Source organism: Hymenobacter qilianensis, from assembly GCF_014489555.1.
GTDB classification, from domain to species: domain Bacteria; phylum Bacteroidota; class Bacteroidia; order Cytophagales; family Hymenobacteraceae; genus Hymenobacter; species Hymenobacter qilianensis.
Window position 1 is genome coordinate 920611 of record NZ_CP060784.1, and the last position, 57524, is coordinate 978134.

Consider the following 57524-nt stretch of genomic DNA (forward strand, 5'->3'; position numbering starts at 1 on the left):
GAGGTAGCGGATAGAGTAGTAAACCGACGTGGTCAGAATAATGGTCATGCCGAACCACATCGGCACGTGGAAATAGAGGTTGCGAATGCTTTCGTTCACGATATCCAGCCGCGGCACTGGCACCAACAACCCCGCTACTACCGTGTACAATACCAACACGATAGCAAGCACTTTCCACCAGTTTCTTTTTAGAGACATGAGAAGCAAAACGGTGAATGGAAAAACAAGCCCGAAGACTTGCCAACTAATCCTGCTGCAAAACAACAAGCTGACACGGTAATTTGTGACGACTTGCGGGGGGCTTTTTCTTGATTATTATCACTCATTATCAGAGCCTTTACAACTAGCCGCGCCACAAAAAAGGAAACAGCAGGTACGACACGGCCGTCACGATCAGGTTCAGGGCCAATAGCGTAAGCAGGGAGCCGCTGCTGGCCTCAAACTCCAGCCCATCGAGGGCGTTTTTAGATACTTTGATGAGCAGCAGCAGCATCGGAATCATGATGGGGAAGCCAAGCACCGCCATGAGCGTACTGCTGTTGGTGGCCTTGGAGGCAATGCCCGACACCAGCGTGAGCGTGGTAGCAAAGCCTACGGCGCCCAGCCCCACGTTGCCAACAAAAAGCGGTACATCCTGCACCGGATTGCCCAGCACCACAGCATACAGCGCAAACCCAACCAGCGCCAAGCCCAGCAGCAGCACGGCGTTGTAGGCGATTTTGGCCAGAATTACGGCCTGCGGCCGCACCAGCGTATAGTAGTAAAGCAGGCGGCCCCGACTTTCCTGCAAAAAGCCTTTCGCGGCGGCATTTACGGCGGTAAAAAGCAGGATGATCCAAAACAGCGCGTTCCAGGCCGGAGCCGGTAATTGCCCCCCACGCAGCGCAAAGCTGAGATAACACACAAATACGGTGCTGCCTACGTACAGCAGCATCCCATTCAGCGCCGCCCGTTGCCGCCATTCCAGACGAAAATCCTTCTGCATTAAATACCAAATCTCACGAAGGAGCAACACGGCCACGGGACTAGTGAATGGGACCACAAAGATAGTCGCTGGCGGCTGGTTTTTACTGCTTCGGGCCTGATGTTTAAGGTCTAGGCTTTGAGGGCAGCTGAACTATACCAGCCATAAAAAAGCCCCCGGGTTATTTCCGGGGGCTTTTTACAATAGATTTCGGACCCAAAAAGTGGTTTCGGAGCTAAACTTTAGAAGTCGTAGCCGAGCGTAAAGTATAGCTTGGGGCTCAACTGTTCAAAGTCTTCCTGCCCCCAAGCAATATCTCCTTTTCCGTAGAAGCCCAGCAGAGTTGTCCGGATCCCGAAGCCGTAGCCCACGAGCAAAGGGTTGCGGAAGTTGACGACAGTAGCCGAGAAGGAGTTGCCATTCCCACCTATTATGTTGGTATTAAAGGAGTTGTTTTCATTGAACGGATTCGGGCCGGAGTAAGCCGAGCCGGCATCAGCAAAAGCGGTTAGCTGTAGGTTGCGGAAAAAGCCTGACTCTACTGGCTTACGCGTGAGGTACTGAATGATAGGCACCCGCAGCTCGGAGTTGAACAACACATACTTTGGGCCTATGCGCTTGCTATAGTCAAACCCGCGCAGATTGGTCACAAACTCCTGGTAGAACATCTGCGTGGGGTCGTAGGTAGAGGGCAGAATGCGCTGGTCGTTCTGGTAGTCGTTGTTTAGCCAGTTGTCCATGCCGCCGAGACGGAACTGCTGCCGTGTATCGCCGAAGAACTGCCCATAGCTGGCGCGGTTGGCCCAGATGATCTGCCGGTGAATCTTCTGGTAATGACGCAGATCCACGTAGATCTTGCCGAAGTTCTGCGACTTGTCATTCAGGCTGTTCAGCTTCATTACACCCACTTTCATGCGCGTGCCCTGCAGCATATTAACGCCGGTAGCAATGGAGTTATCATACACCAGCTCGCCGGTCAGGCCCAGATAGTTGCGGCTTATGTCCAGCGAGTCGTCGAATACGTTGATCAGCGTTCGGTTCACATTCACAAAGCGTGGCCCGCCGCGTAAGCTCAGGTTGTGCGTAAGCGGATAGGCAATGGTAGGAGCCACCTCATGACGGCCATAGCGGGTACGGCCCAGGCCGGTCAGGTCGAAGAAATAAGCCTGTTTCTGGTAGCGTATGCTCCAGTCGTAGCGGCGGCGCAGGTCCGTGTACTCGGCATATATGCTGCTGGTCTTTAAATCGGTGAGACCAAAAATGCCCGCCTGAATGCGTTGGTTTTCAAACAGGTCCGTCATGTTGGCCTGCCCGATCAAGCCAAAGCCCAGCAACGGATCTACGTACAGCGACGACACGACATTATCGATGCTGAACTGCGGGCTGTACCGATACGGACCCGTCAGAGCGAAGGCATCGGCCGGTGGAGCGGTAGGCAGATTAGCGGCCGTAGCCGAGCGCCGCCGCGCATTGGTTCGCGTGGGCGCATCCTCATCAAACTCATAGTTGCTGGTGTTGATGGGCTCCTCTGTCTGCTTTTGAGTTACTTGCGGCTGCGGCGTCGCCGTCGAATCAGTCGCAATTTGCCCCCCAGGCTGCCCTGCCAGTGTGGAAGTAGAATCAGCTACCGGCGCAGGCGCGGGCTCTTGAACCGGAGCTGGCGCGGGTGCTGGCGGCGGTGGCGCCGACCGCTCTTCCAGTATTTCCTGACGCGCAGTTTTGGCCAACGTCATATTCTCCGGCAAGGCATAGGTGGGATACACATACACCATGTCGCGGGCACGGTCGGCGGCTATAAATCCCAGCGCGCCAGTACCGGCATGAAAGTCGAAGTCCTTGAGGTTGGTGGAAAAGTTACTGGCCGCCGTCCGCTGACGCGTGGTGAGTGAGTAGCGGTACAAGCTGCGGATGCCACTTTCTTCGCCCAGGTACAAAATCTCGGTGTCGGACAGGGCGCGGGGCCGGCCTTCGTTGGAAATAGTGCTCACCAGCGACTCCACCGGCTGCTCGCGCCCATCAAGATGATACAGAAACAAATCGTAGTTATTCACGACGCTGGCAAAGTTGCCCTCTGCCGTGCCGTCCGACCACCGGTTGGAGCTGAACACGATACCGGCGCCGTTGGGCAAGAAAGTAGGCTGCACATCGTCGAACAGATCATTGGTGATGCGCTCGGGAGTGCGGCTGCCGGCCCGCAGCAGATACAGGTCATTTTGCCCCCCACGCGTACCGCTGAACACCAACGACTTGCCATCGGGCGAGTATGCCAGATCGAGCACCTGGGAGAAGGGCTGGAAAATAGACGACCCACCTTTGCTGAAGGGCAGAGCTTCGCGTAAGTTGGTTATCACCCCATTCAATACGCCGGCATCGGCAGGACGTAGCCGTAGCGTCATGTAGCCTTTATCCATCTCCGCTACCGCTACCTGACCGTTTCCGCGCCAAGCCAGCACTGGCAGCCGGTTTTCTACCTGCTGGTCAGGTGTTTTGTAGCCACCACGGTGAATGGTGTTTCGGCCAGAGCCATTACGGTTGACGGTCATCACGCGGTAGCGGCCACGATCAAGGGCCACGTATGCCAGACGCTGCCCATTGGGGCTCAGTACCGGCTGCGAATACTGCACCGCTTTGCGGTTGTTGCTTACAATCTGGTTTTTCTCATCGGGCTGCACCAGCGGCACCACTGGCTGGGCATTCAACTGGCGGTAGTAAGCCAGCCAATCGCGCAGGAATACTTTATAAGGCACATTCAGCGAGCTGCTGATGCCTACTTCCACGTCGCGGGTAATGCGCGTGAGGTTCAGAATATTCTGGATAGTGGTATAGCCGTAGCGCTCCGCAATGTAATTCCAGACGCTCTGGCCCGCCAGCTGGGGATTGCGCAGGAAGAACGGGGCTGTTTTGGTGCCCTCGTACTGCTGCGTCATGTCGCGCATGTAGTCATCCATCTCCACGCTCCAGCCCTCGGCGGCATATGATGATGCGCCGGCAATAAACCACTCGGGCAGCTGCAATAAGTAGGTGCTCTGAATAACTTCCTTCAGCGAGCCGCCATACATCATGTCGTTGAGCAGCACGCGGGTAATCTGGGAGCTTACATCGCGCTTAAACAGTGTTTGCTGACCCTGAAACGCAATTTGCACCTTATTCATGCGCAGCAGCGAGGTTTCGCCACCGGTTTGATACTTGTCGCTATCCAGGCCGATATTGCTCTGCCGCAGGTCGCCCACGGAGTTATAGAGCATGAGCGTAGTCTTGGAATAGGGGTAGTAGCCGATGAGGGAAGAGACGCGCTGGAGCTCTTTTTCGGCATACTCGGCAGCCCGACGGGCGGTAGTTTCGCCGCCGGCGTAGTAATAGATATTAAAGTTCTGGGTGCTGAACAGCTGCCAGTCGAAGTCCTTGTACTGGATGCGCACGCGCCCGAACTGCTCCTGAGCCGTTTGGGCCTGGGTTTCGCCGGCCGCCAGCAGTACTCCCAGCAGCGCCCCAACCACCCAAAGCCGACGCGTTATAGAAAAGGATAGGTGCTCCATATAGATAGCAAAAGGGCAGAAAATCAGGAAGAAACGCCGACCTCAGTAGGTACGGAAATATACAACGAATGATACCGCGAAATATTGACCTCGGGCCACAGCGCTTCGGTGCCTTCCAGCACGTTGGCGAAGTGGGTGGCCAGCCGCGGCGCCAGCATAACACCCTTGGAGCCGAAGCCATTAAATATACTCAAAACCGACCAAGCTGGATGTGTGCCCAGCACAGGTTTTCGGTCGCGCACGGCGGGCCGAAAACCAGCCCGCTGATCCACTACCGTAAACGGCTGATCGGACATCTCGCTAAAGCGCTGACTTAGCTCCGCAAGCGCCTCTGGTGTAGTGCCAAGGGCAGCGGCGGCCACCGATACGTAGCGCCTACCCGAAACTGCCCGTCGCCGAGCGGTACCACATAGCCGCCTTTGTTCAGCACCTGAGCCGTTGATAAGCCCTCGCACTGCACATCCAGCACTTCGCCCTGATTGGCCGTAACCGGGAGCCAGCTGAAGTACGGATTCCGCATGACGGCGGTGCCCTCGCAACACACCAGCTGACGCGCTTGGACTGCGCCCTTATACGTCACGCCGGCCGGGCTGATAACAAGGTCATTCCAAGCAAAAGTTTCGTGCCGAAGCCAGCCTTTTTGCAGTCCATCAGAGGCCAGCGCCGCCAGCATTTCGCGCACCGCCACGTAGCCGCAACGACGAATAAAAATGCCCCCAGACTGGTTTTTACGCCACGTATCGAAGGCAAATCGGTGCTTATTTCCTCCACAAAAGCCCCCAGGGCTGATCTGCGCTGCGGGCCAGAATGTAGTTCTGCTCTTTTACCGAGGAGAACAGCTTGAGAATAGGCGTTTCGAAGAAAAACTGCTGCCCGAAATCAGCTTCGATCTTGCGGTAAAACGCGGCTGCGGCCGTCAGCAGCTCGTCGGCGAGCCAAGTCAGAACAAAGCGCTGCCCGGTCACGGGATTCATCAGGCCGGCGGCCACGTTCGAGGCCGAGTCGGCGCGGGGCTCGTCGAGCACTAATACCGAATGGCCACGCTGCCGCAGCTCGTAGGCCAAGGTAGCGCCGGCCAGGCCGTGCCCGAGAATAAGGTAGTCGTAAGAGGTCATCGGGGGCAAGGTAAGGCGAAAATGGCAGCGGGATAAGGCGGGTGTGCGTTGCCGGGCTCGCGCAACTTCAAGCTAGTCATCGTAACTTACCCTCCCAATTACATTCGGCCCGTGCCGGTTCCCATTTAGCCCCTCTATGACCGTATCTGGTTTTACTTTCAACGCTTTCTCCGAGAATACCTACCTATTGCATGACGCCACCAAGCAATGCGTAGTCATTGACCCCGGCTGCTACGAAAAGGCCGAGCAACAAGCCCTGAAAGCTTTTATTGAAGCCGAGGGCCTGCGGGTTGTACTGCTGCTGAACACCCACTGCCATATCGATCATGTACTTGGCAATCAATTTATTATCGACACCTATAAGGTGCCTTTCCTGATTCACGAAGCCGATTTGAGCGTGCTGCGCGCCGTACCAACCTACGCGCCCAGCTATGGCTTTCCGCAGTATAACCCGGCCGAGCCTACCGGGTTTTTGATGCCTGGCGAGCCTCTCACTTTCGGCGAAACCAGCTTGGGAGTACGCTTTGCCCCGGGTCACGCACCGGGCCACGTGGTGTTTTATCACGAGCCCACCGAAACCGTTATTGGCGGCGACGTACTATTTCAGGGCAGCATCGGCCGCACCGATCTGCCGGGGGGCAATTATGAGATGCTTATCGAAAGCATTCGCACTCAACTGCTTACTCTTCCCGATTCGGTAACCGTGTATCCTGGCCATGGTCCGGCTACTACTATTGGGGCCGAACGGCGTTCCAATCCGTTTTTGCGCTAACGTCGTTTTTTAGTTTTCATGAAGAATCATTTACCCAACGCGATTACCTGCCTCAATTTATTTGCGGGCTGCCTGGCGCTTTGCAATGTATTTGCCGGTCGTCTGGAGTTGGCTGCTTACTTGGTGGGCTTGGCCGCGCTTTTTGACTTCGCCGATGGCTTGGTAGCTCGCGCATTGCACGCCAGCTCGCCCATTGGCAAAGACCTTGATTCACTAGCCGATATGGTTTCCTTTGGTGTGGTGCCGGGCGCTATGCTGTATCATTTGCTGGGCCAGGGGGCAAGTTCCCTCCCCGACTGGCTGCCGTACGCTGGCTTCATTCTGACCGTATTTTCGGCCTTGCGCTTGGCTAAGTTCAACAACGATACTCGCCAGACTACTTCTTTTATCGGTTTGCCCACGCCGGCCTGCACACTGGTTGTGGCTTCCCTGCCCCTGATTCTGACCTACGACACTTACCATCTCTCGTCGATTATCCTGAACCCGTGGGTGCTGCTTGGCCTGACTTTACTACTGTCGGGCCTGTTGGTAGCGGAGCTGCCGTTGTTTGCTTTGAAGTTTAAAAACCTGCGATGGCAGGACAATTCGGTGCGTTTCCTGTTTCTGATTGTATCGCTGATTCTGCTTTTGGTGTTGCAGGCCGCCGCCATCCCGCTTATCATTTTGCTGTACGTGCTGCTTTCCTTATTCCGCCCGTCTTTTGGGTGATTTTTGGGCGAATAACTACTCGCTACAATATTTATAACAGCTGGTAGTTATGTAATTGGCCGTCCCGCCTGCAAGTTTTTTTTCCGCTTATCCGCTTTCTATCGCCCTACTCGTTTATGCGATTTTTTCGGCTTCTGCTGCTCATTTGGGGGTTGGCGGGCTTTGCGAATACTGCGCAGGTCCAGGCCGCCGAGCAAACAGTGCAGGCCGCCGTGGAGTGGCAGGGCCACGAAACCGTGTACACGCGCACTGGGCAAGCCAGCCGCACTCCCTCATTTCGGGGCGCTACGTATGCTCCCACCGACCGCGTTGGCACCTACACGCTGCGCCTTAATGGTCGGGTTGTTAGTGGCCAGCTTCGCAATGCGGTGTATGAGCCCTTTCCTGCCGCTGATGCTGCTTTGCTTGCGGCGGCAAATTTGCCCCCCGAGCCCGCGCTAAGCCTGCGCACCACTACCGAGCTACGTGCCCCCGTCAGTTTTCTCACGCTCCTGCCCGTACGCCGCAATCCGCAGAGTGGGCAGGCAGAGCGGTTGGTTTCGTTTGAGTACACGTATGTAGTGGCCCCCGCGACGGCCGCCCGGGGCGGACGGCCTCATCCGAGCGCCTCGGTGCTTCAGCAAGGCGACTGGTTTAAGATTGGAGTGCCCGCCAGCGGTATATACAAGCTGGATAAAGCTGCCTTGACGGCTTTGGGCCTGAATCCGCAGACGCTTGATCCACGCCGTCTCCAACTCTACGGCAATGCCACGGGTATGCTGCCGCAGCCCAACAGCACTTACCGCCCCGATGACCTGATTGAAAACGCCGTTTTTGTGGCCAACGATAACAACGATGCCATCTTCAACGACAACGAATATGTACTCTTTTACGCCCGTGGCCCGCATACCTGGGAGCGGGAAGCGCCAACCGTTAACCGTTTTCGCCATTCCTACCATCTGTACACTGATACGGCGTACTACTTTTTAACGGTTGGCGCGGCGGCGGGCAAGCGGGTGGCTACGGCTCCGGCCATAACAGCTGCTCCCACAGCCACCATCACCACCTTTGCCGAGCGGAAATTTTATGAGATTGATCTGATCAATCTACTTAAATCGGGGAGGCAATGGCTGGGCGAAAAGTTTGAGTCAGGCACTCGTCTGGAAATTCCGTTTACCATCCCCGACCTCGTTCCGGGCTCTGCGGTGCAGCTTACTTCTTCCGTGGCGGCGGCCTCAAACAGTGCTTCCAGCTTCCAAATCAGTGTTGGGGGCAAAATGTGGCCTCTCAATCGGTGGCCGGCTACAGCTCAAACTTTTTCTCCGAGATAGCCAATACCAGCGTACTCACGGCCTCGGTGCCAGCGCCGGGCACGGCTGATTTGCGTGTCTCGATGACTTACAATGCCAGCAACCCTTCCGCTGCCGGCTACCTCGATTATCTGGAGTTGAATGCTCAGCGTCAGTTGCGCTTTGTAGCTCCGCAGCTTGAATTTCGCTCATTCGAGAATATTGCTCGGGGTGCCGTTAGCCGATTTACCATAGCGAATGCAACGGGCGTTACGGTGTGGGATGTCACCAATCCACGCCGGCCGGTAGCTCGTCCGCTGGATGGCATTGGCACTTTTGTGGCGCCCACCGATTCTCTGCGCGAGTTCATTGCCTTTGCGGGCTCCAGCTTTGAGGCTCCGCGCAGCTTTGGAAGGGTAGCGCCCCAAAACCTGCATGCCTTAAACCTCGACGGACGCCTAGACTTTGTCATCGTTACGCACCCGCTGTTTCGGGCGGAAGCCGAGCGACTGGCCGAGTATCGCCGTAACCCCGCCCGCGCCGCCGACAAGCTGAATGTAGCCGTGGTAACTACTGAGCAGATCTATAATGAGTTCAGCTCCGGCGGGCAGGATGTAACGGCCATCCGCGACTTCATGAAAATGATTTATGACCGCACCCCGGCCGGAAAGCGCACCATGCTCTTGCTCTTCGGCGATGCTTCCTACGATTATAAATCAGATCCCACAAATGATCTGACCAAAGTTCCGGCTTGGTGGAAACAGCGGCGCCTGTCTGAAAGTGGCTCGCCTGACATCGACAGAATCAATCAGAACTTCGTGCCGGTGTATGAGTCGCGCGAGTCGTTCAACCGCGTATTTCCTCGTCCCGGCGCTCCTGCCCTCTCCTACTCCTCCGACGACTATTTCGGCCTCCTAGACGACGACGAAGGCCGCTGGGATGAAGGCGGCCGCCCCACCAGCGAAGGTCTCGATATTGGTATTGGTCGTTTGCCCGTGCGCACGCCCACCGACCAGCCCGCTCTACTGCTCAGGCCAAGCTGGTGGTGGATAAGCTCATCACTTATGACTCACCAGCCGCGTACGGCAAATGGCGCAACCGCGTCACGTTCGTGGCCGACGATGGCGACGCCAATGAGCACGTGCTGTCATCTACGGAACCGCTGGCGAATGACCTGATCACGCGCCGCCCTGCCTACAACGTGCACAAAGTTTATCTCGATATGTATCCGCAGGTAGCCGGCGCTGGGGGGCAAAATTCGCCTGCTGCTACCCGCGCCATCGATGAGGCCATTGAACAAGGGTCGCTTATCGTTAATTATGCGGGTCATGGCGGGGTGCGGGGCTGGACCGATGAACAGATCTTCACAAAATCCGACGTTCTGAACCTGGAAAACGTAACGCGGCCAACCTTCATGCTCACGGCCACCTGCGACTTCAGCACCTACGACGACCCCGAATTTGATTCGGCTGGAGAAGTTGCGCTTACCAATGTAACGGGTGGCGCCATCGGCTTACTGACGACTACCCGCGTCGTGATCTCCACCTTCAACCGCTTTTTGAATGAACGCTTTTTTGCCGTCGTGTTTGCGCCTGTGAATGGTCGTATGCCTCGCTTGGGCGATGTGATGGCGCTCACCAAAAACGGTAGTCAGGCCGGCGATAACAATCGAAACTTCTCCCTGCTTGGTGATCCTTCCGCGCGCCTGGCCTACCCCGAGCAGTCAGCGGCTATTCGCCAGCTGAATGGGAAAGCTATTGCTACCGCTACTGATACGCTCCGGGCCCTCTCCCGCGTGGACCTAGCCGGCGACATTACGACAGCTGCCGGCGCCATCGACGCTGGTTTTAATGGTAAAGTGCAGGTTACTGTATTCGAAAAGCCTTCTACTGTAACGCTTCTTGGCAATGAACTAAACGATGGCCGGCCCACGATAGCCGTGCAGCGTGACATCATTTATGATGGCCAGGCCAGCGTGCGCAATGGCGAATTCAAGCTCACTTTTGTCGTACCCAAGGATATCAATTACAGCTTCGGCCAAGGTAAAATAAGCCTTTATGCCGCCGACACTATTCGGCGTGCCGATGCCAGCGGCGCCACGTACGCAGCCGTGGGGGCGTTTTGGATAACGCGGCCGCCGACACGATACCACCCGACATCCGCCTGTTTATGGATACAGAGTCGTTTGTATTTGGGGGACTTACGGGCACATCAACTACGCTTATCAGCCGTTTGCGCGATGATAACGGCATTAATACCGCGAGCTCCGGCATCGGCCACGAAATAACAGCCACGCTGGATAACGATGTAAGCCAACTCGTCGTTCTAAACGATTACTACACAGCCGAGGTTGACAGCTTTCAGGTCGGGCGAGTTCGTTATCTATTTAAAGACCTCGCTCCCGGCCCTCATCTGCTGCGCGTAAAAGCTTGGGATACATTTAATAATTCCGCCGAAAAAGAAATTGAATTTATAGCTGCTCGTACCGAGAAGTTGGCGCTCGATCATGTATTGAACTATCCCAATCCATTTTCGCGCACTACCACATTTCATTTTGACCATAACCGCACCGGCGACGATCTGGACATTCAGGTGCAGATCTTTACCGTATCAGGCAAATTGGTTCGCACTTTGCGCACCACAGCTATTAGTAGTAGCTCGCACCTTAGCGATGTTACCTGGGATGGTCGGGACGAATTTAATGATCAATTAGCCCGTGGTGTGTACGTCTACAGGGTCAGTGTACGTTCTCCGCGCGACGGCTCTACTGCTTCCAAATACGAAAAACTAGTTCTTCTGAATTAACTTACTGGTCTCACGTTTATCTTTCAGCCCATCTTTTCCCGATTGTATGCTCTTGTCGAAGCTGCCACTGCGCTATGCGCTTCTCCCCGGTTTGCTGGGTTTGTCAATTGCGGCTACGGCCCAAATCACCAACTCGAAAGTCATTACCACCGCAGTTCCAGTTCTCACCCTCAGCCCTGATTCTCGGGGTGCTGCTCTTGGCGATGCTGGCGTAGCAACTTCACCTGATGCCAACTCAGCTTACTACAATGCAGGCAAGTTGGGCTTTGTACCTAACCAATACAGCGTGTCGCCATCTTACTCGCCGTGGCTGCGCGCCATTGCTGACGACATGGGAATAGCCTATTTATCGGGCTACGCTAAGCTAAACCAAAGGGCAGCTATTTCCGCTTCACTTTCATATTTTGATTTAGGTGAAATTGAATTGCGGTCTGCATTTAATCAATCCGAAGGCCGGTTTAACCCGAAGGAGTACGCTTTTGCTTTATCCTACGGGCAGAAGCTCAGTGAGTATCTGGGAGTAGGCGTTACGGCCCGTTACATTCGCTCCAACCTTGTCGGCCCTACCAGTGGTGGTGACTCTAAGCCGGGCAATGCTCTCGCTGTTGACTTAGGCACTTACTATACCCGCGACCTGAGCATCGGTGGTGGCGCCTATAACTTGGCGCTGGGAGCTTCTATTGCCAATATTGGCAACAAAATGACCTACACCGATGCCAATCAGGCCGATTTTCTGCCTATGAGTATCAAGTTAGGCACTGCCTTCACCCGCGAGCTTGATCCTTATAATAAGCTTACGCTGACCCTCGATGGCACTAAACTGCTGGTACCTAGCCCTTATTATGAGGATAATGTAGCTACCGACAATGCCAGCCAGCAAGCATACTTCCTGCGTCGTGATGCTGAAAATGAAAAGAGAAGACAACAAGGTGTAGTTAGCGCTATCACTAACTCCTTTAGCGACGCGCCGGGGGGCTTTTCTGAAGAGCTACAAGAAATTAACCTTTCCGCTGGTCTGGAGTACACGTACAAGGATTTGCTGATGGCTCGTGTGGGGTACTTCTACGAGAACCCTGATAAAGGCGACCGTCAATACCTCAGCTTAGGTTTAGGAGGCCGCTTCCAAGTATTCGGAATTGATGGTGCCTATCTAGTGCCCAACTCCCGTGCGAATCCTTTAGCACAAACTATTCGAGTGTCGTTACACTTTAATTTCAATAAGCTCGAAGAAGCTTTTGGTAACGACGCTTCCTCTGTCAACTAACTAGCTTTTATGCTCGACCGTCAAGTCGCTCCCCCGTTCAGCCGCTGGCCAGTGTCACACTGCCCGCGGCTGACGTGTTTTCACTCCCTAATGGAGCTCGTCTGCACGTACTACGCAACGATGCCCAACCCGTCATTCGGCTGCAATTAGTATTTCCGGCCGGGAAATGGTATGAACCATTACCTGGCGTATCACTTCTTGCTGCCCGTATGCTCCTGGAAGGTACCAGAAGCCGCACAGCTCGTCAAATTGCCGACACCATTGCTTTCTATGGTGCTTCGCTTGAGTGTGAGCAGGGCTTTGATCGGGCTACTCTTACTCTTTATTGCCTCACTCGCCATCTCGAAGCGCTCTTACCACTCGTACTGGATGTAGCCACAGAAGCTACCTTTCCAACTACAGAGTTTGAGCTACTCAAGTCACGTACTATTCAAAACGTACGAATCGAGCGGCAGAAAACTGGTTATTTAGCTGCAGAGCGTTTCTCTCACAATCTATTTGGCAACAACTATCCTTATGGGGTAACGTTCGATGAAACTTCATTTGAGAAGCTTACTACCGAGATAGTCAAAGCGTTTTATCATAAAGCTTATCGGGTTTGCTCCGCAGAAATATTCCTATGCGGCGACATTTCCGATCAAGATGAACGACTCGTTGCCCAAACCCTCGGCCAAGGTTCCACTAATCATCAGGAATCAACAGATCAAGCTGAGCACAATCTTATAGCGGTTGCTCAACACGACTATGTTACTGTATCACAAAGCTTACAGGCATCTCTACGAATCGGGCGACTCTGGCCAAGCCCTACCCACCCTGACGCGCATTATTTACAAGTGTTAGTTAAAGTGCTGGGGGGCTATTTCGGGTCTCGTTTAATGAAAAATATCAGAGAGGATAAAGGATTTACTTATGGCATCTATTCCAGTGTAGCTCCACGTGAGCATGCAAGTATGTTTGTTATCGGTGCTGATGTGAATGCGGCAAGTGCCGAAGCAGCAATTGAAGAGGTTCATAATGAATTACGTCGCTTAAAGCAGGAGCCAATCCCTATTGATGAATTACAAACTGTAAAAACATATATGGCTGGAAAGTTTGCTAACGAGCTCAGCACGGTTTTCGAACAATGTGATAAGTATAAAACAGTTGTATTACTTGGCTTGCCAAGCACTCACTATTCCGACTTTCTAACACACATTAATTTGGTGAGTCCAGATGAACTACAGCAGTTAGCTCATACCTATTTATCACCGGAACAGATGATACAAGTAGTTGCAGGCCCAGCTAAGTAAAATCTAGCTGTACAATGGATTATGTAAAACATCATATTATCAAGCCTCTAGAAACAGAAGCCCCAACAGAATGACTGTTGGGGCTTCTGTTTCTAGAAGGGTCCAGCAAGAAATTAACTAAGTCCACTCAAACTTTATACAGCACCATCGTAAGCCCCTTTGCTAAAACAAGGGCGTACTAGCATCTCGAGGTGTGGGGGGCTATAAACGAGGGCAGCCCCCGCATCCGGTATGGGGACGCTGGGGGGCTGCGGCAAAGTAAGGTTGGCGGCGACCGACTCTCCCACCGGTGAAGGTAGTACCATAGGCGCTCCGGGGCTTAACTGCTCTGTTCGGAATGGGAAGAGGTGAACACCCGGGCTAAAGCCACCATTACTGGCGGTCGTGTCCTGTTCGCGGACACAACAAATAACGTTGACGCAGGTAACGGGTAAGAAGAAAGGAGAAAAAGAGCTGTATTGGGTAAGTGTTCGAGTCATTAGTACTACTCGGCTCGGCCATTTCGGACCTTCCACCTATAGCCTATCCACGTGGTCGTCTCCCACGACTCTTCCTATATAAGAGATCTCATCTTGAGGTGAGTTTCGCACTTAGATGCTTTCAGCGCTTATCTCATCCCAGCGTAGCTACCCGGCGCTGCAGCTGGCGCCACAACCGGTGCACTAGCGGCTGGTCCATCCCGGTCCTCTCGTACTAAGGACAGGTCCTCGCAAATCTCTAACGCCCACCACAGATAGGGACCGAACTGTCTCACGACGTTCTGAACCCAGCTCGCGTGCCACTTTAATCGGCGAACAGCCGAACCCTTGGGACCTTCTCCAGCCCCAGGACGTGACGAGCCGACATCGAGGTGCCAAACCTCCCCGTCGATATGAGCTCTTGGGGGAGATCAGCCTGTTATCCCCGGCGTACCTTTTATCCTTTGAGCGATGGCCCTTCCATGCGGAACCACCGGATCACTATATCCGTCTTTCGACCCTGCTCGGCTTGTAGGCCTCACAGTCAAGCCCGCTTCTGCTATTGCGCTCTGCGTACGGTTACCAAGCGTACTGAGCGGACCTTTGAAAGCCTCCGATACTCTTTTGGAGGCGACCACCCCAGTCAAACTACCCACCAGACACTGTTTCCCCGTCTCGGAGATTAGGCACCGAGTAACACAAGGGTGGTATTTCAACGTTGGCTCCCCGAGAGCTGGCGCCCCCGGCTCATAGCCTCCCACCTATCCTACACATGTGTTACCCAGCGTCAATGTCAAGCTATAGTAAAGGTGCACGGGGTCTTTCCGTCCCGTGGCGGGTACTCGGCATCTTCACCGAGACTACAATTTCACCGAGCTCACGGCTGAGACAGCGCCCAGATCGTTACACCATTCGTGCAGGTCGGAACTTACCCGACAAGGAATTTCGCTACCTTAGGACCGTTATAGTTACGGCCGCCGTTTACCGGGGCTTCGATTCAAACCTTCGCCTTGCGACTAAGTTCCCCTCTTAACCTTCCGGCACCGGGCAGGTGTCAGACCTTATACTTCCGCTTACGCGTTCGCAAAGTCATGTGTTTTTGTTAAACAGTCGCCTGGGCCTTTTCACTGCGGCTTCTCTGCTTGCGCAGAGGAAGCGACCCTTCTCCCGAAGTTACAGGTCCATTTTGCCGAGTTCCTTGGCCGTGATTCACTCGAGCCCCTCAGGATACTCTCCTTGACTACCTGTGTCGGTTTGCGGTACGGGTTACAACAAGATTAAAACGCTTAGCAGGTTTTCTTGGCAGTCTGATTAGGCAAACTATCCCCGTGGCCGAGGCCGTAGGGTACTATCACGTTTCAGCAAAGTCAGCGGATTTACCTACTGTCTCTATACCTACGCGCTTCAACGGGCACTTCCGTCCGCCCGCGTTGCTTTCACTTCTGCGTCACTGCATCACTTCTCATTGTAAGTGCTGGAATATCAACCAGCTGTCCATCGACGTAGCCTCTCGGCGTAGCCTTAGGTCCCGACTAACCCTGCTCCGATTAGCGTTGAGCAGGAAACCTTAGTCTATCGGGGGCGGGTTTCTCACCCGCCTTATCGTTACTCATGCCTACATTTGCTTTTCTAGCCGCTCCAGCACCCCTGACAGGATACCTTCACCGCTGCTAGAATGCTCCCCTACCACTTGCATATAATGCAAATCCATCGCTTCGGTACCGGACTTGATGCCCGCGTATTATCGATGCCCTCTCGCTCGACCAGTGAGCTGTTACGCACTCTTTAAATGAATGGCTGCTTCCAAGCCAACATCCTGGCTGTCAAGGCAAGTGGACCTCCTTTGTTCAACTTAGTCCGAATTTAGGGACCTTAGCGGATGGTCTGGGTTCTTTCCCTCTCGGCATGGGACCTTAGCACCCCACGCCTCACTGCCGGCTATATTACGTGGCATTCGGAGTTCGTCTGGATTCGGTAGGCTTTGACACCCCCTAGTCCAATCGGTAGCTCTACCTCCACGTAACTCAACGCCGACGCTGTACCTAAATACATTTCGGGGAGTACGAGCTATTTCTCAGTTTGATTGGCCTTTCACCCCTACCCACAACTCATCCAAATCCTTTTCAACGGAAACTGGTTCGGGCCTCCAGTTGGTTTTACCCAACCTTCACCCTGGTCATGGGTAGATCACAAAGTTTCGCGTCTACCCCCCTGACTCTGCGCCCTATTCAGACTCGCTTTCGCTGCGGCTCCATGACTTGAGTCATTTAACCTTGCCAGGGAGGAGTAACTCGTAGGCTCATTATGCAAAAGGCACGCCGTCACCCCACTAGAAGGCTCCGACCGCTTGTAAGCACACGGTTTCAGGTTCTTTTCACTCCTCTATTCGAGGTTCTTTTCACCTTTCCCTCACGGTACTGGTTCACTATCGGTCTCTCAGGAGTATGTAGCCTTAGCGGATGGTGCCGCTGGATTCAGAGGGGATTTCTCCGGTCCCCCCTACTCAGGAATCCTCTACCGTGCTTGACTTGCTCGCTTACCGGACTCTCACCGTCTCTGGTCGACTTTCCCACGTCGTTCAGCTAAAATCAAACAATCAGATGTTGAGGTCCTACAACCCCGTGCTGGCCGTAACCAGCGCGGTTTGGGCTCGTCCCCGTTCGCTCGCCACTACTTAGGGAATCATTGTTATTTTCTGTTCCTCCGGGTACTTAGATGTTTCAGTTCCCCGGGTTTGCCCCACTACTACTAAAAGTAGTGGCCCCTGTGCTTCACACAGGTGGGTTGCCCCATTCGGATACCCGCGGATCACCTCGTATGTGCCAATCCCCGCGGCTTTTCGCAGCTTATCACGTCCTTCCTCGCCTCTGAGAGCCTAGGCATCCCCGTGTGCCCTTGCTTACTTACCTGTCCCCGCCCGAAGGCAGGGGGCTCGTAACAAGAAACTACATTGAAGTAATCCTCGCTTCTTTCTTTTTCTTCTTACTCGTTATCCTACGTCAAAGAACGTGTGTCTTCCTGTTGAAGACAGTGGACTAATAAGGAGTTGCCTCGCTTATTAGTATATACTCTGTACTCTCCGAGTTCACTCACCATTTGTGAGTAATTCTGCGTGGAGAATAACGGATTCGAACCGTTGACCCCCTGCGTGCAAGGCAGGTGCTCTAGCCAGCTGAGCTAATCCCCCGTGTGTTCTGCCTTCTCCGCCTTCCCCTGTGGGCCAGCGTGGACTCGAACCACGGACCTCGACATTATCAGTGTCGCGCTCTAACCACCTGAGCTACTAGCCCGAGTCAACTTTATACCTATACAAGAGAGGCATAAGGTGAATCCTAAAAAACGTTGAATGAAAGGAGTAACGAATAATATGTAAGACAATTGACACGAGTAATTACGTCGTGAGCAAGGTCGCTCCAGAAAGGAGGTGATCCAGCCGCACCTTCCGGTACGGCTACCTTGTTACGACTTAGCCCCAGTTACCTGTTCTACCCTAACTGGCTTCTGTGACGAGCACCAGCTTCAGGTCTACCAGACTTCCATGGCTTGACGGGCGGTGTGTACAAGGCCCGGGAACGTATTCACCGCGTCATTGCTGATACGCGATTACTAGTGATTCCAGCTTCACGGAGTCGAGTTGCAGACTCCGATCCGAACTGAGACCGGTTTTGTGAGATTGGCGTCTGCTCGCGCAGTAGCGACCCTCTGTACCGGCCATTGTAGCACGTGTGTAGCCCTAGGCGTAAGGGCCATGATGACCTGACGTCGTCCCCGCCTTCCTCACTGCTTGCGCAGGCAGTCCTTCTAGAGTCCCCATCATTACATGCTGGCAACTAAAAGTAGGGGTTGCGCTCGTTGCGGGACTTAACCCAACACCTCACGGCACGAGCTGACGACGGCCATGCAGCACCTTGCTTTGTGTCCCGAAGGAAAGCTTGATCTCTCAAGCGGTCACGCGCATTCTAGCCTAGGTAAGGTTCCTCGCGTATCATCGAATTAAACCACATGCTCCACCACTTGTGCGGGCCCCCGTCAATTCCTTTGAGTTTCACTCTTGCGAGCGTACTCCCCAGGTGGGATACTTAACGCTTTCGCTAAGTCACCAACAGTCTATCGCTGGCAACGAGTATCCATCGTTTACGGCGTGGACTACCAGGGTATCTAATCCTGTTCGCTCCCCACGCTTTCGTGCCTCAGTGTCAGATGTCGCCTAGGCAGCTGCCTACGCAATTGGGGTTCTGGACGGTATCTATGCATTTCACCGCTACACCGTCCATTCCGCCACCCTCGACGACTCTCAAGCCCGCCAGTATCCAGGGCAGTTCCACAGTTGAGCTGTGGGCTTTCACCCCGGACTTAACGGGCCACCTACGCACCCTTTAAACCCAATAAATCCGGACAACGCTTGCACCCTCCGTATTACCGCGGCTGCTGGCACGGAGTTAGCCGGTGCTTATTCCTCAGGTACCGTCAGTTTAGGACGCATCCTCTTTTTCTTCCCTGAGAAAAGCCGTTTACAACCCAGAAGGCCTTCATCCGGCACGCGGCATGGCTGGGTCAGGCTCTCGCCCATTGCCCAATATTCCCTACTGCTGCCTCCCGTAGGAGTCTGGCCCGTATCTCAGTGCCAGTGTGGGGGATCACCCTCTCAGGTCCCCTAAGCATCGTCGCCATGGTGGGCCGTTACCCCGCCATCTAGCTAATGCTACGCAACCCCATCTGAATCCAATAAATCTTTAACTACTCTGTGATGCCACACTGTAGTCTTATGCGGTATTAATCCGCCTTTCGGCGGGCTATCCCCAGATCCAGGTAGGTTGGTTACGCGTTACGCACCCGTGCGCCACTATGGTATTGCTACCACCGTTCGACTTGCATGTATTAGGCCTGCCGCTAGCGTTCATCCTGAGCCAGGATCAAACTCTCCATTGTATAAATTCTCTTCACTTAGGCGAACCTAAGCTGCTGTCGAGTGCTGACTCCTGCTCACGTATTGACGTAATCATTTAATTCGTGTCGCTTGGTCTTACTTGTTTCAAATTAGTTTTTGTTACCAAAAGCTAACCGAAACGTTTACCATTCGTTACTTTCCAATCATTCAAAGAACGTATGCGCCCTTCCTTTTGAAGGAGCCTTGCGAGTCGAGCGACTCTTTTTTTACTTAATGTTCAACCCTCTTTCGGATTGGGAGTGCAAAGGTAGCTTTTGATTTTGAATTGTCAAGAAAAATCTGCAAATTTTTTATTTAAATTTTTAGACTCTACTCTTAAAGCTTCTTCGCCTACCAACTCCTTTCGATTTGGGAGTGCAAAGATAAGAACTTCTTAACTGAAAAAGCAAATGATTTTTTTTACTAAAAATATCTGCTTGATGAATCAGCTATTATCAGCTCTGACAGTGCAAAGAGCACTTGTCAATGAAGAGACTTTAGCTTGTTGACCCCACCGCGTTTCGGATTGGGAGTGCAAAAGTGCAGGATAGAATCATTGTTTGCAAGCAGTGAACGGTATTTTTTACCGTTAATCTACTACTTGATTGCCCTGACGGATGTGAGCATATTGAAATACAGCGTGTTAGGAGCACCAACTATTTCAAATCATTGTAAGAAACTACCACGGGAAAAATGCTAGCGGCTTAACTAAGCCAGAAGCAGTGCTTGCAGGCATCTACTATACACATCAGTTGATGAGACTCTTGAACGAGGAACGAGGATGACTACGTCTTATAGCTTCTCGCCACATTTGCGACAAAAAGCAGCATCTTCTTCATGCTCGGTAGCTTGACAAACGTGGCAAATGACGTGCTTATAGCTCTTCTGATAAGGACGTGATAGCTCGGCGGTGACAATTCCGGTGGGAACGGCAATGATGGCATATCCCATAATCATGATGACCGACGCTAATGCTTTTCCTAAGGTAGTTGTCGGAGAAATATCACCGTATCCAACGGTGGTGAGCGTCACGATAGCCCAATAGATACTTTGAGGAATACTGCTGAAGCCATTCTGCCCACCTTCAATTACATACATTAATGTGCCTGTTATTACAACCATTGCCACTACAGAGGTTAAGAACACCAATATTTTGTGACGGCTAGCTTTTAAAGCACCTGTTATAACTGCGGCTTCCCCTACGAACCGACTGAGTTTAAGAATACGAAAGACCCGCAATAGTCGGATTGTGCGAATAATCAGTAAATACTGGCTGCCTACTATAAGAAGGCTTAAGAAGGTGGGAACGATGGCAAGGAAGTCGATTATGCCTAAAAAGCTGAAGGCGTACTTTAGTGGCCGACGTACCACAACAAGTCGGGTGATATACTCTATAGTAAACAGGATGGTGAAAAACCACTCCAGGGCGCGCAGATAAGGACCGTACTGCTGGTTTACACTCTGCACACTTTCCAGCATCACTACCAGAACACTGAGCAAAATGGCCCATAATAGAGTGATGTCGAACGCTTGCCCGGCGTGCGTGTCTGCCTCAAATATTACTTGATATACAGCTTGCTTCCAGCGTGATTGCTGGGCAGAGGGATTATCTGGCACGAAGTGACTTTTTATAAGAGTAGGACAGTATACGATTTGAGAAGGCCACGGTCATACTGACTTTGCTCTTATTCGGCGTCCTCCATAATAAACAAATAAGCCCCCAGAAGCGTGGCTAGTCCATAAAACGACTCCGTAGGATTGGCACGGAGGATGAAGAGCAGCGTCCAGCCGCTGAGCGTCAGGAATACAAGTGGCGTCAATGGATATCCCCACGCGCGATAAGGGCGGGGTAAGTTGGGCTGACGCCACCGTAGCACAAACAGGCCCATGACCGTCAGAAAAGTGAACAAACTAAGGACAAAGCCTGCATAAAGCAGTACTGCTTTGAAGGTGGAAGTAAAAATGAACAGAAGAGTGAGGGCCGTTTGAAACAGCATGGCCCGAACTGGGATTCCTACTTTACTTACCACTGCCATTTCGCGCAAGGCTGGCATATCTTCGCCCATTATCTGCATAATCCGTGGGCCGGCAAAAATCATGGAGCTAACCGTAGACAGCAGCAAGCCAGCAATAACGCTTCCCATAAGGCGTCCTACTGATTCTCCGAAAAGATGATGGGCCGCTACGTATCCTACTTCAACTTCTCCAGCAAGGCTAGCGACAGGTGTGGAGTATAGGAAGATGAAGTTTAGCGCCACATATAAGAAGACTACGATAGAAGTACCTAGCAGCAAAATGCGCGGTAAGTTGCGCTGGGGGGCTTTTACCTCACCGGCTATGTACACAACCGCATTCCAGCCGGAGTAGGCGTACGAAACATAGATCAATGATACGGCGAACTCCGGGCTGAGCAACTGGCCCCAATCGGTGGGCTGGGGGGCAAATTGGATAGCCTGCGGATCAGCCAGCAGCCAGCCAGCTCCGATAAAGGCCACCAACACTATTACTTTGGCCGCAGTAATAACCACCTGCAAGTAGCTTCCAGCCCTGCTGCTGCTGGCATGAATAGCCGTGAGCACCAACACTACCGCTACTGATAGCCACAGCGGATTCAGCGCTGGCCACACACTGGTGGCATAACTGCTCAGAGCCATTGCGCCGAGCGCCGTCGGGGCAGCGAACCCCACCGTAGCAGATACCCAACCCGACAGAAAGCCGACAGCCGGATGATAAATCTGGGATAAGTACTGGTATTCGCCTCCTGAGCGCGGCATGGCAGCAGCCAGTTCTGCGTAGCACCAGGCTCCACACAAGGCAATAAGCCCCCCAACAACCCAAAGCATCAGCACCACGAAGCCACTTTGGATATCCAACAGCTGGAAGCCCAACGTGGTAAAAACACCCGTTCCTACCATATTGGCTACTACCAAGGCCACGCCAGTAGTTAAGCCAATCTGGTAAACGGGTGCCGCGGCTTTAGTCATGCAAGGCGTTTAGGTCTCCTTATTAATAGAGTAAGCTTAGGCCACACTCTACTTGTGAGCACTCTATAGTATATAGAGTGCTCGCATATACTAGTTAGCTGTACCGAAGCAGCGGCTATACTTTGGGGCGCTTATACAAGGGCACGGTGCTGCACGGCTCCCCGTACATCATGCTGGCTGCTACCGGCAGTAGCTTTTGCATAATAGCTACGTAGGCATATGTTGGCACCGGAATGCTGCCGCAGCCTTTCACCACCACTTTTGCGTCGCGGTACTCTTCGGCATCGATGGCGGCAATGGCTTCCTGAAACAACTCCTGCTCCAAGGCTTCCAAGTTGCCAAATACGTACCGATGGGCATGTCCCTGGAGCTTTGTGGCCAACAACATATAAGCCCAGGTAGGCACAATGGCATCGGCTGAGCAGATGATAGCTACGTTTTTACCGTCGTACTGACTCCAGTCATGAGTCTTAACGAATTCGCGAAAGTCCTTCTCGCGCAGAATAAGCCCTTGAAACAGGTTATCTTTAATATCATACACCACGCGCTCTCCTGGATGCAGCAGCAATTCCAGATTGAGCGTGGTAAGGGCGCTTTGCGCTACGCGGTTGATAATTTCTTCCATATCGATAAGACCCAATGGGCTTCAAATTGGTGCAAAGATTTTCTTTCCTTACTCATTAAATGATGACTCAGGAAAGCCATTCCATTGTTTTTACGTCCCTCTACTTCACCTTAGGAGTAGTTGTATAAACTTCCTTTAAATAAAACGGCTCGTAATACGCAACATCCCGAAACTCCTGCCGCTGAAATGCTCCCCACGCCAAAGCGCCCACCGCCACCGCCGACGGCTCGATGCCCGCTAGGAAGCCAGCGTTAGGTTGCTCAGCCAGCAGCGACTGAAATTTAACTGCTCCGTTGCCAAAGAATAACACGCGGTGCCCACCTAATTGTTCGGCCAACGCATCGGGAGTTAACACCAAGGCTGTGGGGGGCAAAATTTCCTGGCTGTCGCAGGTATATAACGCGGTGTAGACTTCCATGCGCCGCGCATCCAGCATGGGGCAATAAAGATAGGTTTCGGGCGATGCGGTGTAGGCAGCTACTTGCCAGGCTAAGGCCTGCAACGTACTAACAGCCAGCAGCGGAATCTCCAAGGCAAAGCACAAACCTTTAGCCGCCGCCCCACCGATCCGCAGACCCGTGTACGAGCCAGGCCCGTCAGATAAAGCCACCGCCGCAACATCCTGAAGCGTATGACCCGTGTTTTCCAGCAGCTGATTTATTAGTATGCTCAGGTGCGACGAGTGTGATTTCTCTAGTCGCAGTTCGGCTTGGCCGACTAGAACACCCGCTTGGTGCACGGCCACAGAGCACACAGGAGAAGAAGTTTCGAGAGAAAGAATAAGCATGAGCCAGGTCTATTTGCGCAAAGGTACAACCGGGAAGAGGCGCATTAATGAGGAGTTGAAATTCCCTTTTGGTTGGCACAAACAAAAAAGCAGGCCCCTATAGGAACCTGCTTTTGGTTATCATAAAATGCTTAAAGGTTACTTCTCCCCTGTTTTCTTGAGTTCGGGACGCGATTTTGCTTCTGGTGTGCCTGGCTTCAACAAAGCTGCATAGCGTGCCTGATCATTCAACACATTCAGGGCCATCAGAATATCCGGATCATCGTCGAAGCTGGCTTCGATTTGACCTTTCTGGAAATAGTAGCGCGATACGATTTCCTGCTCCAGCAACTCCCGAATTTCGGGCTTAAAGCGGGTCAGGTCGTTGCTCTTGTTTGTAGAAACCTTCCGGCGAATGGCCTCGATTTCAGCCTTTACGTCGTCGTAGTGCTTTTCTTCCTTTGCTCTGCTGCTTAACTGAGCGAGACTTTTTTCCATATCCGTGGAATAGCTCAAATCCTTTCCGCCTAAGAACTCGATGAATTTCTGATACTCAGCGTCTGAGAGGTGAAATTCACGGGCGGGGGCAAAGTGGCGTGAGCGGCGCGGTAGCGAGTAGCGTAGTCAAACAGATAGTTTTTCTGCAGCAGCACCCGGGTGATATCCGCGATGGCACGCTCTTTCACTTCCACATCGGGAGCTACGCCGCCCCCATCGTATACTACGCGGCCGCTGGTCGTTTTGAAAGCGGTGCGCAAGGAATCAGGCACTTTCCCTAAGGTGCCATCCTCGGCTCTATGGGCATAGTCTATTTCCTGAATGCAGCGCCCGCTTGGGATATAGTATTTGGCAGTTGTTACCTTCAGCTGAGAATTGTAAGACAAAGGCCGCGTGGCCTGCACTAGTCCTTTGCCGAAGGTTCGCTTACCGACCAACACAGCGCGGTCGTAGTCTTGCAATACGCCCGACACGATTTCGGAGGCGGAAGCGGAACGGTTGCTGGTCAGTACCACTACCGGCATCTGCGTGTCCAGAGGAGCATCGAGGGCTTTATAGGTTTTGTTCCAGTCGGTTACTTTTCCTTTGGTGCTCACTATATCCAAACCCTTATTTACGAAGAGGTTAGATACGTTCACGGCTTCATTGAGCAAGCCACCTGGGTTGTCGCGTATATCGAAAACGATTTTTTTGGCGCCCTGCTCTTTTAGCTTCATTACCGCTAAGCGCGCTTCCTTACCGGCGTCAATAGTAAAGCCGGCTAGTTGGAAGTAGCCGATTTCAGGAGTCAGCATGCCGTAGTACGGCACATTTTCTACCTGAATCTTGTCGCGGGTAATGTTGATCTCCACCGGTACATCCTGCCCGTAGCGCGTCACCGATAGCTTTGCTACGGAGTTGGCCTGCCCTTTCAGCAGCTTGCTGATATCGGAGTTATTCTTGGTCGAAACGTTGACTCCGTTAATAGTCAGAATCTCATCGCCGGGCAGCAAGCCAGCCTTTTGCGCCGGATAGCCTTCGTAAGCAGCCTGCACTACGGTTTTTGCCCCCCGCTTCACTACCACCGCCCCAATGCCGCCGTATTGCCCGGTGGTCATGGTGCGGAAGTCCTCGATATCGTCTTCGGGAATGTAATTCGTGTACGGATCCAGCGACTTAAGCATGGCGTCGATGCCCGTTTTCACCATTTTCGCGGGCGTTATTTCATCCACGTAATAGGTGTTCACTTCCTTAAACAGGGTCGCGAAAATGTCGAGGTTCTTGGCAATCTCGAAGTAGCGCTCATTGTCGGAGGCACTGCGGAAAGAGACGAGCAACGTGGCCCCGCCTAAAACCAGGCCGGCCAGATATTTTTTGCGCATAAAAAGGCTGAAAGCGTGGAAAACAACCTACGATACAGGCACCACCGCAACGGTGGGGGTTGCATCAGTTAGCAAACGCTCCAGCCCTGAAATTAATTTTTTTTCAACCAGCGAGAAAGGCTTTTTTTCCTTACCCGAATAGATAATCCCCAGCAGGGCAACAGAATGCCCCCAGGTGCTTCCAGCAGGCGGTATTTATTCAGCCTGTATGCCTCCCGCATGAGGCGCTTCAGCCGGTTTCGGTCCACAGCCCGCTTGAAGGAACGCTTCGATACGCTCACCAGCACTTGGGGCGGAGCGGTAGTCGGGGCAAGTGCGGGCAGCCACACCAACCGCAAGGGATATAAACCAAAAGAAGAACCCCGGCCGAAAAGCTCGTCAATGAGCTTTTTGCGACACAAGTGTTCTTCTTTCGGAAATGAGTAGGAGCGCGCGCCCGGCGTCATAGATATGGCTGGCTGGGGCGAATCGGCGGGAGCCGTCAGCGGTTTAGCGCTTATGACGACCCTCGTCGGATACCGTCAGGCGCTTGCGGCCTTTGGCGCGGCGGGAGGCCAGCACACGGCGGCCGTTGGCGGTTTCCATGCGTGAGCGGAATCCGTGCTTGTTGCGGCGCTTGCGCTGCGAGGGTTGAAATGTTCTTTTCATCGTCTTGGAATGCTATTCGGGGATGGCCGGCAAAGGTAAGGCCTTCATTTGTAAATGCCAAACAGTATAGAAAAGTAGTAGTGGCTTTGTTGACTTTAAGCCTCATTTAGGGCATTCTGGAAGGCACTTAAGCTTGCGGGGGCACCGGCTTCGTATACATTTGACTTCAGCAACTTCCTTTGTTTTTGGGACACCGACGTACACTCCAGCCGCAAGGCCTACCTTCCCTTTATGATTCACTACCACGTCTCGTTTGAGAATCCACTTACTTTTTATCTGCAAATTCAGCTAACGCTAACGGTGCCGGCCGAAGCTACCGAAGCGCTGGAATTGCAGCTGCCGGCCTGGCGCCCCGGACGCTATGAGCTGCAAAACTTTGCGCAAAAGATTCAGCGGGTGGTGATAGATGATGCTGATTCGGGCGAGGTCCTCTCCTATCGTAAGCTCACAAAAGATCGCTGGCAGGTGGCGGACGCGGCCGGACGGACGGTGCGGGTGCGCTACAACTTCTACGCTCACCAGATGGATGCGGGCGGCTCTTGGCTCGATGAAAGTCAGCTATACATAAATGGGGTGCAATGCTTTATGTACGCCGAAGGCCGGCAACAGGAGCCTTGCGAGTTGACATTAGAACTGCCCGAGAGCTGGCAGATTGCGTGTGGCCTACCCCAAAAAGCCCCCACATGCTTCAGGCCGACAGTTTTGAGCACCTCATCGAATGCCCGCTGATAGCTAGTCCTACGCTCCAACACCACGAATACCAGGCGCAGGGCATCCCATTTCATGTCTGGGTGCAGGGCGAGTGTGACCCCGACTGGCCGCGCTTACTTCAGGATTTTACAGCCTTCTCAGAGGAGCAGTTGAGTTTGTTTGGCGGCTTTCCAGTGGCTGATTACCATTTCATCAACCAGATTCTGCCTTACAGTCATTACCACGGCGTCGAGCACACCAACTCCACGGTTATTACGCTGGGACCCGCGCAGCTGCTCATGACGGAGGTGCTTTATAAAGAGCTGTTGGGCGTAAGCTGCCACGAATTATTCCACACCTGGAACATCAAAAGCATCCGGCCCGCCGAGCTATTGCCCTACGACTATACGCAGGAACAGTATTTCCGCACCTGCTACATCGCCGAAGGCATCACAACTTATTACGGCGAGTATTTATTGGCACGTAGCGGCGTGCGCACGGCGGAGCAATATTTCCAGGAACTGAACACGGTGCTGCGCAAGCACTACGAAGACGACGGCCGCTTCAATCTGTCGCTGGCCGACGCCTCCGTTGACCTTTGGCTGGATGGCTATAAGAATGGCGTGCCCGATCGGAAGGTATCCGTGTATTATAAAGGAGCGCTGGTGGCGCTGCTCCTGGATTTGGCGTTGCGGCAGCTTTCCAAGCATCAGCGCAGCCTCGACAATGTGCTGCGGCGGCTGTGGCTGGAATTTGGAAAGCCGGGCGTGGGCTACACCGAAGATGACTATATCCGCTTGGTGGAAGAAGTAGCCGGCCGGCCCATGCGGCAATATTTCGACAGCTTTATTTACGGCACTGCCTCTTTGGAAGAGCCCCTGACCAAAGCCCTGCACTTTGTGGGCTGCACGCTCCTGCAAGAAGAAAACGTATCGGCTGCGGAAGGCGTATTTGGGTTTAAGACCATTCTCAAAAACGAGCGAACGGAAGTAACGAACATCCTCCCCCATTCGCCCGCTGCCGCCGCTCTTACCGTTGATGACGAAATAATAGCGGTGAATGGGCAACGGGTTCAGATGAATTTGCAGGTGTTGCTTAGCACTGGAGCTCCCAGCTATGAGCTAAGCGTGTTTCGCCAGAGCCGCCTGCTTACCCTAACGCTGGCAGCTGATCCAACCCGGCGTTTTTGGCCAAAGGTTACCATTGCGAAACGCGCTGATGCTACGCCCGAGCAGCAGATTAGCTTCAAACAATGGCTCAAGCAAGATTTTTAATTTTGTGCTTATATGAACTTGTATCCAATTCTTCTTACGCTGGGGGGCATTTCGCTGATCAGCTGCGACAGTAGTCCTCAGGAAATCGCGAAAACCCCGGCAAGATCACCCACGGCGGCTGTGCAGCCGAAAGTTCTACACCCTGCTAGCTCAGCAACGGCGGCTCCAGCGGCTAAGGTTCTGCGCTCGGAAACCGATACCATCCGGCTCCGCAACGGCAGTGTAGCCCGGCTTACCCCCGCTCGCGAAGCTGAGTTTGCCCGCCTCAATGGCATCGACACCGATACCACCGAACAGAAATATATTCAGTTGGCGAAGGGCCGGGCCCAGCGCCGCTCTGATCAACTCCTTCTTACCCTAACGAATGGCCGTACGCTTACGCTAACCAATAATATAACCGATCCGGACGAGGAAAAGCACGTTGTTTACCGCTTCCGGGGCCTTTAGCCAACAGCGACTTTTGGGTGCTGGATGTCACGCGTTGGGAGTCAGGGTTCGTGCTACTGATTAATCAGCATACCGGGCGGCGCACGCGGCTGTGGGGCCGGCCGGTGTTGGCGCCCAACGGTACCCATTTCGTCGCATTCAACTCCGATATGGAAGCCGGCTATTCGCCTAATGGGCTGGAGGTCTGGTCCTTGGAAAGTGGAATCCCGATGTTGCGCTGGAACCGCGTAGTGAATACCTGGGGCCAGAGGAGGTGCGCTGGCTGAACGACAAAACGCTCATTATCCGCCAGTATTATCCCGACAGTACGCCCCAGATCAAGTATGCGCGGCTGCTGCTGCCTCAGTAGCCTACGGCACAAAAAAGCCCCCGGAACTGGTTCCGGGGGCTTTTTTGTGCCGTCTCCAATCCTTATTTTGCTTTTTGCTGCGAAGGATTGGGGTTGCTGCGGGGCTTATTGGTACGAGCCGAAAGTACTTCGTTCACGTTGCCGCCGGGCGTATTGCCGCGTATGTCGTTGCCCGCTTCGGTGAGAATATTCTGGTTGGCGTTCTGCACTTTGGTTCCGCCGCTATTGGAGCCGCCCTTCATATCTGGCGCTACAGAATTCGTTTCATTCTGCGGCGAGTCAGAGGGCACAGATTTCTTCTTCGAGGGCTTCTTATTTTCTGCCATTGTAGTAGAGCTAAGGGTGAGAAGATTACTCCACTCTTTTACCCAGCTTCGCTTTATTTGGTTGCTCAAAGGTGAGAAGCAAGCGCATAAAAAAGCCCCCCAGCCGCGAGTGCTGGGGGCTTTTTTGGTTTAATCAAGCTTAAGCTTCAATGCTAATCGGCTCTACGTTTACCAGTTCAGCGAATTGGCGCTCCCGAGCTTCGATTTCTTCTTTGGTCAAATTAACCAAGCGCTCCGTACCAAACTTCTCAACACAAAACGAAGCCATAGCCGAGCCGTGAATGACCGCACGCTTCATATTGTCGAAGCTGATATCATCGGTGGCGGCGAGGTAGCCGATAAAGCCGCCCGCGAAAGTATCGCCGGCGCCGGTCGGGTCGAATACTTCTTCCAGGGGCAAGGCGGGAGCAAAAAACACTTTGTTCTTGCAGAACAGCAGTGCGCCGTGCTCGCCCTTTTTAATAATCAGATACTTAGGCCCCATAGCCATAATCTTGCGGGCTGCTTTTACCAGCGAGTACTCACCCGAAAGCTGACGAGCTTCTTCGTCATTTATGCTTAGCACATCCACCATCTCAATGGTCGTGATCAGCTCTTCGAGTGCCACATCCATCCAGAAGTTCATGGTGTCCAGCACGATAAGCTTAGGCCGATTGACGAGGCGCTGAATAACCAGGCGCTGCACCTGAGGCGTCAGATTGCCCAGCATCAGGTATTTGCAGTCCTGGTACGAATCCGGAATGATGGGGTCGAAATCGGCCAGCACATTCAACTCCGTCTGTAGGGTTTCGCGCGAGTTCAGGTCCGTCGAATACTTGCCCGACCAGAAAAACGACTTCTCCCCTTCTTTTATCTGCAAGCCTTCTGTGTCAACGCCGTGCTCTTGCAACAAAAGCACATCCGATTGCGGAAAATCGTCGCCTACTACGGCCACCAGCTTCACCGGCTTTACGGAGTAAGAAGCTGACAGCGTGATATAAGTAGCCGCGCCACCGATGATTTTGTCCGTTTTGCCGAAAGGCGTTTCCAGGGCGTCGAACGCCACCGAACCGATAACTACCAGACTCATAAGAAGAGGGAATAAAGGTGATTCAAGCAGATGATTTGAAGTTGACAACGGCACAAACAAAAAAAAAGTCCCCGGAAAAAACTTTCGGGGACCTTTTCAGGGTAAGCAATGGGGCTCGAACCCACGGCCTTCGGAATCACAATCCGATGCTCTAACCAGCTGAGCTATGCCTACCAGATGGGTAATGGAGGGACAAAAGTAGCGGTCTGCCGGGGTTATTCAAAAATTATGAGAGAGTTTTTTTATCGCAACACATAGTTCGTAAAAATGCGCCGCCAGCCGTTTAGCTTCTACATCACTCCGCTGAATTACAAATTTTGCCCCCCACTGTCAGCCCACGACTAGCTGTGCTGTGTCGCGCTCCTACCAGAGTCACGTACCTTTGTCTTTCGCATTAGCTTTTTTCATCATGTCCGACGCCACGCCCCAACCCATTTCCTTCGCCGATTTCAAGCTCAATAAGCAGCTACTTACGGCCGTGGCTGAAGCAGGCTTTACGGAGCCTACGCCGGTTCAGCTGCAAACTATTCCGCTTTTGCTTGCCGGACACGACGTGCTGGGTATCGCGCAGACGGGCACCGGCAAAACCGCCGCTTTTGGTTTGCCTTTGCTGATGAAGGTGAAATACGCGCAGGGTACGCATCCCCGCGCCCTGATTTTGGCCCCCACTCGCGAATTGGCTATTCAGCTCGAAACGCACCTGAAGCGCCTCGCCACCCAAACCGATTTGCGCATTTTCGCTATCTATGGCGGCTTGGGGCCCAAAACACAGATTGAAACTATTGCTCAGGGCGTTGATATTCTGATTGCCACGCCGGGGCGCCTATTGGAATTATATCTGAAGGGCGACTTGGTTTTGAAAGAACTGAAAACCTTGGTGCTCGACGAGGCCGACAAAATGATGGATATGGGCTTTATGCCCCAAATCAGGCGCATTCTGGAAGTTATACCGACCAAGCGGCAGAACGTGCTGTTTTCGGCCACTATGCCGGATAAGGTAGCAACACTGAGCGAGGAGTTTCTGGAGTTCCCGGTGCGGGTGGAAGTGACTCCGGCGGCTACATCTGCCCAAAATGTCAGTCAGGCGCTGTATCAGGTGCCCAACCTGCTCACCAAAATCAACTTGCTGGGCTACCTGGTGCGCGATGAGGAAGTGTTCAACCGCGTTATGATTTTCTGCCGCACCAAAGAGCACGCCGATAACGTGGCGCATTTTCTGGGGCGCAAAAGCACGGGTGAAGTAAGAGCCATTCACGGCAACAAGGGCCAGAACGTACGCATCAACGCGATGGAGGCTTTCCGTGCTGGTGAGCTGCGCTTTTTGGTAGCCACCGATGTAGCGGCTCGCGGCATCGATGTGCCGCAGGTAAGCCACGTCATCAACTTCGACGTGCCGCTGATTTACGACGACTACGTGCATCGCATTGGCCGCACGGGTCGGGCCCAGCACACGGGCGCGGCTATTACGTTTGCCAACGCTGCCGAAATGCACCATATGGGCCGCATTGCGGAGCTGATTAATCAGACGATTCCGGAGTTACCCCTGCCACCCGACGTAGCGGTGGCTCCTACCGCTTTCGATGAGCAGCAAGGTATGGATCGGGAGATTGACGAGCGTCGTCGCCGCCTCGATCCAAACTTCAAGGGCGCATTCCACGAGAAGAAGGTTCCGCTGCAAAAGGACATCGACAAGCGCACTGGTTTGCCTTATGTGGAAGGCCCGAACCGGAGCGTAAAGGGGCGCAAGGCGAATCCGTCGAAGGGGCGGGCGTCGTCGCCGGCGAAAAAAGCAGCAGCCAAAGCCCGCGGTCGCCGCAAATAGAAAGTCAGGCGATACCCGACAACTTACTCACTGCATGCCATCAGGCGGTAGCCCGCCCGCACGGTCTCCTCGCAAAGCGGTAGGTACACTCTGACTCCTAAAGCATTGGTATGCAGAAATACTAATACAGGAGCGGCAGATGACCGTTCGTGTATGGTGGAAGGGCGACCTTGCAAGGTGAAGGATTGAGGTTTCATAGCAGCGTTGATGAGAGGAACGAGAATATAGATAGCGGGTAGAGCTAAAGATAATAAGACACTAGGTAAACTGAACTGTCTTAAGCACAAATATTTATAGCTTACTTCACATCAAAGCAACACCATAATTTTTCATTAGGCAATACCTATTTCCGGGTATTCTGGTCCTAATTTTCATTACGTAGAAATGCCCCCCAGACCGACGGTCTGGGGGGCATTTCTACGTAATTATATCCCGCAGCTAAGTGTCAGTGCTGAAAGATGGGCAAATGACTGAATTCGATAGTCACGAAGGTGAGAGCAACGCCCCAAATGGCCGCACTCCACAGCATATGCAGCAGAATCCGTGAGCGAGGCACATGCAATTGAGTAGCAATGACGGTACCGAGGATGGGACTAAACAGAATAGGCGTCAGGAAAGCAATACCGGGCATGCCGAAGCGGCGAAAAATGCTTACGATACGACGGCTGCGCTTGCTAAATACGGGCTTGCCTTTACGCTGACGCCGTTTCCGCAGGTGCAGCGCCCAGGCACGGCCCACCCCCGACACAATAACTACACTCGTCATCATACCAGCTACGGTCAGCCCCCACGTGAGAGCGAAAGACAAACCCGCTGCCGTGCCCGCAACCGGGCCGGCAAAGAACTTGAGAGAGCTCAGTAGGTAAACAGATGCGTATTGGGCCAGTTGTTTGGCAAGTTCGGGTAGCACGAGCAAGGAGTATTTACAGCTTGAATAGCAAAAACGGCCAACAGCTTCGGGCGTAAAGGTAACACGAAGCTGGTGCCACCTTTGGTTCCCCGTATGCTGCCGATTATATGCCGTGTTAGTAAAGCTGGTTTCTCATAAGCGCTATCCTGCTCACAATTTGCTTCCGTACGAGAGGTCGCCGGCGTCGCCGAGGCCTGGCATGATATAGGCCTGGGCATTCAGGCCTTCATCCACGGCAGCTACCCAAAGCGTGGCCTCCGGAATTTCGCGGGTTACGTACGCTACGCCTTCCGGGCTGGCAATAACGGCCGCGATGTGTACCTGTCGGGGTGTGCCAAAGCGCAGCATTGCCCGATAGGTGAGCACCAATGATTTGCCCGTAGCTAACATCGGATCGGCCAGAATAAGTACCCGCTCATCCAAGGAAGGCGCGGCCAGATAATCGACCTGCACCTGCACTTGTGATGTGCCTTCAATGCGGTAAGCGGCCGCAAAAGCGCTGGGCGACTGATCGAAATAATTGAGAAAGCCCTGATGAAATGGCAAACCGGCCCGCAATACGGTAGCTAGCACCGGAAAGTCGCGGAGCTGCTGGCTGTTGGCCGTGCCCAGTGGCGTTTGTACGGCTTTGTCGGTATAGCTGAGCAAAGAGCTGATGCGATACGCGATGATTTCGCCTAAGCGCTGAAGGTTGCGCCGGAAGCGCAGGCTGTCGCGCTGTACATCCACGTCGCGCAGCTCGGCCAGAAAGTGATTGGCGATGGAAGGCTCGGCGCACACGATGTGCACGCGCTCAGAAAGGTCGGGAGTAGCTTCGGGCGTTGGGTTTAGCGCATCCATTGCAGATACCAGGGTTGGCGGGTTTGAGTGAGGGCCGCGTAGGGTACGGGCGTGGCGCCGAAGTTGGCGAAAAAACGAGCAATAGAAGGAATCATTCCGCCTTCAAAATCGAGAACTAAGCCGGGCGAGCCCGCATTGCGCTGAATTACATGGTCGAGCAGCAGCAGTGGGGCACCGGCTTTTTTGCCCCCCAGCGAGGCAGCCGCGAACAAATAAATGATAACATGGGCATGGCAGACAAACAACGCTCCGGCCAGCAGTTCGCCGCTGTTTGGCGCCCGCGCTTCCAGTATCAGCAACCGGCTGTGCGCCTGCAAGGCCTTCACTAAAGCCTGCAAGTGCTGGTATTCCTGGTTCTTCAAACCGACAGCGGCTTTCTCTCTTTTGAATAAGTCAATAACAGCCCCCGCCGACATAGTTTCTGTAACAACCAGATGTTGAGGCTGCTCCTTGCTTCGGCTAATACGGCGGCGGTAGTCGGGTGCGTAGGAAGCCAGCAGCGTATTATAAACGGGCGCCAAACTGAGCTGGTAGGTTTGGCGCTGCGTCAGCTTAAAGCCAGGCGGCGCAGCTACCAGCTCGTTTTTGGTGCTTAGCTGCAAGTACAGATGTGCAACACGCCCTGCGGGCAGCAACGCCAGATAGTCAAGCACATGGCGGTGGCGGCTGGCGGCAGTGGTAATCAGGCCAAGCTGCTGGGTAAAAGGCGGCTGATACACGTCGCGCCCCCAGGGCCTCGTTTTTATTGGTAGCGGAAACACAGAGGCGTATGCACCCGTGTCCTCCATCACTTCCACCACCGCATCCCAGCGCCCAGCCGTAGCTGCCAGCCACCAGGCGCACGCATACGGCAGCGCTTGGGGCGCGGCTGCTACGCAAGCCTCCCAGGCGGGCAGGTCGAGCTCAGAATGGCGGATATAGCGAAGCGGCAAGGGAGAATATGAAAGTTTAGAAGCTTAGTACGGCAACTTGAAGAAGGAGCACGGCATTGGGGGGCTTTTTTAGGGCAAAAAGTTTCAGCAAACCGGCCTGCTAACCTTTTACGCAGCGAAGCCGGACCGATTTTCGCGCGCAACCTAATTTGCCCCCCAAGTGCGTAGTTTTGCACGGCCGGGCGCCTCAGTGGTCGTTTGGTCCTACTAATTAGTATGAGAAAATCATTATTGCTGCTCACCGCGTTGAGCTTTCTGGCCGGGCAGGCCGTTGCCCAGGTAAACCCAGCTGGCCCCACTTATCTAAGAATCGACACGCTGGGCGCCAAACCGGCCGTTCCAGTCCAGCCCCAAAGTGATGTGCAGGGCACTACGTATGTGCCGCTCGACAGCGACGTGTATCGGCTTATCGACCGCTATGCTATCCTTTTCGGCCCCGATTCGCTCAACGACCCGCATACCTCGGTACGACCTTACACCCGCGCCAGCGTAGCCCGTTTGGCAGAGCGCATTCTGCGGGACAGCACCACTGCCGGCATCACTCGCGCCGACCGCTTTAACGCTGAATATCTATTGCGCGACAACTGGCAGTCTACCAAGCAGGATGTCGCGGTAAATACGTCGGAAAAGCCGGTGCTGGGGCGTTTCTACCGTAATAAGTCCGATTTTTTCCATGTCGAAACGCCTGGCTTCACCTTACGCGTAAATCCTGTGGCCAACCTTTCCGTGGGCCGCGACACCGACATTGACGGCTTGCGCTACCTCAATACGCGCGGCGTGCAGGTGGAAGGCACCATCGACGAAAAGCTGGGCTTCTATACCTTCCTGGCTGATAATCAGACGGCCGCGCCCTTTTATGTGCAGCAACGGGTGCTGCGCGACAACATCGTACCCCACGAGGCTTTCTGGAAAACCTATAAAAACCGCGCCGATCAGTACGACTTCCTTTCGGGGCGCGGCTACCTCACTTACTCGGCCACCAAGCACATCAACCTACAGTTTGGCTACGACCGCAACACCATCGGCAACGGCTACCGCTCGCTTATCCTGTCAGACTACGCGGCGCCTTACCTGTTTTTGAAGGTTAATACCCGCATCTGGAAATTCAATTACCAGAACCTGTTTGCGGAAATGACGGCCGAAAAGGCCAACCAAGACACGATTTATCAAAAGAAGTACTTCGCCCTCCATCACCTCAGCCTCGATCTGGCGCCTAACTTTAATGTAGGCGTATTTGAATCGGTGGTTTTTGGTCGCGGCAAGGGACGCTACGAGCTGCAATACCTCAACCCCATCATCTTCTACCGCTCTGTAGAGCAGGCTATTGGCTCCAATGATAACGCCTTGCTGGGCCTTGATTTCAAGTGGAATATCAAGCGGCGGTTGCAGCTGTATGGGCAGGTGGTGCTGGATGAGTTCGTTATCAGTGAGGCGCGTGCGGGCAAAGGCTCGTGGCGCAACAAGCAATCGGTGCAGCTGGGTGGCCGCTACATTAATGTAGCAGGTATCCAAAACCTTGATTTTCAGGGTGAAGTAAACTATATCCGGCCCTACACTTACCAGCACCTCGATCAGTACCGCAACTACCAGCACTACAACCAGCCGCTGGCGCACCCGATGGGGGGCAATTTGGTGGAGCTGCTGGGCATTGTCAGCTACCAGCCCTTGCCACGCTTGAACTTGGTTGCCAAAGGATTTTACACCGTGCAGGGCAATGACATAACAGACGAAAACGGCTTTCTGGTTAACTACGGCGGCAACGTACGTTTGCCCTACACCAACCGACCGCTCCAGCCCGATGGCAACGTGCGCATAGAGGATTTCCGGGTGGGCGATGGTATCCAAACCAATCTTATTCACACCGATTTTACTGCCACGTATCAGGCCCGCCATAATGTATGGCTTGATGCGAAGCTGATTATGCGCCGCATAACCAGCCCCGACGTCGATAACCTGACCAATAGCACGGTGTACCCTTCTCTGGCATTCCGCTGGAATATTGCGCAGCGCCTCTACGAGTTTTAACAGCTCGGGCGGGCCGCATTTCTTCATGACCAACCACTACGATGTCGTTATTCTCGGGGCCGGACCAGCGGGTACGGCTTGCGCGCTGGCGTTGCAGAATAGCGGTTTGCGCGTGGCCCTGGTAGATAAAGACCGGTTTCCACGCGATAAAGTATGCGGAGACGCCATTCCGGGCTTGGCCCTCAAAGCCATCCGGAAACTCTCGCCGGCTTTGTATGAGGAGTTGTACGCGCTGCCGCAAAAAGCCGAAACCCGCGACAGCCGGCTGTTTGCGCCCAGCGGCGACGACATCCGGGTGCGGTGGCAAATTCAAACCTTCAACAGCCCCCGTCTGCACTTCGACGCACGCCTGCTGGCAATGGTACGGGCTCACACCGAAACGCACGTTCAGCTCGCTTTTCCGGTCAAGGATATGCACGTGTCGGCTGAGCAAGTCACGCTGCTGTCCGCCAACGGGCAAGCGCCACTTACCTGCCAGCTGCTTATTGGCTGCGACGGCGCTAACTCGGTAGCGGCCCGCAAGCTTACCCAGCGCCCCCTCGACCGTGCCCACCAGTGCGTAGCCGTGCGCGCCTATTTTCAGGGCCTCACCAACACCGACGAAACCACCACCGAGTTCTATTTCCTACGCGAGTATCTGGCTGGCTATTTCTGGATTTTCCCGGTCGGCAACGGCGTGTATAATGTCGGCTTTGGCATGCTTTCGTCTGATGTGGCGGCCCAAAAGCTGGATTTAAAGAAAGTGCTGCTGGCTATTACCCGCGAGCATCCGCAGGTGGCGCCACGGTTTGCCCAGGCCAGCCAACTAAGCGAAGTAAGCGGCTTTGGGCTGCCGCTGGGGGGCAAATCCCGGCCTATTAGTGGCGCCCGCTTCCTGCTCTGCGGCGACGCAGCTTCGCTCATCGACCCGCTACAGGGCCACGGCATCGATACGGCCATTCAAAGCGGCATACTGGCGGCTAAGCAAGCCGTGCGCTGCTTTGAGCAGCAGGATTTCAGCGCGGCGCAAATGCACTGGTACGAGCAGGCGGTGTATCAGCAGATAGGCAAGAAGCTGGCCCGCAGCTACCGGCTTATGCGGTTTATTTCCAGCAAACCCTGGCTGGTAAATGCTGGTTTTGGCTTGGCCCGGAATGCCTGGGTAAAGAAATGGCTGCTGAAAGTGGTCGGATAGAGGCCGATTGAACGAGGGCTGCGCTAATGCTTACCTTTGCGGCCTCCATGAAAACCTACCTCCGCATTCTGGGCTATGCGCGGCCGTTCGCCGATTTCGTGCCCCTGTATTTTCTGTATACGGTGCTCGGCATCATATTCGGGCTCTGCAACTTTACGCTGGTCATTCCTTTGCTCAACGTGCTGTTTGGCACCACAGAGCAGCATACCGCTACTGCCACCGCACCGCCGGACTTTGCGCTGTCCATCGACTACATCAAAACGACTTTCGATTACTACTTCACGCAGGTCACGCTTTCGCGGGGCAAGCTGGGCGCGCTGAGCTTCGTGTGTATGGTGCTGATTGTTTCGGTGTTTCTAAGCAATCTGTTCCGCTATCTGGGCTTGCGCATCATCGCCCGGGTTCGGGCCCGCGTGATCCGCAATATGCGCCACGCGCTGTATGAGCGCATCACGCAATTACAGCTCGGCTACTTTTCGGGCGAGCGTAAAGGCGACCTGATGTCGCGCCTCACCAACGACGTGCAGGAAGTAGAAGGTTCGGTGGTAAACACGCTGACCGGCGTTATCCGCGATCCGCTGTTTATCGTGGCGTATTTCGTGCTCTTACTGTACATGTCGGTGAAGCTGACGTTGTTTACCCTGCTTATTCTGCCGGTATCGGGCTTGCTGATTTCGGGTATTTCGAAGCGGCTAAAGCGGCAGGCTCACCAAAGCCAGGAGTCGCTGGGCACCATGCTTACGGTGATTGACGAGACGCTGGGGGCATTCGGGTTATCAAGGCCTTCAATGCTCAACCCTACATTATGGGCAAGTTTCGGGCGCAGAACAACGAGTATGCGCGTACGCTGCGGGCTATGGCCAACTCCCGCGATTTGTCGTCACCTATCTCCGAGTTTCTGGGTGTGGGTGTGGTGGCAGGCTTGCTATTCTATGGCGGCACGCTGGTTTTGTCGGGCGAATCGGAGCTGACGGCGTCGGACTTTATTGGCTATCTGATTCTGTTTTCGCAGGTACTAGTGCCCGTGAAAGCGCTGGGCGGGGCGTTCAGCTACATTCAGCGGGGCCTAGTTGCTGGTGAGCGAATTCTGAAAGTGGTCGATACAGAGCCCATTATCCGCGACAAGCCCGACGCGCACGTGCTTCCGCCGTTCCAGCACCAGATTGAGCTGCGCAATTTGCAGTTCAGCTACGGCGACCAGCCCGTACTCACCGACATCAACCTCGTTATTCCCAAAGGTAAAACCGTGGCCCTGGTTGGTCCATCGGGCAGCGGCAAGTCAACGCTGGCCGACCTGCTGCCGCGCTTCTACGACCCCACTGGGGGGCAAATTCTCATCGACGGACACGATGTGCGCGACTGCACCATTCACTCCGTGCGCGAGCAAATGGGCATTGTGACTCAGGAAAGCATTCTGTTCAACGATACCATTTTCAACAATATCCGCTTCAATACCGAAGCCACGGAAGCGCAGGTAATTGAGGCGGCCAAGATTGCCAATGCCCACGAATTCATTCAGCAAACGCCTGAGGGCTACCACACTATGATCGGCGACCGGGGCTCCCGCCTCTCGGGTGGGCAGCGGCAGCGCATCAGCATTGCCCGCGCCATCCTGCGCAACCCGCCCATCCTGATTTTGGACGAAGCCACTTCTGCCCTCGATACAGAATCGGAAAAGCTGGTGCAGGAAGCCCTGACGCGGCTCATGCACAGTCGTACCTCGCTGGTTATTGCCCACCGCCTGAGCACCGTGCAGCACGCCGACGAAATTGTGGTCTTGCAGAACGGCCGTATCGTGGAGCGCGGCACCCACGACGAGCTGCTGGCGCAGGCCGGCGGCTTGTATCAGCGCCTGAACAGCATGCAAACCAACGGTATGCTGGTGTAGAATTTGGGCGAAAAGAAATAGGTGGCCTTAAGTTGCGCTCTGCCTAAAAAGCCCCCCAGACCATGAAAAACGCACTTAAAATCAACCGTTGAAGGCTTGGCTGCGTTTAGCAGGATGGTGCCAGGGTTGCACTGCGCGCCCAAAATGGGTAAACGTCTATATTTAGCCCGCCGTTGTGGCTTCCTGTGGCTTCCGCGCGTGGTTTGACCACCGGCTTTTCTTCCACTTAGCTTTCTCCTCCTATGCTTGCTTTCAAACGCTTAGTTAATGTGGTCGTCATGGTGTATTTGCTCCTGGCGCTGCTTTTCATGCTGATGCCCGCGTCCCGCGACTTTATGATGTCGTCAATGGGACTGAGTGGCGACTTAGGATTGGCAACATTTTATAACACGATGTTTGTCATCGGAGCCATATTGCTGGCTTTGGAGCTGATCGTAGAGAACCTGTACAATGTGGCTTTGAAGCGCGACCTGTCCCGCCAGGAAGGCAAGGTAAACGAGCTGAAAGCCCGCCTTTATGATCACCAGATGGAGCAGCGCGACCGGGATTTGCAGGCGCGCCCCGTTACCACATCAGCCCCGGCAAACCCCGCTCGGCCTGTTACCACCGCGCCGCTCGTAGTACCCGTCACACCCGTAGCACCAGTAGTACCGCCCGCCCCTACTCCAGCGCCAACGGCAACCACGGCTACCCGCCTCGACCCGGTATATGTAGTGCCTGCCGACCCTGCGCCGGGCACGAATTTGCCCCCCAACCCTAATGTGGTAGAAACCCCACCGCATTCTAACGTTCCGCCCGCTTCCGCCGCCGACCTCGAAACACCGCGGCCCTCGCAGTATCCTTCTTCCCAACCTTAATAGTGACCAATTCGCTTACCAATCGCATTCAAGCTGAGCTGACCGAGGCTCGCACGGTCCTCGACCGTTTTCTAGCTGATCCAGCCAACCTTGCTGCCATCGAGCAGGCTGCGCGCCTTATGGCCGACAGCTTGCGGCTGGGGGGCAAATTGCTGAGCTGCGGCAACGGCGGCTCCCTCTGCGATGCGCAGCATTTTGCCGAGGAGCTTAGCGGCCGTTACCGCCACGACCGTCCGGCACTGGCGGCCATTGCCCTCACCGAAGCTTCACACATGAGTTGTGTAGCCAATGACTACGGCTACGACTACGTATTTGGCCGTTTCGTGCAAGCCCTGGGTCGTCCCGGCGACGTGCTGCTCGCCATAAGTACCAGCGGCAATTCACCCAACATACTACGCGCCGCCGAAGCGGCTAAAGCTGCCGGGATGCGTATTGTAGGCCTTACCGGCAAAGATGGGGGGCAATTAGCCGCCCTCTGCGACGTCGAGATTCGCGCCCCGCATTCAGGTTATGCCGATAGAATTCAGGAGATTCACATCAAGGCCATTCACATCATGATCATGCTGATTGAAGACTTGGTAAACGAAAAAGCAGAGAGCTAAAAAAAGCTTAACCTAGAATATCCTTCAATCAGACCGTCATGCAGAGCGGAGCGAAGCATCTCGCGTGTTCAGTTGTTTAGCTTAGCAACATCAGCACGCGAGATGCTTCGGCTCCGCCTCTGCATGACGTTCGGGATCAATTGAGTTGCTTCTGCCTTATTAACACTGCTAAAAGAGCCGGCCTCTAAAAAAGGCCGGCTTTTTGGTGTCTATCTTTGCCCGGCTTTCATCTTATCCTATTTAGATTTTATCAATGCTTACCAAAACCTTCGGCTCGGCCGTGCAGGGAGTTAATGCCAATACTATTACCATTGAAGTAGTTGTATCTCAGGGAACGAATTTTTATGTAGTCGGCCTGGCCGATAATGCCATCAAGGAAAGCCAGCAGCGCATCGAGTCGGCGCTGAAGTTTCGGGGGTATCGGATGCCGCGCACCAAGGTGGTGGTAAACATGGCGCCGGCCGATGTGCGTAAGGAAGGCTCAGCTTACGACCTGCCGATAGCGCTGGGAATTTTACACGCTTCGCAGCAGCTAAACACCGAGCAACTCGGCGACTATATTATTATGGGCGAGTTGGCACTTGATGGCAGTCTGCGACCTATTCGCGGCGTATTGCCTATTGCCATTCAGGCCCGCAAGGAAGGCTTCAAAGGATTTATTCTGCCACGCGAAAACGCCCAGGAAGCGGCCATCGTGAACAATCTCGACGTGATTCCGGTGGACAGCATGCAGCAGGCCATCGACTTCTTTGAAGGGCGCGAGGAAATTGCCCCCCTGCGCATCGATACCCGCGACGTATTTCAGCACAGCGTCAACCAATACACCGCCGACTTCGCCGATGTGCAGGGTCAGGAAAACATTAAGCGGGCCCTGGAAATAGCCGCCGCCGGGGGGCATAATGCCATTATGATTGGTCCGCCCGGCGCCGGCAAAACCATGCTGGCCAAGCGTTTGCCTAGTATTTTGCCCCTGCTCTCCATGCAGGAAGCGCTTGAAACCACCAAAATCCATTCGGTAGCGGGTAAGCTGGGCACTAATGCATCCCTGCTGACTACACGGCCATTTCGGGCGCCCCATCACACTATTTCGGACGTGGCGCTGGTAGGAGGCGGGGGCAATCCGCAGCCGGGTGAAATCTCGCTTTCCCACAATGGCGTGCTGTTTCTGGACGAGTTGCCGGAGTTTAAGCGCACGGTGCTGGAAGTAATGCGGCAGCCGCTGGAAGAGCGTCGCGTGACCATTTCGCGGGCCAAAGTGAGCATTGAGTTTCCGGCCAACTTCATGCTTATCGCCAGCATGAACCCCTGCCCCTGCGGCTACTACAATCACCCGGAGAAGGAATGCGTTTGCGGCCCCGGTGTGGTGCAGCGCTACCTCAACAAGGTAAGTGGCCCCCTACTCGACCGCATCGATCTGCACGTGGAGGTCACGCCCGTCACGTTCGATCAGATGACGGAAACCCGCAAATCGGAGAGCAGCGCCGACATTCAGCAGCGGGTAGAGAAAGCGCGCAAGGTGCAGAATGCCCGCTTCCAGAATTTCCCTGATATTCACTCCAACGCCATGATGCCTTCGCAGATGGTGAAGGACATTTGCCAAATAAATACTGCTGGCCGGGCGCTGCTCAAAACCGCCATGGAGCGCCTCGGCCTCTCTGCCCGCGCCTACGACCGCATCCTGAAAGTAGCCCGCACCATCGCCGACCTGGCAGGTACCGAGGAAATCCGCATTGAGCACCTGGCGGAGGCCATTCAGTACCGCAGTCTAGACCGGGAAGGTTGGGCGGGATGATCCTTGACAATTATCAGTTAACAATTAGTAATGCACATCAGCTGATTGACATGCTTCACACTACTAGCTTTGTTGCACAGTGTTAATTGATAAATGTTACTTGTTAAATGTATAAGCGCTTCGTCAAACCTCTTCTTTTCCAGCTCGATGCGGAGTGCGCCCATCACTTTGTTTTCGACAATCTTAAGCGCGGCTACCGCCTGCCTGGCAGTGCTGCCTTGCTGCGCGGCCTCTACGATTTTCAGCATCCCAGCCTGGAGCGAGAGGTTTTTGGCTTAAAATTCAAGAATCCGGTTGGTTTGGCGGCCGGCTTCGATAAGAACGCTGACCTCACGGATGAGCTGGCGGCGCTGGGCTTCGGCTTTGTCGAGATTGGAACGGTAACACCCCGGGCGCAGCCTGGCAACCCGGTGCCGCGCCTGTTTCGGCTGCCCGCTGATGCGGCCCTGATTAACCGTATGGGCTTCAACAACGACGGCGCGGAGGCTGTGGCTGCCCGCCTCCGTGGGCGCCGCTCGCCCATGCTTATTGGAGGCAACATTGGCAAAAACAAGGATACGCCCAATGAGCAAGCCGCCGCCGATTACATAGCTTGTTTTGAGGCGCTCTTTGATGTGGTCGACTACTTTGTGGTCAACGTCAGCTCGCCGAATACGCCCAATTTGCGCCAGCTTCAGGAAAAAGCCCCCCTGATTGACCTGCTCCAGCAAGTACAGAGCCGCAACCAAGCCCGCCCTAAGCCCAAGCCGCTGCTGCTCAAGATTGCGCCTGACCTAACGGATGGTCAACTCGATGATATCCTGCTCATTGCCCGCGAAACCAAGTTGAGCGGTCTGGTAGCCACTAATACTACCATCAGTCGGGAAGGGCTGCAAATTGCCCCCCAGCAGGTTCAGCAGCTGGGCGCAGGCGGTTTGAGTGGTCGGCCTTTGCGCCAGCGTGCCACGGAGGTCGTTCGGTATTTGCACCAAAAATCGGATGGCGAACTGCCGATTATAGGTGTGGGGGGCATTTTTTCGGCTGCCGATGCGCAGGAGAAACTAGACGCCGGCGCCGCGCTGGTGCAGCTCTACACCGGTTTTATTTACGAAGGCCCGGCGCTTGTGAAGCGGATCAATCAGGCGTTGGTGCGTTAGCTCTGCCTGAAAAGGCCGTCATGCTTCGCTACCTCTCGGCACGGCGGCCTAAATCGGACGGTTAAATGACTGGTCGATTAATGCTCTATGCTGGCATTTGCTTCTGCAAACGCACTTCCACTACTTCTTCGGGCCGCTGTCCTTGCGAGAATTTAGCCTTATAGCGCCGTTGCACCCAGATTAGCGGCGGCACCATGACCAGCGTAGGCCACAGAAAATTCCAGGGCCAGGGAATGAACGAGAGACTGGTAGCCGAAAAAGCCGATACTGCCGCTATATAAGCCCCCACAAAACCCGATATATGGTTGTGCAGCCATTGGCCTGCAGGCCAGGGACCGGGACGCCGAAACGCTCGCAGCTGCTGTATGGCAAAGTTGGCCCCAATGCCACCAAACACCACCGAAATAATATTGCGCGTCACTACTCCGTAGATAATGGTGCCGCCAAAAACCACCAGCCCCAGCCCTACTCCTACCCAGTCGTAGACAGCAGCTTGCTGGCCCTGACCCATGTGCTTGTGGTAGAGGGAGCGATAGCCAAACCAAGCCAGATACAAGCTAAAAATACCGGTCAGCAGCAAAAAAGTAAGGCCCTTGACACTAGCCGAAAAAATAGCCGTAATGCCCGCCACCACCATAGACCAAAAGAAAATTCGGCCCCAAAGCCGATGCGCCGCGCCGCCTTTGCGCACCGCCAGCGCGGCTGGCGCCATGAAAAAGCCAACAAATCCGGCGCCGATGTGAATCCAGCGGTTCAGCAATAACATATCGTCCATGACAGCAGCGGCTAAGCGTTGATTATCAAACCATTCTGGTTGGGTGCTGTCAAATGTGGGCGAAAATGGACTTTGAGTGATAAAAAAGATTCTGAAGCGTCGGATTCAATAGCTGAAGCAGCGGGTCCGGCAGATGAATTGCTGCTGATTCAGATGCTGGGGGCTTTTTTCATCGTGCCGGAACGCGCAGAAAGCGCTGCAATGACGGGGTTGGCTAGAGCTTCATTCCTACCCGCCATTCAATCACGTCGGCGGCGCCGCGGTGCACTTTCAAGTCAATGGAGCCGAAAAGCCGTTCCGTAACATGGTATTTCAAACCGATGCGCTCGTAGTAAAAGCTGTTCGACTTGTAGGGATTATACACATAAACCCCCAGGTGCGTGACCACCGCCATACGCCCAAACAGCAGCTCATGGCCCACGAGCACCCCGGCTTTTTTCACATCAATCAGCGCTTCTCCGTTGCGAACAGTATCGCGCTGCTCGGCCAGCAAGCCACGGTCGTAAAAGCCTTCCACGCCAGCCACCAGGTTGCTTTTGCGATTGATGCGCCGGCCGGCAATCACCGTCAGCGAGTTTACCAGATACTTCTGCCGGCTCGATTCGTTGCGCTGCTTGTAGCCGAGCGTGCCGCTTAGGTTGAGGAAGTTTTGGCCAATATCCTCGGGCACGTAGCCCGGCACCGTAGCCAACGGTCGAAACGGCCGCTGCTGATGATAGTTCAGGCCCACTACCACCGTCGGGATATTGATACCCAGGTTTGGCTTGGTGGTAGCTCCGTTGGAATAATGGTTGAGTCCCACCCCCAGCAATAAGCCCAGATGCTCGGAAATGGCCACATCGTACTCGGCCCGCAACTGCAAAGTCGCGTTCAGGCGCGAGCTGACAATCAGGTTTTTATGATTGGTTTCCTGGTCGAAGCGCACGGGAAAGTAGCCAAGGCCCGTGCCCATGCGCAGGTTCAGCTCGTGGCGGGCGGTGCGCAGAAACGCCTTGTTCAGGTACACGGTGGCGGCGTATGACTTGCCCAGCACCGGATTGCGGTAGTCGTAGTAAGTCAGGGCCACGCCCACTTTCGGATAGCGATACCACGCGTGCCAGGGGCATTTCCGGTGGTCTGGCGCTGCCAGTTCAACTCAAAACCCGTTGGGTGCGCCTGCACCAGATGCGCTACCCGCGGCGTATGGGCAATAATAAAGCCCCCTTGCACATACGCTCCCAGCACCAGCGGCCCACGGGGCGCACCAGCGGCATCTGTACCCTGAGCTTGTACCGACTGGCCACTTAAGCCCAGTCCAACGAAAGCAGCCAAAACCAAACTGCCCCAATTCAATCGACCAAAAATAACCATAGAGCAGCGTGTCGCGACTCAAAATTAGCAAAACCCAGGGCATCACGCCCCGGAAACAAGGTGGTTCTGAAATGACCACTAAGCTACTGACCTCATTGTACTTGTCGGAAACAGGGGCGTTCGAAATAGGTTTGTGCCACTGCTGCCTCAACATTAATTACTACCTGAGCCGCAACTTTTATACTCGTTTTTACGGTATGAGGGCCTGACATTCGTTTGTCTTGCTGGCATTAATACCAGATTTACAATGTTTTACAAATCCTTTTTATCATTTTTATGAAAAAGTTTGCAGTACTGGCTCTAGGCCTTCTGACGGCTTCCGTCGCCCAAGCTCAGGACCCGGGCGGATTTCGCATTGGCTTAAAAGCCGGTGCCACTTACTCGAACATCAGCGGCAGCGACGTGGATCAAATCACGGGCGCAGGCTACAGCACCGATTTTGGCGATTATAAGTTGGGTTACAATGCTGGCGTGGCTCTTAGTGTTCCAATTAGCTCCGACGGCTTCTTTTCCTTTGCTCCTGAGCTGCTTTATAACCGCAAAGGCTATGAGGTAAGCTCTACCCTGACCGGTGCGCAGGTGGGCAACACCAACATCGACAAGGTTGACTACGAGCAGCAGCGCGTTCTGCACTACTTGGATGTGCCGCTGTTAGCCAAAATCAACGCTGGGGGGCTTTTCTTTGAACTGGGGCCGCAGGTGAGCTACCTTTTCGGCTCTAAAAACAAGAGCGAGCTGACCACCAAATTCGTGAACGGTCAGACGGAAAAGTCGGAAGACAACTCGGATTTTGACGATTATATCGGCTTTGGTAACGGTGATGCCGACAAGTCTGATCTGGCACAGTTCGACATTAGTGGTGTGGCTGGCATCGGTTATATGACCGAAGGCGGAATTAGCCTGGGTCTGCGTTATGCTCGCGGCTTCAACTCCCTCATCGACACCAAGGACATCGACAACGAGCCAAAAGCATTCAACAATGCTTTCACCTTACAGTTGGGCTACTTGATTCCGACGAAATAGGTAGTTGCAGTTCAGCTTCTTAGAACGGGTTGCCATACCTTGGCAACCCGTTTTTTTGTGCTGTTTAAAATTTAAATAATACTGTTTTCGTTGATTTCTGGCGACCCTGGCACACTTTTCGTCTGTGGTTGAGCTATGCAATTTATCTAACCAAACTTCTTTTGCGCCATGAAAAAAACTGCATTTGTACTTGCCACTCTGCTCTCGGCTGCGGCCTTCGCTTCTTCCGATGCACATGCTCAGGGCATCCGCTTTGGCATCAAGGGCGGCGCTAACTACTCCAACCTCTCCGGCGACCTGACCAACGAAGACATATACGAGAATAAGTTTGGCGCTCACGGTGGCGTTATGCTGAATATCGGCCTTGTAGACGACGGCTTCCTTTCCGTGCAGCCTGAGGTGTTGTTTTCCCAGAAAGGATACAAATACGCCGATGACCAGTTCACCTTCCTGGGCCAGAGCTATACCTACAAAGGCACCCAGACCTATAATTACATTGATGTGCCGTTGCTGCTTAAAATCAACACGGGGGCGTTTTCTTCGAGGGTGGTCCGCAGTATAGCTATCTATTGAAGGTGAAAGACGAGTCGGAGCGCACGACCAACAGCACGGTATTCAGCAAGGTGCAGAGCGAGCAGAACCTGGACGAAGTAAACCGCAACGAGATTGGCTACGCGGCCGGCCTGGGCTATCAAAGCGACGCGGGCTTGCTCATCGGCCTGCGCTACAACGGCTCCTTCACCGATTTTGCCAAAGCTGGCTACCGCGACGACGAACTGCGCAACGCCCGCAACCAAGTGTTTCAGGTGTCGCTGGGCTACCTAATTCCGAGCCGCTAGCGTTATCTATAAAGCCTTCATACAGAACACCCAACCGACCTAGTTGGGTGTTTTTTTTATTATTTATTAGCCTATTTTAATATTTGGCATAATTATGAAGCACAACTATTATAACCATGCTTTCAACTGTATAAAGCGTGTCAACCATCTTATTTTTATTCTTAACCAATGAAAAAGGTTTTTCTTTCTCTCCTACTTACTGCGGGTGTTGCTTCTTTCAGCCAGGCGCAAGGCGTAAAACTGGGCATTAGAGCCGGTGTCAACCTTGCCAACAATGCTGGCAATGGCGTAGAGAATTTCGAAAAAGCACAAGATGTTGAATTTAAATCTCTGATAGCCCCTCATGGTGGCATTACGCTTAATGCCCCTTTAAGCAGTGATGGCTTCTTTTCCTTGCAGCCTGAGTTGCTTTATTCGCAGAAGGGATATCGCGTAGATGAAGATAATATTAAGTATACATCGCGCACTCACTACGTCGATTTACCAGTGCTTGCACGTATTAATGCTGATGGGTTAATTTTTGAGGCCGGTCCGCAGTTTGGCTATTTAGTAGGAAAAAAAGATAAACAAGAGGTTGCTCGTGTAACCAGTGAATATGATAATATTGACGACTACAACCGATTTGACATTGGTTATGTGGCCGGTGTTGGCTACCAGTTTTCTTCCGGTCCTAGCGTGACTGTACGCTACAATGGTGGTCTCTCTTCTATTCTAAAAGATGTGCCAGACGAAAGGAAGACGCGCAACACAGTAATCCAATTTTCATTAGGCTACGTTTTCGGCGGCAACTAGAGAGTAGTTTTTAAAGCCAAAAAGGCTGTTTCTCAGATGCGAGAAACAGCCTTTTTCTGTTTTACAAGCTTACGAGAAAAGCTTCAGCATCTGTAGCTACTTTTGACCGATGACTTCGTTAGTAGTCTTTCGCTCCCGGCATTTTATGATAAAGGCACTTTTAGGCTTCCTCCTGCTGCTATTCGCCAGCACCACCAGCTACGCGCAGCTTGTGCGCCTGCGGCCCGGCATTAAGGTGGGGGGCAATTTGAGCAGCGGCGTCGGCCGGGATGTAGAGGACAGCAAGTTTCGGGTGGGCTACCACGGCGGCGCCACGCTGAATCTGAGCGTTGGCGAGCGGTTTTCGTTACAGACGGAAGGGCTTTACACCATCAAAGGCGACAAGTCGCTGGCCTACGGACCCAACATTCTGGCGGAGCTGCACTACCTGGATGGCTTGGCGCTGTTGCGCTACACTGTCACCGACATTTTCTTTGAAGCCGGCCCACAGATGGGGCGCCTGCTGTCGGTGAAGAGCAACTTGGAAAGCGTAACGGAGTTCAGCGTGGAGGAAGGTCCCTTTCGCCAGACAGAGTATGGATATGCCGTTGGCTTTGGCTACCAGGATCCGGGAGGCCTGAGCGCGGGCTGGCGCTACCTGGGCGGCCTAAGCAATATCTTTAAGGCCGTACAGTTTTCCGAGGATGAGACGCAGCAGCTACAAGCCCGAAACGGAGCGTTGCAGTTTTACGTCGCTTACCGCTTCTTTAATAAGAATAAATAACGCAAAAAAGCCCCCAGCACCGGTGCTGGGGGCTTTTTTGCTATATGAAGAGGCAATTATTACTTGCTGGCTGCCGCGTAGTTGCGGTAGAAGTGCGGAATGGTTTCGATGCCCTTCAGGAAGTTGAACACGCCAAAATGCTCATTGGGTGAGTGAATGGCATCGGAATCCAGGCCGAAGCCGAGCAGCACCGTATCCAGCCCTAGCTCCGACTTGAACATGGCCACAATGGGAATGGAGCCGCCGCCGCGCGTGGGCACCGGCTTTTTACCATAAGTGGTTTCAATAGCTTTGGCCGCCGCCTGGTATGCCACCGAATCGGTGGGCGTAACCACGGGCTCGCCGCCGTGGTGGGGCGTTACCTTCACCGTAACGCCCTGGGGGGCGATTTTTTCAAAATGCTGCTGAAACTTCTGCGTGATTTCGGCCGAGGTCTGGTGGGGTACCAGGCGCATCGAGATTTTGGCGTAGGCCTTGGAGGCAATGACCGTTTTGGCGCCCTCGCCGGTGTAGCCACCCCAGATACCGTTCACGTCCAGCGTGGGTCGGATGCTGGTGCGCTCGATGGTGCTGTAGCCTTTCTCGCCGTGAATATCCTTTAGGCCGATGCTTTTTTTGAACTCCTCGTCGGAGTGCGGGGCTTTGGCCATTTCGGCCCGCTCCTCGGCGCTTAGCTCGTCCACGTTATCGTAGAAGCCGGCTACCGTAATGTGGTTGTTCTCGTCGTGCAGGCTGGCAATCATCTTGCAGAGCACATTGATGGGGTTGGGCACCGCGCCGCCGTAGATACCGGAGTGCAGGTCGCGGTTGGGGCCGGTCACTTCTACCTCGTGGTAGCTCAGGCCGCGCAAGCCCACCTCGATGCTGGGCACGTCGTTGGAGAGCATGCCGGTATCCGAAATCAGAATGACATCGGCCTTCAGCTTCTCCTTGTTGGCTTTCACAAAGATGCTGAGGTTGCTGGAGCCTACTTCCTCCTCGCCCTCAATCATAAACTTGACATTGCAGGGCACGCCACCGTCCTGGCTCATCATCTCGAAGGCCTTCACGTGCATATACACTTGGCCTTTATCGTCGCAGGCGCCGCGCGCGTAGATCTTCTCGTCCTTAATGACCGGCTCAAATGGCGGCGATGTCCACAGCTCATACGGGTCGGCGGGCTGCACATCGTAGTGACCGTACACAAGCACAGTGGGCAAACTAGGGTCAATGATTTTGTCGCCGTACACGATAGGGTAGCCGGCGGTCTGGCAAAGCTCCACGTTTTCTACACCAGCTTCCTCTAGGCGGGCTTTGAGAAAGTCGGCGGCTTTTAGCACATCGCCCTGAAACTTGGGGTCAGCGGAAACGGACGGAATACGGAGCCAATCGAGCAGCTCGGACAGAAAGCGCTCCTTGTTTTGGTCGAGGTAAGTAGGCATGGGGCGGTAAGGTTAGTTGGGACTACGAAGGTAGCAGGGCACACGGTACGCGCTCTGCCCCAAACGATATAAGTTGTAATTACCAACAAATAGCGTCGCTGTTCAACCTTCCCTTATTCCTTTCTTCCACCCTGGCCCTCACGGTAGGCTTGCGCAATCGTCTCAACGACTAGCTCCGGCCGGTCGCTCATAATATAGTGCCCACTGCCCGCGGCTTTTATCAACCGTCTGTTGGGTGCCGCAGCCACGAACTGCTCATGCACCTGGGCCCACTCGGCCCGTTCTGCTTCGCTATTGCCGTAAGGAGTTTCTGCTAGCACGTCAACAACTGGAACTGAGGCTGGAAAGGGGCTTTTGGCCATCTCCAGCTTATCCTCCATAGCATTTTCGAGCATCCAGTACTTGCCCTGGTCTTCCTGCTTGAACTTTGCCTTTAATGCCGCATACTCCGTTTGAAAGCTGCTCACCCGCGCGTCGGTATAAAAGGCGACATGCGCGGCATCCAGCAGCACAACATGCTTCACTTGCTTAGGGTATTGAGCAGCAAATAACGTAGAAAAATACCCCCCAAATGAGTGACCTACCAACACGTATCTGTCGTCAACTCCTAGCTTGGCAAGACCTGATTTCAAGTCCGCGACTTGCGCATGTAAGCTCATCCGATCAGCATTTAGCTCGCTCTTGCCAAACCCGGCGCGGTCGTAGGTAATTACCGTAGCTCCTGTGGCGCGGTACACGGGCTCTACTATCTTTTTCCAGGTGGATAAGTCATCACCGCCCCCCGCTTCAAACAGAATAGCTGGCGCCTTGCCTGGCCAAACATTGAAGTGCAATCGGTGTCCGCCCACATCAACAAGCGTATCCTGAACGGCAGGTAGCGTTTGCTTTTGCGCCGCAACCACGTCTTGGGGAACGATAGCGCTTGGAGAGCAACTTGCTAGTCCAAGAAATGATGTCAGAAGTAGTACCCGCATGAAGCAGTTGTCGAATGTGAGCTGAGCAGAAATTGACTGAGTACGTTTTGCTCATGGACACTGCGCTATATCGGGAAGGTTACAGAAGCCCGACAGTTATTTTAGTAAAGTCTGCTCTGCTCCGCTACAAGCTTTTTCTAATCAACGAGAAATATACTATTGACAAAAATGACGGCTTAGTGCCTATAGTCACGCCCTTTACTTCCGCCCAAACAGCGGCACGCGGCTCTCCGTCCCGGCCCGCAGGCGGCCGATATTAGCTCGGTGAGTGTAAATCAACAAACCAGCCAGCACGAAGCCGAATACCAGCAGCAGCGAGTTATCAGGCCGAAACGGGGGCAGTAGCTGCAAGAGCGCAAAGGCTACGCCGGCGGCCATCGAGGAGAGCGACACGTAGCGGGAAAGCAGCAGCACGGCCAGAAAAATTAGGATACACACGCCCACGGTCGCGGGCGCAATAGCCAGCATCATACCCAGCACAGTGGCTACGCCTTTGCCACCCCGGAAGCCCGCATAAATGGGATAAATGTGGCCTACCACGGCCAGTACGCCGCAGGCCAGCTGGAAATATAATAAGTTACCAGCCTGAATAGCTCCTTGGTTCAGCATCACCATAGCCAGCGACGTGGCGGCCCAGCCCTTGAATACATCAATGGCCATCACCACCGAGCCGGGGCGCTTGCCCAGCACCCGAAAGGTGTTGGTAGCCCCCGAATTGCCACTACCATGCTCCCGGATATCGAGCCCGAAAAACCACTTTCCCACCCACAGAGCCGTGGGGATGGAGCCGATAAGGTAAGCGGCCACCAAGAGGCCAAGCACGATAGGAATGTTCATAGGGTGGAAAGGCAGCAGGTGCGGAGTTGCTCAAAGATAGAAGTTGACTCCGCCTTATACGCACACAGTAGCATTCGCTCTCATATCTTCTGTCATCCTGACGAAGGAAGGACCTTATCGCAGTTGAACAAGGTATTTCAACGTGATAAGGTCCTTCCTTCGTCAGGATGACAGAAGATATGTGTATGATGGCAACGACCGCACGTAAGATGTTTCCTTCGTCTGCATGACCGCCTCTATATAATGATCAACTCACAAAAAAGCCCCCAGAAAGTTTCTGGGGGCTTTTTTGTATAGAGGCTTTTACTTTTTAGGAGTCGCCGAAGGGGTCTTCCTCGGCAGCTTTTTTCTTCTTCTTTTTTTCTTTTTTGGGCTCTTCCACCGGCGCATCGGCGGGTGGCGCGGCTTGATCTACAGCTTCGTTCTTCTTTTTCTTTTTGCGGCTAGGCTCTTCTACCGGAGCGTCAGCGGCGGGCGTGGTGCCTTCGTCCACTACGGCGTCCTGCTTCTTCTTTTTCTTCTTTTTGCCAGTATCCCCCATGTTGTCGAATGTGCTCGTGTCGTCGTTGCCACTTACAATGGGGGCCGCTTTGCGCTTTTTGAGGTCTTCGCCCAAGTAGTCTTTGCGGAAATGGTCGAGGAAGAGCTGCACTTCCTGGTCGTCGCCGAGATAGAACCCGTACTGCGTGGCCGTGTTATAATCGCCCTTGGCTTTGAGACTGATAATCTCATCGAAGGAGCCGTGCTGGGCCTTGACCAGCACCACGTTGTTGGTGTACTTGATGTAGTACCACGTGCGGGGCTCGGCCTCTAGGTAGATTTCGACCGCGTCGCCGGTGCTCTCACGCTTGATTTCGATGTAGCCATCAATCAGCGCATTCAGGTCCTTTTTGCCTACGCTAGCCAGGCCAATTTTGCCCACCGAGTACCAGGCCTTTTTCTTCTCCGACCACTCCAGATTTACCTTGCTCAGCACCAGGGTATGCAGCAATTTAGAAGACAACTTTTGCAGGGCACATAGCTGCCTTTGCGGGCCGCGTAGCTTTGAACTGCCTTGCTACCAATAAACTCACCCAGCTTATACAGCTCATTCTGCGAGCCATCTAGCGCCTCGGGAGCCCCTTTGATGCTGCCGGCTATATCGGCGGCCATAGCCTCAATGGCTTTTTCGGGCATGTTAATGTCGAACGCCATGAAGGTGTCCAGCTCGTAGCGGTTACTGTCGGGCTTGGCTTTGCCTACGCCTGCCGCGGTCAGCGAGTAGTCTTTGTTGGAGGCAATCAGCTCCATCTTGCCCCGGAAGTTCATTACTCCTGTTGCATCATCCAGTTTCAGAACCTGACCTTCATAGATGTTAATGTCATCGGCATCATGACGGGCAATAGTAAAGTTGCGCTTTTTGGCGTCGAAGCGCATGGTGCCGTCTACCCTGAAGACGTTCAGGTCGGTTACGTCGGGCTTCACAGCCGCGAAGAGCGGGTATAATTTGGCCGTGCTACCCGACATAAACAGACCCGTAAGCATCGGTGAGCCATCTTCCGAAGTCAGATCCTGAAGCTTGATGCGCATGTCTTTGGGGTCGATGCTGTCCTGAACGGCAAACCAGCCGCTGGCCGAAGGCTGGGAGCTGAAGTCGAGGCGGGCCTGCCCATCGAAGATGAACCCTTTACGCTGGGAGTTCAGGCGCACATTGCCCCGATAAGGAACCCGCGGCGCGAGCTTGAATTTATCAGCGGCCTGAATATTGGCCACCGCCACCGTGGGCGGCGCCAAGGGGCTCATAATGTTTTCTTTTTTGCCCCCCAGTAAGCCTTTGCCGCCACCCTTGCCGACATTAGCCAAGCTCCCTTTCACCGCCACCGAATCGACGGCGAAGTTGGCAAACTTGATGGCAAAGGAGTCGGCCGTAGCGTTCTGGTAGCTGTACAGTGCATTGCCTGTGAAGGACGTACGCGACTTAATTTCTATCTGGCCCTTATACAACTCGTGGAATTTGCTCAGCGTATCCATCACGATACCAGCGTTCTGGAAGGATCGCATCTGGCCGCTGCCCAGCACATACACTTTACTGCTGTCGGGCGTGATCCAGGCGTCGGCGGCAGCAATGTAGGGCACACCACCGGCTACCAAGCGGTAGCGGCTCAGGTCGTACTGCCCCGTAGTGCCTCTGAATTTCAGCCCTTTCTGCTCTTCTTTGGTAGAGAAGAAATAAGCCTTGGTAGAGTCGGCGCCGGGGGCCACGCGCATCTGCACGAATTTCTTCTTGAAGTCCCAGCGGCCACCACTCAACGTGGTTTTAAAGTCAGAATACGGCAGGTCGATGCTGGCCTTGCTGCCTTCTTCGCGGGTGAAGTTGGCGTAGCCCTGCTTGATATCGTAATCGAAAGCTACTTCGTTGGCGGTCAGGGCGGGCTTGTTGGCTTCCGATGATTTGATGCTGAGCGTCGATTTTTTACCCTTATAGCTGGTAGGCAAGAAGGTAAACTGCTGCGAGCGAATAAATGACTGCGGCCCGTCTAACCCACCGTTGCCATAAAGCCCCCAGGAGTTAAAACGGTTGTGCCCTTGAAGCCATATTCACCGGCGTAGAACTTCATGGCCATGCCGTCGCGTGGGGTACTGATATACATGGAGTCGGCTTTCACCACCCACTTCATCTCGTAGCCCGGCAGCAGCGCTACGTTGGCGTAATTCACGCCATTGAGTGGCCCCTGCGCAATATTTCCCGACTTACCGGAGGTCACGACGGAGTCCTGATAAAAGATAAACTGCTCGCTTTGGAGCTTGCCCACGAGGTAAGTCAGTTCGCCGTTGCCCTGAATACCGCGGTTGCTCATCTGCACCTTGTTGTACAGACGACCTTTGCCCCCGTACACCGGCAGGCCTTCCTTGGGAGCATTGTAGTTGAAGCCCAGCGAACCGTCTTCCTGAAGACTCAGCTTGGTTTTGATAGGCGGCAAAATGCCCCCGACATGAACGTACCCTTGAACCCGACGGCCGAACGATTTTTGTTATTGAGCGAGTCAAGGCGGAAAGGCGGAATATCGAAGTACACGGCTGTATCGTAGGCGCCGCCCAGTACTTCGGGCTTGTTGAAGAACACGTAAGCACCGGTGGAAGCGTCGAAGGAAGGATACGCGCCCAGCCGCTTGCGGCCCGACTTGTTCTTGGGGTCGTTGATGTAGAGCTTACCCGACGAGCTTTTCTTCTTGTTGGTCAGGGCAAAGTCGGTGTCTTTGCGCGTCTTCATCACCGAGCCTTTCGAGTTTTTGCCCTTCACGATGATGGAGTCAATCTTCACCAGATCAATGAAGAAGCCGTCGTAGTCGAACTTAAACTCTTTGCCTTTGAAGATAAAGGCCGAAGCCACCACCGTACCGTTGAACAGCACACCACGGTTCTTCTGGATGCGAATCGTGCTGCTGTCGGGCTTCACATACACCGTTATTGAGTCGTCGGAGAAGTTGAAGCGGTCCACGCCGCGCACAATCAGATCGTTGCTGTTCAGGTCAAGCGTCGCGTTCTTCCCGCCCGGCGACAACGATTTAATAGCGATGTGGTCATAGTCTTTTTTACCTCGTGAGGAGCGCACATAGTGAGTGGCTTTGGGCAGCAGGGTCACCTCGTCGGTGCTGGCATTCCAGGCCACGTAGCCGTCGCGGGCGAGGCCGGATACGGCAGAGCGCACGTTGGCTTCCTTCACTTTCAAATCGGCGGCCATCTGCGCAACCGTGAAGGTTTTGGCATCGCCGTGCGTCTGGCTGTAGCCCACCACCATTTGCAGCGGGTGCAGCTTATTAATGGCCTTGATTTGCTGGTAGCGCGTATTGGTGTAAAACTCTTTCGACTCGAAGCTGGCCGTGACCTGATTTTTGGCAGTCAGCATCGAGAAGTCGATCAGCGGCGTGCGAATGGGCCAGGTAAGCAGCTCCGTCGCAATTTCCATCTGATGATAAGAGTCGTAGTAGGGCGTAGTTTTATATAAGCCATCCTCCCGATTCAGCTGCAATACCTGACCGCGCTTGCTGTACTTGAGCTTCACGCCAGGGTGCGTCAGAGAGTCGGCTTTATCCTGATAAATAGTAACGCCGGCACGGGCCGCCGTAATGATAGAGTCGCCCAGCACATAGGCCCGCGACGTGGCCGCAAACTTGGTTTTGCCATCAGCCTCCACTGTAATGCGCGACAAGCTACCGTCGAGCGATGCGCTGAGCATCTTGCTACCAGCCAAGGAAAAGCCCCCCACGTAGCGAATGTTGTCGCCGAGGTTTTTTACCCGAGCGTCATTGGTCAGAGAGATAAAGCGCGGGTAGCCCGAGTCGGTGGCGCCGGGCTTTTTCTTGACGCTTTTGTAAGAAAAAGCCCCCTCAACAGGTGCTTCAAGCACCGCCGGGTATGTCAGGGTAACGGGCTCGGCGGTGAACTCGGCTTTGGCAATATCAAAGTCGTAGCTGGTCATGTCAGCCGTGACCGGATTGTTGTTGATGGTCCAGGCCATTTGCCCGCCCTGCCCCACAAAGCTGCTTCGGCCGGGCACCACAATACCGCTGGTTTTGCGCAGCACAATGCTGTCGCCGGGAGTGGCCATCAGCAGGTCGGCGTCTTTTATAATAAGCACCGGGCCGCGGG

52 protein-coding genes, 3 tRNA genes, 3 rRNA genes and 2 pseudogenes (2 of these 60 only partly in view) are annotated in these 57524 nt (G+C 54.0%); 25 read left to right on the plus strand and 35 right to left on the minus strand.

Annotated elements, in window-relative coordinates:
- The 6 genes from ccsA to H9L05_RS04285 form a co-directional block, all read right to left on the minus strand.
- Nucleotides 1-207, minus strand: the beginning of a protein-coding gene (ccsA, locus tag H9L05_RS04260) for a cytochrome c biogenesis protein CcsA (protein ID WP_373285372.1). Its footprint begins 480 nt before the window's first position; 207 of the gene's 687 nt are visible here — the first part of the coding sequence; the start codon lies at nucleotides 205-207; its stop codon lies beyond the left edge, outside the window.
- Between the two features lie 136 nt (nucleotides 208-343).
- A complete protein-coding gene (locus H9L05_RS04265) occupies nucleotides 344-985 on the minus strand; it encodes a heme exporter protein CcmB (RefSeq protein ID WP_133274757.1) in 642 nt (213 codons plus the stop codon).
- Between the two features lie 221 nt (nucleotides 986-1206).
- Entirely contained in the window at nucleotides 1207-4500 is a 3294-nt protein-coding gene (locus H9L05_RS04270) for a PD40 domain-containing protein (protein ID WP_187733159.1), read from the minus strand.
- A gap of 23 nt (nucleotides 4501-4523) precedes the next feature.
- On the minus strand, nucleotides 4524-4796 hold the full coding sequence (locus H9L05_RS04275; protein ID WP_394368461.1) for a hypothetical protein: 273 nt from the start codon (nucleotides 4794-4796) through the stop codon (nucleotides 4524-4526).
- 17 nt (nucleotides 4797-4813) lie between these two features.
- On the minus strand, nucleotides 4814-5188 hold the full coding sequence (locus H9L05_RS04280; protein WP_187733161.1) for an FAD-binding oxidoreductase/lyase: 375 nt from the start codon (nucleotides 5186-5188) through the stop codon (nucleotides 4814-4816).
- A 70-nt stretch (nucleotides 5189-5258) separates the two neighbouring features.
- Nucleotides 5259-5615 carry an FAD-dependent oxidoreductase gene (locus tag H9L05_RS04285; RefSeq protein ID WP_187733162.1) on the minus strand — a complete coding sequence of 119 codons (357 nt, stop codon included), beginning with the start codon at nucleotides 5613-5615 and terminating at the stop codon, nucleotides 5259-5261.
- A 136-nt stretch (nucleotides 5616-5751) separates the two neighbouring features.
- Between H9L05_RS04285 and H9L05_RS04290 the strand changes: the two genes are divergently transcribed.
- The 8 genes and pseudogenes from H9L05_RS04290 to H9L05_RS04320 all read left to right on the plus strand — a co-directional run bounded on the left by H9L05_RS04290 (nucleotide 5752) and on the right by H9L05_RS04320 (nucleotide 13721).
- Complete coding sequence (locus H9L05_RS04290) at nucleotides 5752-6387, plus strand: MBL fold metallo-hydrolase (RefSeq protein WP_187733163.1); 636 nt, start codon at nucleotides 5752-5754, stop codon at nucleotides 6385-6387.
- Between the two features lie 18 nt (nucleotides 6388-6405).
- Entirely contained in the window at nucleotides 6406-7095 is a 690-nt protein-coding gene (locus tag H9L05_RS04295) for a CDP-alcohol phosphatidyltransferase family protein (protein WP_187733164.1), read from the plus strand.
- A gap of 116 nt (nucleotides 7096-7211) precedes the next feature.
- Nucleotides 7212-8405, plus strand: a complete 1194-nt coding sequence (porU, locus tag H9L05_RS04300; protein ID WP_187733165.1) for a type IX secretion system sortase PorU, long form — start codon at nucleotides 7212-7214, stop codon at nucleotides 8403-8405.
- A 62-nt stretch (nucleotides 8406-8467) separates the two neighbouring features.
- Nucleotides 8468-9295: pseudogene (locus H9L05_RS24770) on the plus strand (C25 family cysteine peptidase); the annotation flags it as partial.
- Between the two features lie 110 nt (nucleotides 9296-9405).
- Nucleotides 9406-10650 carry a type IX secretion system sortase PorU gene (gene porU, locus H9L05_RS24775; protein ID WP_187733166.1) on the plus strand — a complete coding sequence of 415 codons (1245 nt, stop codon included), beginning with the start codon at nucleotides 9406-9408 and terminating at the stop codon, nucleotides 10648-10650.
- Nucleotides 10596-11168: a T9SS type A sorting domain-containing protein gene (locus H9L05_RS04310; protein WP_187733167.1), complete on the plus strand. Its 573-nt coding sequence runs from the start codon at nucleotides 10596-10598 to the stop codon at nucleotides 11166-11168. Before porU (H9L05_RS24775) ends, H9L05_RS04310 begins: the two co-directional genes overlap by 55 nt.
- 46 nt (nucleotides 11169-11214) lie before the next feature.
- On the plus strand, nucleotides 11215-12432 hold the full coding sequence (porV, locus tag H9L05_RS04315) for a type IX secretion system outer membrane channel protein PorV (protein WP_187733168.1): 1218 nt from the start codon (nucleotides 11215-11217) through the stop codon (nucleotides 12430-12432).
- 74 nt (nucleotides 12433-12506) lie between these two features.
- Nucleotides 12507-13721 (plus strand): M16 family metallopeptidase, encoded by a 1215-nt coding sequence (locus tag H9L05_RS04320; RefSeq protein WP_187733169.1) that lies wholly within the window; start codon nucleotides 12507-12509, stop codon nucleotides 13719-13721.
- A 262-nt stretch (nucleotides 13722-13983) separates the two neighbouring features.
- On the opposite strand, the gene rrf is transcribed toward H9L05_RS04320, so the two are convergent.
- The 13 genes from rrf to rpmH all read right to left on the minus strand — a co-directional run bounded on the left by rrf (nucleotide 13984) and on the right by rpmH (nucleotide 25988).
- Nucleotides 13984-14095 (minus strand): 5S ribosomal RNA (gene rrf / locus H9L05_RS04325).
- Nucleotides 14096-14179: 84 nt separating this feature from the next.
- Nucleotides 14180-17088 (minus strand): 23S ribosomal RNA (locus tag H9L05_RS04330).
- Between the two features lie 204 nt (nucleotides 17089-17292).
- Nucleotides 17293-17366, minus strand: a tRNA-Ala gene (locus tag H9L05_RS04335).
- Between the two features lie 29 nt (nucleotides 17367-17395).
- Nucleotides 17396-17469: transfer RNA gene (locus H9L05_RS04340), tRNA-Ile, on the minus strand.
- A gap of 127 nt (nucleotides 17470-17596) precedes the next feature.
- Nucleotides 17597-19108 (minus strand): 16S ribosomal RNA (locus tag H9L05_RS04345).
- The 16S, 23S and 5S rRNA genes sit together here with 2 tRNA genes alongside, the layout of an rRNA operon.
- 790 nt (nucleotides 19109-19898) lie before the next feature.
- A complete protein-coding gene (locus tag H9L05_RS04350) occupies nucleotides 19899-20723 on the minus strand; it encodes an ion transporter (RefSeq protein ID WP_187733170.1) in 825 nt (274 codons plus the stop codon).
- Between the two features lie 68 nt (nucleotides 20724-20791).
- Nucleotides 20792-22090, minus strand: a complete 1299-nt coding sequence (locus H9L05_RS04355; RefSeq protein ID WP_187733171.1) for an amino acid permease — start codon at nucleotides 22088-22090, stop codon at nucleotides 20792-20794.
- A gap of 115 nt (nucleotides 22091-22205) precedes the next feature.
- Nucleotides 22206-22715, minus strand: coding sequence for a DUF2480 family protein (locus H9L05_RS04360; protein ID WP_187733172.1), 510 nt, complete (start codon nucleotides 22713-22715; stop codon nucleotides 22206-22208).
- Between the two features lie 100 nt (nucleotides 22716-22815).
- A complete protein-coding gene (gene tsaB / locus H9L05_RS04365) occupies nucleotides 22816-23502 on the minus strand; it encodes a tRNA (adenosine(37)-N6)-threonylcarbamoyltransferase complex dimerization subunit type 1 TsaB (protein WP_187733173.1) in 687 nt (228 codons plus the stop codon).
- Between the two features lie 138 nt (nucleotides 23503-23640).
- The gene (locus H9L05_RS27155) at nucleotides 23641-23979 is read right to left on the minus strand and encodes a hypothetical protein (RefSeq protein ID WP_317175103.1); all 339 of its coding nucleotides are present in this window, start codon (nucleotides 23977-23979) and stop codon (nucleotides 23641-23643) included.
- Nucleotides 23980-24008: 29 nt separating this feature from the next.
- Nucleotides 24009-25340 (minus strand): S41 family peptidase, encoded by a 1332-nt coding sequence (locus H9L05_RS04370; RefSeq protein ID WP_317175104.1) that lies wholly within the window; start codon nucleotides 25338-25340, stop codon nucleotides 24009-24011.
- Nucleotides 25341-25432: 92 nt separating this feature from the next.
- A complete protein-coding gene (locus H9L05_RS04375) occupies nucleotides 25433-25786 on the minus strand; it encodes a ribonuclease P protein component (RefSeq protein ID WP_223284727.1) in 354 nt (117 codons plus the stop codon).
- A 43-nt stretch (nucleotides 25787-25829) separates the two neighbouring features.
- Nucleotides 25830-25988, minus strand: a complete 159-nt coding sequence (gene rpmH / locus H9L05_RS04380; RefSeq protein WP_084444044.1) for a 50S ribosomal protein L34 — start codon at nucleotides 25986-25988, stop codon at nucleotides 25830-25832.
- Nucleotides 25989-26219: 231 nt separating this feature from the next.
- Here rpmH and H9L05_RS23110 point away from each other — a divergent pair, with 231 nt between their 5' ends.
- From H9L05_RS23110 to H9L05_RS04395, 4 genes are read left to right on the plus strand one after another with little or no spacing between them, the layout of a single operon-like run.
- On the plus strand, nucleotides 26220-26717 hold the full coding sequence (locus H9L05_RS23110) for a M61 family metallopeptidase (RefSeq protein WP_223284728.1): 498 nt from the start codon (nucleotides 26220-26222) through the stop codon (nucleotides 26715-26717).
- Nucleotides 26672-27952 carry a M61 family metallopeptidase gene (locus tag H9L05_RS04385; RefSeq protein WP_223284729.1) on the plus strand — a complete coding sequence of 427 codons (1281 nt, stop codon included), beginning with the start codon at nucleotides 26672-26674 and terminating at the stop codon, nucleotides 27950-27952. Before H9L05_RS23110 ends, H9L05_RS04385 begins: the two co-directional genes overlap by 46 nt.
- A 12-nt stretch (nucleotides 27953-27964) precedes the next feature.
- A complete protein-coding gene (locus tag H9L05_RS04390; protein WP_187733174.1) occupies nucleotides 27965-28399 on the plus strand; it encodes a hypothetical protein in 435 nt (144 codons plus the stop codon).
- Between the two features lie 17 nt (nucleotides 28400-28416).
- The gene (locus H9L05_RS04395; RefSeq protein WP_187733175.1) at nucleotides 28417-28665 is read left to right on the plus strand and encodes a hypothetical protein; all 249 of its coding nucleotides are present in this window, start codon (nucleotides 28417-28419) and stop codon (nucleotides 28663-28665) included.
- 145 nt (nucleotides 28666-28810) lie between these two features.
- Here the strand turns inward: H9L05_RS04395 and H9L05_RS04400 are convergent, their stop codons facing one another.
- The 3 genes from H9L05_RS04400 to H9L05_RS04410 form a co-directional block, all read right to left on the minus strand.
- Nucleotides 28811-28990 (minus strand): hypothetical protein, encoded by a 180-nt coding sequence (locus tag H9L05_RS04400; protein WP_187733176.1) that lies wholly within the window; start codon nucleotides 28988-28990, stop codon nucleotides 28811-28813.
- Between the two features lie 223 nt (nucleotides 28991-29213).
- Nucleotides 29214-30143 (minus strand): PfkB family carbohydrate kinase, encoded by a 930-nt coding sequence (locus H9L05_RS04405; RefSeq protein WP_187733177.1) that lies wholly within the window; start codon nucleotides 30141-30143, stop codon nucleotides 29214-29216.
- Nucleotides 30144-30243: 100 nt separating this feature from the next.
- Nucleotides 30244-30317, minus strand: a tRNA-His gene (locus tag H9L05_RS04410).
- Between the two features lie 235 nt (nucleotides 30318-30552).
- On the opposite strand from H9L05_RS04410, the gene H9L05_RS04415 reads away from it, so the two are divergent.
- Nucleotides 30553-31965, plus strand: a complete 1413-nt coding sequence (locus H9L05_RS04415) for a DEAD/DEAH box helicase (protein WP_187733178.1) — start codon at nucleotides 30553-30555, stop codon at nucleotides 31963-31965.
- A 445-nt stretch (nucleotides 31966-32410) separates the two neighbouring features.
- Here the strand turns inward: H9L05_RS04415 and H9L05_RS04420 are convergent, their stop codons facing one another.
- From H9L05_RS04420 to H9L05_RS04430, 3 genes are all read right to left on the minus strand, one after another.
- Entirely contained in the window at nucleotides 32411-32875 is a 465-nt protein-coding gene (locus H9L05_RS04420; RefSeq protein WP_187733179.1) for a hypothetical protein, read from the minus strand.
- Between the two features lie 150 nt (nucleotides 32876-33025).
- Nucleotides 33026-33715 (minus strand): uracil phosphoribosyltransferase, encoded by a 690-nt coding sequence (gene upp, locus H9L05_RS04425; protein WP_187733180.1) that lies wholly within the window; start codon nucleotides 33713-33715, stop codon nucleotides 33026-33028.
- Entirely contained in the window at nucleotides 33703-34647 is a 945-nt protein-coding gene (locus H9L05_RS04430; RefSeq protein ID WP_187733181.1) for a GNAT family N-acetyltransferase, read from the minus strand. The genes upp and H9L05_RS04430 overlap by 13 nt, the downstream gene beginning before the upstream one ends.
- Nucleotides 34648-34863: 216 nt before the next feature.
- Between H9L05_RS04430 and H9L05_RS04435 the strand changes: the two genes are divergently transcribed.
- The 7 genes and pseudogenes from H9L05_RS04435 to H9L05_RS04465 all read left to right on the plus strand — a co-directional run bounded on the left by H9L05_RS04435 (nucleotide 34864) and on the right by H9L05_RS04465 (nucleotide 44121).
- Nucleotides 34864-36672 carry a capsule assembly Wzi family protein gene (locus H9L05_RS04435; protein WP_187733182.1) on the plus strand — a complete coding sequence of 603 codons (1809 nt, stop codon included), beginning with the start codon at nucleotides 34864-34866 and terminating at the stop codon, nucleotides 36670-36672.
- 25 nt (nucleotides 36673-36697) lie between these two features.
- Nucleotides 36698-37846 (plus strand): NAD(P)/FAD-dependent oxidoreductase, encoded by a 1149-nt coding sequence (locus tag H9L05_RS04440; protein WP_187733183.1) that lies wholly within the window; start codon nucleotides 36698-36700, stop codon nucleotides 37844-37846.
- Between the two features lie 47 nt (nucleotides 37847-37893).
- A pseudogene (locus H9L05_RS04445) lies at nucleotides 37894-39734 on the plus strand (ABC transporter ATP-binding protein).
- Between the two features lie 242 nt (nucleotides 39735-39976).
- Nucleotides 39977-40591: a hypothetical protein gene (locus tag H9L05_RS04450; RefSeq protein WP_187733184.1), complete on the plus strand. Its 615-nt coding sequence runs from the start codon at nucleotides 39977-39979 to the stop codon at nucleotides 40589-40591.
- A gap of 2 nt (nucleotides 40592-40593) precedes the next feature.
- Entirely contained in the window at nucleotides 40594-41193 is a 600-nt protein-coding gene (gene lpcA / locus H9L05_RS04455) for a D-sedoheptulose 7-phosphate isomerase (RefSeq protein WP_187733185.1), read from the plus strand.
- Nucleotides 41194-41446: 253 nt separating this feature from the next.
- Entirely contained in the window at nucleotides 41447-42985 is a 1539-nt protein-coding gene (locus H9L05_RS04460) for a YifB family Mg chelatase-like AAA ATPase (protein ID WP_187733186.1), read from the plus strand.
- A 107-nt stretch (nucleotides 42986-43092) separates the two neighbouring features.
- The gene (locus tag H9L05_RS04465) at nucleotides 43093-44121 is read left to right on the plus strand and encodes a quinone-dependent dihydroorotate dehydrogenase (protein ID WP_187733187.1); all 1029 of its coding nucleotides are present in this window, start codon (nucleotides 43093-43095) and stop codon (nucleotides 44119-44121) included.
- 85 nt (nucleotides 44122-44206) lie between these two features.
- Here the strand turns inward: H9L05_RS04465 and H9L05_RS04470 are convergent, their stop codons facing one another.
- The 3 genes from H9L05_RS04470 to H9L05_RS04480 form a co-directional block, all read right to left on the minus strand.
- Nucleotides 44207-44896 carry a DUF2306 domain-containing protein gene (locus H9L05_RS04470; RefSeq protein ID WP_187733188.1) on the minus strand — a complete coding sequence of 230 codons (690 nt, stop codon included), beginning with the start codon at nucleotides 44894-44896 and terminating at the stop codon, nucleotides 44207-44209.
- Nucleotides 44897-45110: 214 nt separating this feature from the next.
- Nucleotides 45111-45962 (minus strand): acyloxyacyl hydrolase, encoded by an 852-nt coding sequence (locus H9L05_RS04475; RefSeq protein WP_187733189.1) that lies wholly within the window; start codon nucleotides 45960-45962, stop codon nucleotides 45111-45113.
- Nucleotides 45953-46207 (minus strand): hypothetical protein, encoded by a 255-nt coding sequence (locus H9L05_RS04480; RefSeq protein ID WP_187733190.1) that lies wholly within the window; start codon nucleotides 46205-46207, stop codon nucleotides 45953-45955. Before H9L05_RS04480 ends, H9L05_RS04475 begins: the two co-directional genes overlap by 10 nt.
- Nucleotides 46208-46522: 315 nt before the next feature.
- Between H9L05_RS04480 and H9L05_RS04485 the strand changes: the two genes are divergently transcribed.
- From H9L05_RS04485 to H9L05_RS04505, 5 genes are all read left to right on the plus strand, one after another.
- Nucleotides 46523-47269 carry a porin family protein gene (locus H9L05_RS04485; RefSeq protein ID WP_187733191.1) on the plus strand — a complete coding sequence of 249 codons (747 nt, stop codon included), beginning with the start codon at nucleotides 46523-46525 and terminating at the stop codon, nucleotides 47267-47269.
- Between the two features lie 168 nt (nucleotides 47270-47437).
- Nucleotides 47438-47842: a porin family protein gene (locus tag H9L05_RS04490; RefSeq protein WP_187733192.1), complete on the plus strand. Its 405-nt coding sequence runs from the start codon at nucleotides 47438-47440 to the stop codon at nucleotides 47840-47842.
- Nucleotides 47839-48108: a hypothetical protein gene (locus tag H9L05_RS04495; RefSeq protein ID WP_187733193.1), complete on the plus strand. Its 270-nt coding sequence runs from the start codon at nucleotides 47839-47841 to the stop codon at nucleotides 48106-48108. Before H9L05_RS04490 ends, H9L05_RS04495 begins: the two co-directional genes overlap by 4 nt.
- Nucleotides 48109-48276: 168 nt before the next feature.
- Nucleotides 48277-48900, plus strand: a complete 624-nt coding sequence (locus H9L05_RS04500; protein ID WP_187733194.1) for a porin family protein — start codon at nucleotides 48277-48279, stop codon at nucleotides 48898-48900.
- A 145-nt stretch (nucleotides 48901-49045) separates the two neighbouring features.
- Entirely contained in the window at nucleotides 49046-49663 is a 618-nt protein-coding gene (locus H9L05_RS04505; RefSeq protein WP_187733195.1) for an outer membrane beta-barrel protein, read from the plus strand.
- Between the two features lie 59 nt (nucleotides 49664-49722).
- Here the strand turns inward: H9L05_RS04505 and H9L05_RS04510 are convergent, their stop codons facing one another.
- The 7 genes from H9L05_RS04510 to H9L05_RS04540 form a co-directional block, all read right to left on the minus strand.
- Nucleotides 49723-51084 (minus strand): dipeptidase, encoded by a 1362-nt coding sequence (locus tag H9L05_RS04510; RefSeq protein ID WP_187733196.1) that lies wholly within the window; start codon nucleotides 51082-51084, stop codon nucleotides 49723-49725.
- 113 nt (nucleotides 51085-51197) lie between these two features.
- Nucleotides 51198-51986 carry an alpha/beta fold hydrolase gene (locus H9L05_RS04515; RefSeq protein WP_187733197.1) on the minus strand — a complete coding sequence of 263 codons (789 nt, stop codon included), beginning with the start codon at nucleotides 51984-51986 and terminating at the stop codon, nucleotides 51198-51200.
- A 270-nt stretch (nucleotides 51987-52256) separates the two neighbouring features.
- Complete coding sequence (gene plsY / locus H9L05_RS04520) at nucleotides 52257-52895, minus strand: glycerol-3-phosphate 1-O-acyltransferase PlsY (RefSeq protein ID WP_187733198.1); 639 nt, start codon at nucleotides 52893-52895, stop codon at nucleotides 52257-52259.
- A gap of 310 nt (nucleotides 52896-53205) precedes the next feature.
- Complete coding sequence (locus tag H9L05_RS04525) at nucleotides 53206-53886, minus strand: hypothetical protein (protein WP_187733199.1); 681 nt, start codon at nucleotides 53884-53886, stop codon at nucleotides 53206-53208.
- Complete coding sequence (locus H9L05_RS04530; RefSeq protein ID WP_187733200.1) at nucleotides 53865-55370, minus strand: hypothetical protein; 1506 nt, start codon at nucleotides 55368-55370, stop codon at nucleotides 53865-53867. Before H9L05_RS04530 ends, H9L05_RS04525 begins: the two co-directional genes overlap by 22 nt.
- Nucleotides 55371-55411: 41 nt before the next feature.
- Nucleotides 55412-55855: a hypothetical protein gene (locus H9L05_RS04535; RefSeq protein WP_187733201.1), complete on the minus strand. Its 444-nt coding sequence runs from the start codon at nucleotides 55853-55855 to the stop codon at nucleotides 55412-55414.
- Nucleotides 55831-57524 carry the 3' portion of a hypothetical protein gene (locus tag H9L05_RS04540; RefSeq protein ID WP_187733202.1) on the minus strand. 865 nt of this gene lie beyond the right edge of the window, so the window shows 1694 of its 2559 coding nt (coding positions 866-2559); the start codon falls outside the window, past its right edge; the stop codon is at nucleotides 55831-55833. Before H9L05_RS04540 ends, H9L05_RS04535 begins: the two co-directional genes overlap by 25 nt.

What these genes read in the sequence shown, in the direction of transcription:
- plsY (WP_187733198.1), bottom strand. Translation starts at nt 52,895, where the DNA reads ATGAACATTCCTATCGTGCTTGGCCTCTTGGTGGCCGCTTACCTTATC.
- H9L05_RS04460 (WP_187733186.1), top strand. Translation starts at nt 41,447, where the DNA reads ATGCTTACCAAAACCTTCGGCTCGGCCGTGCAGGGAGTTAATGCCAAT.
- porU (WP_187733165.1), top strand. Translation starts at nt 7,212, where the DNA reads ATGCGATTTTTTCGGCTTCTGCTGCTCATTTGGGGGTTGGCGGGCTTT.
- H9L05_RS04450 (WP_187733184.1), top strand. Translation starts at nt 39,977, where the DNA reads ATGCTTGCTTTCAAACGCTTAGTTAATGTGGTCGTCATGGTGTATTTG.
- H9L05_RS04490 (WP_187733192.1), top strand. Translation starts at nt 47,438, where the DNA reads ATGAAAAAAACTGCATTTGTACTTGCCACTCTGCTCTCGGCTGCGGCC.
- H9L05_RS04290 (WP_187733163.1), top strand. Translation starts at nt 5,752, where the DNA reads ATGACCGTATCTGGTTTTACTTTCAACGCTTTCTCCGAGAATACCTAC.
- H9L05_RS04265 (WP_133274757.1), bottom strand. Translation starts at nt 985, where the DNA reads ATGCAGAAGGATTTTCGTCTGGAATGGCGGCAACGGGCGGCGCTGAAT.
- H9L05_RS23110 (WP_223284728.1), top strand. Translation starts at nt 26,220, where the DNA reads ATGATTCACTACCACGTCTCGTTTGAGAATCCACTTACTTTTTATCTG.
- upp (WP_187733180.1), bottom strand. Translation starts at nt 33,715, where the DNA reads ATGGATGCGCTAAACCCAACGCCCGAAGCTACTCCCGACCTTTCTGAG.
- H9L05_RS27155 (WP_317175103.1), bottom strand. Translation starts at nt 23,979, where the DNA reads ATGGAAAAAAGTCTCGCTCAGTTAAGCAGCAGAGCAAAGGAAGAAAAG.
- H9L05_RS04295 (WP_187733164.1), top strand. Translation starts at nt 6,406, where the DNA reads ATGAAGAATCATTTACCCAACGCGATTACCTGCCTCAATTTATTTGCG.
- H9L05_RS04485 (WP_187733191.1), top strand. Translation starts at nt 46,523, where the DNA reads ATGAAAAAGTTTGCAGTACTGGCTCTAGGCCTTCTGACGGCTTCCGTC.
- H9L05_RS04465 (WP_187733187.1), top strand. Translation starts at nt 43,093, where the DNA reads ATGTATAAGCGCTTCGTCAAACCTCTTCTTTTCCAGCTCGATGCGGAG.
- H9L05_RS04510 (WP_187733196.1), bottom strand. Translation starts at nt 51,084, where the DNA reads ATGCCTACTTACCTCGACCAAAACAAGGAGCGCTTTCTGTCCGAGCTG.
- H9L05_RS04435 (WP_187733182.1), top strand. Translation starts at nt 34,864, where the DNA reads ATGAGAAAATCATTATTGCTGCTCACCGCGTTGAGCTTTCTGGCCGGG.
- porV (WP_187733168.1), top strand. Translation starts at nt 11,215, where the DNA reads ATGCTCTTGTCGAAGCTGCCACTGCGCTATGCGCTTCTCCCCGGTTTG.
- rpmH (WP_084444044.1), bottom strand. Translation starts at nt 25,988, where the DNA reads ATGAAAAGAACATTTCAACCCTCGCAGCGCAAGCGCCGCAACAAGCAC.
- H9L05_RS04405 (WP_187733177.1), bottom strand. Translation starts at nt 30,143, where the DNA reads ATGAGTCTGGTAGTTATCGGTTCGGTGGCGTTCGACGCCCTGGAAACG.
- H9L05_RS04270 (WP_187733159.1), bottom strand. Translation starts at nt 4,500, where the DNA reads ATGGAGCACCTATCCTTTTCTATAACGCGTCGGCTTTGGGTGGTTGGG.
- H9L05_RS04505 (WP_187733195.1), top strand. Translation starts at nt 49,046, where the DNA reads ATGATAAAGGCACTTTTAGGCTTCCTCCTGCTGCTATTCGCCAGCACC.
- H9L05_RS04440 (WP_187733183.1), top strand. Translation starts at nt 36,698, where the DNA reads ATGACCAACCACTACGATGTCGTTATTCTCGGGGCCGGACCAGCGGGT.
- H9L05_RS04415 (WP_187733178.1), top strand. Translation starts at nt 30,553, where the DNA reads ATGTCCGACGCCACGCCCCAACCCATTTCCTTCGCCGATTTCAAGCTC.
- H9L05_RS04355 (WP_187733171.1), bottom strand. Translation starts at nt 22,090, where the DNA reads ATGACTAAAGCCGCGGCACCCGTTTACCAGATTGGCTTAACTACTGGC.
- H9L05_RS04470 (WP_187733188.1), bottom strand. Translation starts at nt 44,896, where the DNA reads ATGGACGATATGTTATTGCTGAACCGCTGGATTCACATCGGCGCCGGA.
- H9L05_RS04390 (WP_187733174.1), top strand. Translation starts at nt 27,965, where the DNA reads ATGAACTTGTATCCAATTCTTCTTACGCTGGGGGGCATTTCGCTGATC.
- H9L05_RS04375 (WP_223284727.1), bottom strand. Translation starts at nt 25,786, where the DNA reads ATGACGCCGGGCGCGCGCTCCTACTCATTTCCGAAAGAAGAACACTTG.
- H9L05_RS04285 (WP_187733162.1), bottom strand. Translation starts at nt 5,615, where the DNA reads ATGACCTCTTACGACTACCTTATTCTCGGGCACGGCCTGGCCGGCGCT.
- H9L05_RS04400 (WP_187733176.1), bottom strand. Translation starts at nt 28,990, where the DNA reads ATGAAGGGCGGCTCCAATAGCGGCGGAACCAAAGTGCAGAACGCCAAC.
- tsaB (WP_187733173.1), bottom strand. Translation starts at nt 23,502, where the DNA reads ATGCTTATTCTTTCTCTCGAAACTTCTTCTCCTGTGTGCTCTGTGGCC.
- H9L05_RS04385 (WP_223284729.1), top strand. Translation starts at nt 26,672, where the DNA reads ATGCTTCAGGCCGACAGTTTTGAGCACCTCATCGAATGCCCGCTGATA.
- H9L05_RS04370 (WP_317175104.1), bottom strand. Translation starts at nt 25,340, where the DNA reads ATGCGCAAAAAATATCTGGCCGGCCTGGTTTTAGGCGGGGCCACGTTG.
- H9L05_RS04500 (WP_187733194.1), top strand. Translation starts at nt 48,277, where the DNA reads ATGAAAAAGGTTTTTCTTTCTCTCCTACTTACTGCGGGTGTTGCTTCT.
- H9L05_RS04275 (WP_394368461.1), bottom strand. Translation starts at nt 4,796, where the DNA reads ATGTCCGATCAGCCGTTTACGGTAGTGGATCAGCGGGCTGGTTTTCGG.
- H9L05_RS04360 (WP_187733172.1), bottom strand. Translation starts at nt 22,715, where the DNA reads ATGGAAGAAATTATCAACCGCGTAGCGCAAAGCGCCCTTACCACGCTC.